A 56918-nucleotide genomic window follows, 5' to 3' on the forward strand; every position below is an offset into this window, starting at 1 on the left:
GCTCACGAGCCGCCTCGGAATCGATCTCGTTGCGCACCGACTGATACGAGCCGATGACCACCAGGGCGTCGTTCCAGTCCCAGAAGCGCAGCACCGGACCGCGACGGCCGGCGGCGACCTCCTCCGACAGGACCTGATCCAGCGCCACGTGCTCGGCCGGCGGCAGGGTCTTCATGCCGATGACCTCGATGTCGAGATCGTCCCAGGACACCGCCGCGCCCACCGCGCGCCGGGCGGCGATCCCCACGGCCTCGGTCGTGAAGCCGATCAGCTCGACGCCGCCGTCGCGCCGGTCCAGCGCCGCCTGGATCGCCGCGGCGATCTCGGCCACCGACGACGACGCGGTCAGCCCGTTCAGCGCATCGGTGAGGTCCTCGAGGGCGTCGTCGGGCTCCAGGAAGAAGTCGCCCGAGACCACGGCGTCGCGGAAGACCGCGTCGTCTCCGTCGCCGTCGACCTCCAGATCGACCACGACCAGCTTCCCGCCGCGGACCTTGTACTCACCGTGCATGACTGAACCTGCCTCTCCGAGCCCGCTCGAGTCTCCGGGCTCTCGACGTGTGCTGCCAGCCTGGCCCAGGGAGGTCTTCCTCGCCAGGGATCTTCGCCACCCGCCGAACTGACGCCTCCCTGCAGGATCCGTGCCGAGTCGACGCTTCCCAGCGCCATTGGGGCCAATCGGCGCAGGGAAGCGTGAGTTCGGCATCGGCGATGCGGGTCGACCGCGACCGCTCACGCCGACGCACGGGAAAGCACCTTCCCAGAGCCTCCTACAGTGGGGACCATGACCGACCCGATCCTGCTGCTGGCCTCCACCTCGCCGTCGCGCGCCAAGCTGCTGCGCGATTCCGGCATCGTCTTCGACCAGCTCGGCTCCGAGGTGGACGAGGACGCCGTCGTGTCCGAGGCCGGACTCACCGAGCCGTCGGAGATCGCGCTGGCTCTGGCGCGAGCCAAGTGCGAGGCCGTCGCCGCTCTCCCCCAGGCGGCCGGGCGGCTGGTCATCGGCTGCGACTCGGTCTTCGAGCTCGACGGCCAGCCCCTGGGCAAGCCGTACACCGCAGCGGTCGCCCGCGAGCGCATCGGGCAGATGCGGGGACGCACAGGGCACCTGCACACCGGTCACTGGCTGATCGACACCCGCAGCCCCGACGACGGCGGCACCGGGCTCAGCGAAGGCGCCCTGGCCGGGGCGGATGTGACCTTCGCGGCGATGACCGACGACGAGATCGCCGCCTACGTGGACACCGAGGAGCCCCTGTGGGTGGCCGGTTCCTTCACCCTGGACGGGTACGGCGCAGCCTTCATCGAGCGCGTCGACGGGGATCTGCACGCGGTGATCGGGCTGTCGATCAACACCCTGCGGCAGCTGGCTGGACGAGCCGGCGTCCCGGTGCGGCGGCTGTGGGGGCGCGAGGCCTGAGCCGCGGCACGGCCGACGATCGCACCAGGCGCACCGCTGCGTCGAGGGCACGGCCGCGAGCGCTCCAGCACCTGCATCGGACCGGCTCCCGGGAGGCGGTCGTCGTGGTCTGCCCACGGCTAGACTCTCCTGATGACCTCCTCCCGCGGCGCTTCGGAACAGCCGCCCGACGCGCACGCCGGTGCCCGGACCGACGGCATCCGCGAGCAGCTGCGCCTCGGCTGGCTGACGGGTCTGCCTGCCGGGGCGGCGGTGATCCCCGTGGGGCTGGCCTTCGGCGTGCTGGTCATCCAGTACGGCCTGCCCTGGTGGGTCGCGCCGCTGCTGTCTGGAATCGTGTTCGCCGGCTCGATCGAGTTCCTGCTCGCCGGGCTGCTGGCCGCAGGAGCCCCGCTGGTCCAGATCGCGCTGACCGCGCTGATCGTCAACTTCCGCCACGCGTTCTACGCGCTGACATTCCCCCTGCACCGCATCCGCAGCATCCCCGGGAAGACCTATGGCACCTTCGCCCTGACCGATGAGGCCTTCGCCCTCACCTCCGGTCGCGAGGCGCAGCGCTGGTCCGGCACGCGCATCCTGACGCTGGAGGGGACCTTCCAGCTGTTCTGGGTCGCGAGCTCGACCGCCGGCGCTCTGCTGGGCTCGCTGATCCCGCCGTGGATCAAGGGGCTGGACTTCGCGATGACGGCGCTGTTCGTCGTCCTGGCGATCGACGCCTACAAGGCCCGCCGGTCCCTCCCCCAGCCTGTGATCGCGGTGGGCATCGGGCTGGTCAGCGCCGCGCTGTTCGGAGCGAACATGCTGGCCCCTGCCATGGGCGCCTACGTCCTCGTGCTGATCATCGGCTACCTCATCAGCCGTGCTCGCGGGCGGGAGCTGCCGCGCACGGGCGAGCTGGACGTGGTCGATCCCGACGACGGCACGACTGCCGGGCAGGAGCCGCGAGATGTCTGAGCCGAGCTACATCCTGGCCGCCGTGGGCGTGGCCGCGGGCATCACCTGGGCCCTGCGGGCGCTGCCGTTCGCCGTGCTGGCCCCGCTGCAGGAGTCCCGGCTGCTGCCCTACATCGGCGACCGGCTGGGCGTGGGCGTGATGATCATCCTGGTGATCTACACCCTCGGGGACCTGGACCTGGTCTCGCCGAGCGTCTCCGTCCCGGCGGCGATCGCGCTGGCGGTGACCATCGGACTGCACCTATGGCGCGGGAACATGATCCTGTCCCTGCTGGTCGGCACGGTCACCCACGTAGTGCTGGCGTCACTGTGGCAGGCCTGAGGCCGGCCCGGCTCACCACAGCTGCCCCACACCGCGCACCAGCAGGATCACGCCGACGATCCCCAGCCCCCAGGCCGCGGCATCCGGTGCGGTGCGCACCGCCAGCTCCCGCACCGACGACAGCCCACGGCTCACCCGCTCCCCCAGGGCCAGTCGTCCCAGCGCGAGCAGTGCCGCCGGCAGCACCATGACCGCGCAGTACAGCCCCAGCACGATCCCCGAGGCCACCGGCCCCAGGTCGTAGCGCCCGATCCCAGCCATCGCCGCGAGATACGGGATCATGGTGGCGGCCTCGACCAGCCCGGCCGCCATGGCCAGCAGGCCCACTCCGCGCCAGCTTCCGGCCACGCGATCGGCCCGGTCGATCCACCGCCTCATGGAGGCCTGGGGGTCGCCCCCGCGCTTGCGCACCTGCTCCGGATCCAGCCACCAGCTCAGCCACGCCAGTCCTGCGCCGAGCACCACCAGGACCACCGCCCCGGGGCGCTGCTCGAGCAGCTGTCCGAGCGGAGCCAGCGCCGCCTGGAGCCCCGCCAGCAGGACGAGTCCCAGCATCCAGTAGAAGACGGCGATGACCGCCAGATAGGCCAGCACCCGCAGCGCGATCCCCCGCGCGCTGACGCCTCGCGATCTGCCGCTCATCAGCAGCAGGACCGCTGGCAGGGCCAGGGTCCCCATGCTGGTGGCATCCAGCAGGGCCAGCCCGGTGAGCACCATCTGGTCGCCGCTGCTGATCGTCGTGAGCTCTCGCATCGCATCCATGGCAACCAGCCTCGCGAGCACGGCCGTGTGCGGGCATCGGCCGTCGGGGGCATCTTCCACGCGGGGCGCCTGGACTTTCGGGGGAGATCTCACCACGACATCCCTGCGGCGCGCGGCGCTCGTATAGCGTGAGCGCCATGACCACCGCCGAGCCCCGCACCGCGGAGCGGCTCGAGCCAGGAGCTGAGCCGCCGCCCGAGCATCAGACAGCCGCAAGGAGCACGTCCCGGCCTGCGGGCCTGGCTGTGCGTCGACGCGACGTCGCGGTCGCCTGCGCGTATGCACTGCTCGCCGTCCTGGCGCAGCTTCTGCTGCCTTTCGAACCCGCCACCCGCGTGCTCGGCATGCCCGTGCCCGGCTGGACGGGGCTCGCACTCCAGCTCACGGCGGCCGCCGCTCTGGTCCTGCGCACGACCAGAGCATGGGTCGTCCTGCTGGTCACCGCCCCGGCTGCAGCCGCGTCGGTCGGCCTCGACGCCGGCCCTGTCTCCGCCCTGCTGCTCTTCGAAGCGATCTTCACCTCTGTCCGCTACGGCTCACGTCGCCTCCATCGACTCACGTGCATCCTGTGCCTGGGCGCGACGGCCGCAGCTCTTCTGGCCGCACTGGCCCTGCCCGAGCACCGTGAGCTGTGGACGCAGCTGGCCGTGATGGCCGGCGTCGTGCTGATCCTGCCGCTGCTGTGGGCCGGAGAGGTCCGCGGTCATCAGGAGGCCCGAGCCCAGGCCGAGCGGGCGGCGGAGGCGGAGCGGGGGACGGCCGCTCGTCAGCTGGAGCTCGAGCAAGCGCGCGCCGCGCTGCGCCTCCAGGAGCAGCGCACGCACCTGGCCCAGGAGCTGCACGACGGGGTGACCGGGCACCTATCGGCCGTCGCCCTGCAGACCGGCGCGCTGCGATCGAGCTCGGCCCTGCGCCAGGACCCCGCGGCGCTGGAGCGCTCCCTCGAGGTCGTGCGCACCAGCGCAGTGGAGGCCATGGCCGACATGCGGCGGCTCATCGACGTCCTGCGCACGGATGAGCCCGCCGATGACGACAGCGCTTCCTGGGATGGGCTCAGCGCTCGGCTGCGCGCCCTGCGACCGGAGGCCACGATCGTCGTCCATCCCGCAGCAGCGGCACGACTCGACGCCGCCGGGCTCAGCGGGCAGGCGCTGCGCATCGGCCAGGAGGCGGTCACGAACGTGCTCAAGCACGCCGGACCGGGCCCTGCGTCGCTCCTGCTGACGGACGACGACGGCCGCGTCGTGCTGGAGATCCGCTCGCCCCTGGCCGACCATGCCGTGGCCGACGACGGCTCCGGGATCGGCCTGCCCTCGATGCTCCGACGCGCTCGGGAGACCGGCGGGAAGCTGGAAGCCGGTCCGATCGACGAGCGGACCTGGCACGTGCGCGCGTGCTGGGACGCGCACACGCTCGCATCGGGATCGTCGGAGATGGCGGCCGGACCGACGGAGCCTCACCGACGTGCAGAGGAGCCCGCCCGGTGACCACCGTCGTCCTGGCCGATGACCACGCCGCCATCCGCGCCGGTGTCCGCCTGATCCTGGAGACCGCGCAGCCGCCGATCCGCGTGGTGGGCGAGGCGAGCACGGCGCAGGATGCGCTCGAGCTCGCTGCGCGCGCCCGCCCGGATGTCGTGCTGCTCGACGTCCGCATGCCCGGGGCGAGCGGGCTCACCGTGATCGAGGCCCTGCGGGGCACGGGCGCTGCGATCGTCATGCTGACGTCGTTCGCCCTGGACGACTACGTGCTGGCCGCCCTGCGTGCAGGGGCCGCCGGCTTCCTGGTCAAGACGGCCGAGCCGTCCGAGATCGTCGCCGCAGTGCAGCGCGTGGCGGCAGGCGATGCGGCGCTGTCGCCGGAGGTGATGCGCACCGTGATCGACAGGGCCATCGCCCAGCCGGACGGATCAGGGCAGGCGGAAGATCCGCAGCCTGCGGGGCCTCCCGGGCACACGCAGGCCACGAGCGCACCGATCTCGGCGCAGGCGTCGTCGGTTCGGACGGCAGCGTCTGAGCAGCGGGCTGCCGCGCCGGCGTCGGGCGCATCGGGCTTCACCGAACCGCTGACCGGACGCGAGCGGGAGGTCCTGCGTCTGCTGGCCCAGGGGCTGAGCAATCAGCAGATCGCCGCGCGGCTCGTCGTGGCGGAGTCGACCGTCAAGACCCACGTCTCGCACGTGCTCGCCAAACTGGGGGCCGCCTCGCGGGTGCAGGCCGCGCTGTGGTGGAGCCGTCACGGCGAAGGATGACGCCCCCGCGACCGTCCCTTGTTGTGCGAACGGCACAGCCCCGCTGACGCAGTCTGATGACCCGCCCGAGCCGTGCAGAGCGCGATCTCGGTGCCGTCGGCCCGTCGTCGGCGTGCCGCACTCCCACCGGACCGCCCACGTCAGAGCCCGCACGCACAGGAGACGTCCTGCCCCGGAAGCCGCCCCTGGCTACACTCGAGGCCATCTCATGTGCGCATGCCGCACGGGCTGAAGGAGCCAGCCTCGGCACCGCCAGCTTTGTCGATCCCCTACATCTCGATCCGCGGGCAGATGTGATCGAATGAGCGTCTGATCCGCCCCCTGCCCAGGGGAACGCCGTACCTGCGCGCGAGCCGCGTCTTTTACAGGAGAGCAACCACAGTGACCGCACAGAAGGCCCCCGAGACCGGCACCTCCGCCGCGCGCAGACCCGTCACCAAGGTGCTGATCGCCAATCGCGGCGAGATCGCCGTGCGCGTGATCCGTGCCGCCCAGGACGAGGGGCTGACCTCGGTCGCCGTGTACGCCGATCCCGATCGCGACGCCCTGCACGTGCGCATGGCCGATGAGGCCTATGGCCTGGGCGGCACCACCGCCGCGGACTCCTACCTGGTGATCGACAAGATCCTCGACGCCGCCGCGCGCTCCGGCGCCGATGCCGTCCACCCCGGCTACGGCTTCCTGTCCGAGAACGCGGACTTCGCCGCGGCCGTGATCAATGCCGGGCTGACCTGGATCGGTCCGCCCCCGCACGCGATCTCGTCCCTGGGCGACAAGGTCGCCGCCCGCCGCATCGCCGAGGCCGTCGACGCCCCGCGCGTGCCCGGCACGACCGACCCGGTCGACAGCGCCGAGGAGGTCGTGGCCTTCGCCGACGAGCACGGGCTGCCCGTGGCGATCAAGGCGGCCTTCGGCGGCGGCGGCCGCGGCATCAAGGTCGCCCGCACCCGCGAGGAGATCCCGGAGCTCTACGAGTCCGCGGTGCGCGAGGCCGTCGCCGCGTTCGGTCGCGGCGAGTGCTTCGTCGAGCGCTTCCTGGACGCCCCGCGCCACGTCGAGACCCAGTGCCTGGCCGATGCCCACGGCAACGTGGTCGTGGTCTCCACCCGCGACTGCTCGCTGCAGCGGCGCAACCAGAAGCTCGTGGAGGAGGCGCCGGCGCCCTTCCTCACGGAGGAGCAGAACGAGCGTCTCTACTCCTCGTCCAAGGCGATCCTGCGCGAGGCCGGCTACCAGGGCGCGGGCACCTGCGAGTTCCTGGTCGGCCAGGACGGCGTCATCTCCTTCCTGGAGGTCAACACCCGCCTGCAGGTCGAACACCCGGTCTCCGAGGAGGTCACCGGGATCGACCTGGTCCGCGAGCAGTTCCGGATCGCCCGCGGCGAGGCCCTGGGCTACGACGACCCCGTCGTGCGCGGCCACTCCATCGAGTTCCGCCTCAACGGCGAGGACCCGGGACGCGGCTTCATGCCGGCTCCGGGCACGCTGTCCACGCTGCGCTTCCCGTCCGGGCCCGGTGTGCGCGTGGACTCCGGCGTGGTCGAGGGCGAGACCGTCTCCGGCAGCTTCGACTCCATGATCGCCAAGCTCATCGTCACCGGCGCCGACCGCGACCAGGCGCTGGCCCGGTCCCGCCGCGCGCTGGCCGAGCTGGAGATCGAGGGCATGGCCACCGTCGTGCCGTTCGACCGCGCGATCGTCTCGGACCCGGCGTTCGCCCCGGCCGACGGGCAGCCGTTCGCCGTGCACACCCGCTGGATCGAGACCGAGTTCGTCAACGACCTCGAGCCGTTCGCCGGTGCCCCGGGCTCGGGCAGCGAGGCCGAGGAGCGCCAGACGGTCGTCGTGGAGGTCTCCGGCAAGCGCCTGGAGGTCGTCCTGCCGGCCACCGTGCTGGGCTCCGGCAAGCCCGCCGCAGCACCGGCGGCCAAGAACCGGCGCGAGCGCGGCCGCGGTGCCGCCAAGGCCTCCGGCGACGACCTGACCTCGCCCATGCAGGGCACCGTGGTCAAGCTCGCGGTGAAGAACGGCGCCAAGGTGTCCGAGGGCGACACGGTCGTGGTCATCGAGGCCATGAAGATGGAGCAGCCGCTCAAGGCGCACAAGGACGGCACGGTCTCCGGGCTCGACGTCTCCCCCGGCGACACCGTCTCCGCCGGCACGACCCTGGCCACCATCCGCTGAGCCGCCAGCCCGCCTGGGCCGCCTCGTGAAGGGGCCGGATCGACGCTCCCCTACGCCGATCCGGCCCCTGGCCCCGATTCGGGACCGAGTCGACGGCATCGAGACTGAGCAGGTGCGGCGCTGAGTCGTCCCTGCGGATGGGCGCCCCGGCCCCGGTTCCGCCCCGAGCTGCGCACCGCCGCCGCCTGTAGCCGCAGCCCCCGCAGCCTCGCCGGCGACCCGAGCTTCGAACGAGTCACCCGCAGCCTCTGGGCCAGGCTGCCACCCGCTGCGCGTTCACGGACGACGACGGCCGCGGACCAGCTCGTCTCCGTGGGCGAAGGTGAACCGCAGCCCATCCTGAGGGTCTGGGAGCGAGCCGCGCTGCTGCAGCTGCACTACGCGGACAGCCTTCTCGTCTCCCACCTGAGTGCTGCGCAGCTGTGGGGGCTGCCACTGAGCTCCTCACCCGCGCCCTGGACGCACGGATTGCTGGGCGAGGAGTCCCGTTTCGGACCGCTGGAATCCCGGCCGCAGCTGTCCTGCGTGGAGCAACGGCAGCACGAGCACAGCGGGGCGATGCTCCTCCACAAGAGCCTCGGGCTGCGTTCGGTGCTGCTGAGGCTGCTCGTCGTGCGCACTGGATTCGCTGAGCCATCCATGAACCTGCCGGTCATCGTGCGGGATGGGCCGCGGTTCGTGCTGGACCTGGCCTGGCGCGAGCAGCGCACGGCGCTCGAGTACAACGCCTGTGACTTCGTCTGCTGAATGGCGGGGTTCTTCGGTCGCTTCGTGGCGGGGTCAGGTGACACCGATGACCAGGTTGCTCTGTGCGGCTTCGATGACGTCGTTGGTGATGGTGTCGAGTTCGTTGATCTTCAGGACCCGCTGGATCTGGGGGAAGAGGCGTTCGAGGAGCCGGAAGTTGCCGCGGGTGATCCGTGCGATGGCTGCGATGGCTTGGGCGTCGGTGAAGTCGTCGGGGTCGAGGGTCTTGCCGAGGGATCGCCAGTGTCGCTCGAGGACGAACAGCAGTTCGTCTTGTCCCAGGGGCCGGTACTGGTGGGCGAAGCCGACTCGGCTGTAGAACTGGGGGTAGTGGCTGAACTGCTTCTCCAGGCCGGGCATGCCGATCAGGATCAGGGCGATGTCGTCGCGGTCGTAGCGATCGCGCAGCAGTTCCAGAGCGGCGGGACGCAGTCGTTCGGCCTCGTCGACGATGATCAGCTCCACGTAGTTCCTGCCGTGTCGCCATCCCCAGGCCTCGGGAGTGGGCGTGCCGGGAGGTACGAGGTGCTGCTCGATGCACATGTTGGTGCGGGTGATGGCTTGGGTCAGCTCGTCCTTCAGGGTCCGCGGGGTGGTCAGCACGCTGGGGGTGTAGAGCACGGTGCGGCTCCGGTTCAAGGCGGCGTAGATCTTGGCGTCGTTGTCGGAGCGCGGCCCCCAGTAGGTCAGCAGGTCATGAGCCTTCTCGTAGTGTGCGTAGCGGCGCGCGGAGAGTGTCTTTCCTACGCCGGCTGATCCGAAGCACAAACCGATGGTGTGCCCGCGGCGCACGGCCTGGTCGTGGTGCTCTTGGTTGACGGCCTTGCAGACGAATTCGTCGTGATCGAAGACGCGGATCTCGGTGATGTCGCGGGGGTCGTAGCGGATCACGACCGAGCGTCCGACGTAGCCGGCCAGAGTTGGCGAGACGTAGCGCAGGCCCTGGAAGCGGATGCCATCGCGGCGCACGACGCGGGTCTTGGCGACGGTCAACAGCAGTCTGTCGAGGTCTTCCAGGCTCTCGGGCATTCGGGGCAGCCAGCCATCGGCGATCCACGCGCTGCGCGGGGAGGTTCCGAGCTCGCTGTGCGTGCGGTCGTTGTAGGTGGCCACGAACGCCTCCAGGGCGCTATCGAGGGCGGCCAGGGACAGTTTCGGTGTCGGCCAGGGGTGCCCTTCGGTGATGTGTCCGGGCAGGGTGGCGAGTAGCTCGGTGTTGATGGTGCCGGAGAACCGCTCGATCTTGCCCCGTCCCTGGGGTCGGGCGACGGTGGAGTGGATCAGTCGGATGTGGAGGTCGACGGCGGTGTGGGCGAGCTGGTCACTGGTGAAGTCGCTGCCGTGGTCGACGTAGAGCACGTCGGGCAGGCCGCACATCGGCCAGGCCGGGTCGGTCTTGTGCCAGATCGCTTGGCGCAGCGCCAGGGCGGTGTTCATCGCCGACGGTGCGCCCAGGAAGACTGTGTAGCCGCAGACCGCCCGGGAGCAGTCGTCGATGATCGTTGTCAGCCATGGCCGTGCGGGCTTGCCGTCGGTGCCCACCACCAGGATGTCGAGCATGGTGTGATCGGATTGCCACATCGCGTTGGGCAGCTCTGCTTGCCGGCGTAGCACCAGCTCGTGCTTGTCGCGGTAGGACGCTGCGCCCTCCAGGGCGAGGGTGACCATGCCGGGATCCAGGGTCCGCACGATGTCCCACACCACCGAGTAGGAGGGGACCGGCCACCTCCGGGCGGCGCAGATGCCCGTGACTTTGCGATGGATCGTGGCGATGGCCGGCCGCGGCTTGCCCAGTGCCAGGCCCTCGATCAGGTCGACGAGGTCGGGCGGAAGGCGGCGGGAGCCGGCGTCCGCCCGTGAGGCCGTCTCCAGTCCGGCGTAGCCGTCGGCGCGGTAGCGGGCGTGCCAGCGCTCCAGGGTCCGCAGCCCTACATCGGTCTCGCGAGCTAAGCGCGCGAGGGGCACCTGGTCCTCGACGTGGAGCCTGAGGATTCGCCACCGCGCTCGAACGTCCACGACGCACCTACTGCAAGGCGTTCTCGCGCCCGCGCTCGGCGCGCTGAAGGGCGCGGTAGACCGTGGAGCGGCCCACGCTGAACAGCTCGGCCAGCTCGCCCACGGTGTGCTCGTCGGCAGCATGTAGCTGGACGAGGTGAGCTTCTTGCCGGGTGGTGAGTTTCGGTGACTTCCCGCGCAGCCGGCCCTTGGCCTTGGCGACCTTCATCCCCTCGCGGGTGCGGGCACGGATGAGGTCAGCTTCGAACTCGGCGACCATCGCCAGCACGTTGAACAACAGTTTCCCCATCGGGTCGGTCGGGTCGTACACCGATCCGGCGATGCTCAGCTTCACTTCCCGCGCCGCGAGGTCGTCGGCGATCTGGTGGGCATCACGGACTGAACGCGCCAGCCGATCGAGCTTGGTGACCACGAACGTATCGCCGTCCCGACAGGCAGCCAGCGCCTGCCGCAGGCCCTCACGGTCGGCGTTGCGGCCCGTGATCGCCGTAGATGCGCTTGGGATCGACGCCGAACTCCGCGAGTCCGTTACGCTGCGCGGTCAAGTCCTGCTCGTCGGTGGAGACTCGGGCATAGCCGACCTTCAAGGGGGACATGCTCCCCAGTGTGTCATATAGCCTCCCTTCACCGGACAGTTCACCGGACGGGTCTTACGGGACAGCCCGCCAGGCGTGCCGTCTTTCCTCTCGATAAGTAGCGGTGGTGTCCGGTGAGGGTTCCCCTTACGGGCATGCGATCTGGCCTGACGCCTGTGACCGAGTGTTCAGTGCGCGCTGTATAGTTCAGTCCATGCTGACTATTGCTTCGCGTCTCGACGTGATGAACCGCCTGGGTCGTGCACTGGCCGACCCCACTCGATCCCGGATCATCTTGACCCTGCTCGACCATCCCGCTTACCCGGCGGAACTGGCCCGAGATCTGGACCTGACACGCCCGAACGTGTCCAACCACCTGGCATGCCTGCGCGATTGCGGGATCGTCGTCTCCGAGCCCGAGGGTCGTCGGACACGATATGAGATCGCCGATTCGCACCTGGCGCAGGCGCTGACGGCACTGGTCGATGCCACCCTGGCAGTGGACGAAGACGCCCCGTGCATCGATCCCGCCTGCTCGCTTCCCGGATGCGACGCAGCTGGGGAGGGCGCATGATCCTCACCTCGGTCTTGCAGGCGATGGGCCTGTTCGCAGCGACCAACATCGACGACATCATCGTGCTCTCCCTCTTCTTCGCGCGAGGGGCAGGCCAGCGCGGCACTACCGCCCGCATTCTGGCCGGCCAGTACCTCGGATTCGCCGGCATCCTCGGTGCCGCGGTCCTGGTGACCATCGGTGCCGGAGCATTCCTGCCCTCGGCAGCCATCCCGTACTTCGGTCTCATCCCTCTGGGCCTCGGCCTCTGGGCCGCATGGCAGGCCTGGCGCGGAGACGATGACGACGATGACGACGAGGCCAAGGTTGCCGGCAAGAAGGTCGGCGTGTGGACAGTCGCAGGCGTCACCCTTGCCAACGGCGGCGACAACATCGGCGTCTACACCCCTGTCTTCCTCAGCGTGGAACCTCTCGCAGTAGTCGCCTACTGCATCGTCTTCCTCGCGCTCGTCGCGGTCCTGGTGGCCCTGGCAAAGTTCGTCGCCACCCGCCCCCCGATCGCCGAAGTGCTCGAACGCTGGGAGCACATCCTCTTCCCCATCGTTCTCATCGGCCTCGGCATCGTGATCCTCGTCAGCGGCGGAGCCTTCGGACTCTGACGTAGCGGCAGCGATCCAAACGGCCCCGACCGGGCGCACCCCTCTCGGTTCAGACCGCGACACCTACCTGCAGCCAGTCCTGCGTGATCGCGGCAACAAGACCGCCACGGAGCGCTGCAAAAACCCCGCCACCAAGCGAACGAAGCCACAACAACGCCCGCGTCCATGACGAGGACCGGAAGACCTACGGCGATGAGCAGCACCGGCTGCACCTCCTAGCCGATGCCGGCTGGTACGTCCGCACGGTGGTCGCCGCCGACCTCAAGGATCCGCAGCGCACGGCCGCCTTGCTGTACTGGCTGCGCACGCACCTCGCCTGATCAGCCCTCCTCGCAAGCCCGCGAGCCTGTGCCCTGCGCCTGCATCGGGGGTCGAGATCCCGTTTCCGTGCATCCGCGCCGCCGAGATCCCGCGCAAATGCGGCAGATCGCCGAATCCGCGCACGGAAGCGGGATCTCGACCAGACCTCTGCACGGAAACGGGATCTCGGCGCGCGCGGTGCGGAGAAGCGCTGGCTCGGCCCGCGTGCAGGCGTGCGGGGGCGTGGCGGTCGGCAGACGACCACATAGTGAGACTGAATATCACGATACGGTCACGGCTCAGTAGCCTGTCGGGCGTTCCCGTCACCTCGTGGAAAGCACCGCCATGTCCTCCTCCGCCGAGCCTGCCGCGCCTTCCGCCGCAGCCGTCGACAGCACGCCCCCGGTCAACCGCAGCAAGGTCGTCCTGGCCTCGCTGATCGGCACGACCATCGAGTTCTACGACTTCTACATCTACGCCACCGCCGCCGTGGCGGTCTTCCCCGTCCTGTTCTTCACGGGCGAGAACGACACCGCCAAGCTGCTGGCCTCCATGGCGACCTTCGGCGCCGCGTTCGTGGCCCGCCCCATCGGATCGGTGCTCTTCGGCCACTTCGGCGACCGCGTGGGGCGCAAGGCCACGCTGATCGGCGCGCTGCTGACCATGGGCATCGCCACGTTCCTGATCGGCCTGCTGCCCACGTTCTACGCGATCGGCATCTGGGCGCCGCTGCTGCTGACGATCCTGCGCTTCTGCCAGGGCCTGGGCCTGGGCGGCGAGTGGTCGGGCGCCGCCCTGCTGGCCACGGAGTACGCCGAGGAGGGCAAGCGCGGCCGCGCGGCCATGTGGCCCCAGCTCGGTGCGCCGTTCGGATTCATCCTGGCCAACGGCTTCATGCTGCTGCTGACCATGGCCATGGGCTTCACCTCCGGCGCGGTCGACGGCCTGGACCACGGCTTCCTGGCCTGGGGCTGGCGCGTCCCGTTCCTGGCCTCGATCGTCATGGTGGCCATCGGCCTGTACGTGCGCTTCGCGATCGCGGAGACCCCGGTCTTCCAGCAGGCGCTGGACGCCAAGCAGGATGTGAAGTCCCCGCTGGGCGAGGTCTTCCGCACCTCCTGGCTGCAGATGATCCAGGGCACCTTCATCATGCTGGCCACCTACGTGCTCTTCTACCTGATGACCGCGTGGATCCTCTCCTACGGCATCGGCTCCCCCGACGCCGGCATGCTCGGCATCCCCTACCGCTCGTTCCTGGTGATCCAGCTGATCGCGGTCCTGCTCTTCGCCGGCATGGTCCCGGTCTCCGGCTGGCTGGCGGACCGCTTCGGGCGCCGCTCCTCGCTGCTGGTGATCACGGCCGCCATCGTGGGCTTCGGGCTGATCTTCGGCTGGTTCATCGCCCCGGAGAACCTCGGCACCGGCACGGAGATCAACATCATCCGCCTGCTGTGCTTCCTGGCGCTGGGCATGGCGCTGATGGGTCTCACCTTCGGCTCCATGTCGGCGGTGCTGCCGGAGCTGTTCCCCACGAACGTGCGCTACACGGGCTCGGGCATCGCCTACAACGTGGCCTCGATCCTGGGCGCTGCGCTGACCCCGTTCGTGGCGGTGTGGCTGACCTCCCGCTTCGGCGTCTCGGCGGTGGGCATGTACCTCTCGCTCGCCGCGGTCATCACGTTCATCGCCCTGTGGTGCTCCCCGGAGACCAAGGACGTGGACATGCGCTCCGTCGGGACCCGCTGAATCCGCCGCCGGCACGACGGGGGCCCTGGAGCTGTCAGCTCCAGGGCCCCCGTCGTGCTCGCCGAAGGGCTCACAGGCGCTGGTGCAGGCGACGGGCGGCCTCCGAGATCGTGCCGGACAGCGACGGGTACACGGTGAAGGTCTCCGCCAGGTCATCGACCGTCAGCCCCTTGGACACGGCCACGGACAGCGCGAAGATCAGCTCCGAGGCGCGCGGACCCACGACCACGCCGCCGAGCACCGTGCCGGGGCCCTTGCGGGCGATGACCTTCACGAAGCCGTCGTCCACGGCCATCATCTTGGCCCGCGGGTTGTTCGGCAGCGGGATCTTGTGGACGTCTGCCGCGTAGCGCCCGGAGCGGACATCGCCCTCGGTGATGCCCACGGAGGCGATCTCCGGGGAGGTGAAGATGTTGGAGGCCACGGTGGACAGCCGCAGCGGGCGCACGGCATCCCCCAGGAAGTGCGAGACCGCGATCCGCCCCTGCATGGCCGCCACGGAGGCCAGCGGCAGCTTGCCGGTGCAGTCGCCGGCGGCGTAGATCGACGGCACGGTGGTCCGCGAGACGCCGTCGACCTCGATGTGCCCGGACTCGGAGACGTGCACGCCGGTGTTCTCCAGCCCGAGCCCCTCCGTGTTGGGGACCCCGCCCACGGCCATGAGGCAGTGCGAGGCGGAGATCTTGCGGCCGTCGTTCAGGGTGACCACCACGCCGTCGTCGACGCGCTCCACAGAGGCGGCGCGCGAGCGGGACATGACGTTGAGCCCGCGGCGCTCGAAGACGTTCTCGAGGACCTCGGCGGCGTCGGCGTCCTCGCCGGGCAGCACCTGATCGCGCGAGGAGACCAGGGTGACCTTGGCGCCCAGCCCGTTGTAGGCGGAGGCGAACTCGGCGCCGGTCACGCCCGAGCCGACCACGACCAGGTGCTCGGGCAGGTCCGTCATCGAGTAGAGCTGCGTCCAGTTGAAGATCCGCTCCCCGTCCGGGCGGGCGGAGCCGAGCTCGCGCGGGTGGGCGCCCACGGCGATCAGCACGGCGTCGGCCTCGAGGTCGTACTCCATGCCGTCGGCGGCGACCACGTGCACGGTGCGGTCATCGAGCATCGAGCCGCGGCCCTCGACGATGTGCACGCCGTCGCGCTCCAGCCCGCGGCGGATGTCGCGGGACTGGGTCACGGCCAGGCGCAGCAGCCGGGTGTTGACGACCTCCAGGTCGACCTCGAGCCCGTTGAGGCTGTCGTCGTCGCTGGTCGCCCCGGCCACGTGGACGCCCAGGTCCTGCGCCTCGGTGAAGCGGTTCATGGTGTCCGCCGAGGCGATGAGGGTCTTGGAGGGGACCACATCGGTGAGCACAGCGGAGCCGCCCATGCCCTTGTCCTCGATGATCGTGACGTCCGCACCCAGGGTCCGCGCATGGAGAGCGGCCTCGTAGCCTCCCGGGCCTCCGCCGATGATCACGAGTCGTCTGGTGGGCTTGCGCTGAGAGTCCTGGGATGAGATCACGAGGTCATTGTGCCAAAGACGACGGCGACGCCGGGTTCGCGCGTGAGCGCCCTCACCGCCAGCGACAGGCCCGAGCGGCGTCACAGGTCCCGCACCTGCGCGCATGCCGATATATTCGCGGTCGTGAAGACGGGTGCGGCGCGCCCGTCGATGACGCGACCTGGAAGGCCTCATGCACCCCCTGTCCCTGGACCTCGCAGGTCAGAACCGACAGCTCGACCCCCGGCGCCCGTGGACCGTGGGCTCCTCCCAGTTCGCCGATGTCCGCATCGATCACCCAGGCGTTCAGGACATCCACCTGATCCTGCGGTGGTCCGGGGCCTCCTGGACGATCGAGGACCGCGGCTCGGAGACCGGCACCACGTTCAACGGCTTCCGCCTCCACGCCCACATGGCCGCTCTGCTCGAGTCCCCCGCCCAGATCACCCTGGCCCCGGACACCGGGCGCGGCTTCGTGATCGCCATGACGCCGCAGCGCCCGAGCGCACCGGCGGCCGGGCCGGGTCCGTCGGGCGCGGGTGCCGCGGGCCCCTCGTCGACGACGGCCCCCGGCGCGCGGTCCGCGAGCGCCGCTCAGGCTCCGGGTCAGCAGACGGGGCAGGGGTCGACGCCCGCGGACGCCCAGCAGGCACAGGGGCAGCGCAGCGCCTCGCACCAGGCGCCCGCACCCCAGCCGCAGGCGGCCGATCCGGCCCAGGCGCGTCCCGTCGATCTGCACTCCGAGGACATCCAGCTGGCCTCGGTCGAGCCGACCGTGTTCGCCCTGCCCGTCGAACAGGCCGCCCAGGACCGACGGAACCGCGAGCGCAGCACTGAGCAGAAGCGCCCGGCCCGGGATCAGTCCGGCCCGTCGCTGGATGACATCCACTCCGCCGAGATCCCCGCGGCCTCGGCCGAGCCCACGGTCTTCGCGGTGTCGATGAACCGGGAGCTGGCCCCGCAGAGGGAGCAGGGCCCTGATGCCGAGGACGCCTCGGGCGCGGATCCGGCCGTGCAGATCGAGCAGCGCTCGTGGGTCAACCGCCCCGAGGCCGCAGAGATCCTGCGCGCCCCGGAGGAGGACGCCCAGCTGCGCTCCGGCATGCGCCTGTCGCCGGCGTTCCGGGCCCGTGAGATCGGCGGGACGCTGACCGTCGGACGCGATCCGTCGGCGGACGTGCTGATCGACGGCCTGCTGGTCTCGCGCCGCCACGCCCAGGTCAAGCGCACCGAGCGCGGCTCGATGCTCACCGACCTCGGCTCCACGAACGGCACGTGGGTCAACGGCCAGCGGATCTCCGGGACCGTCGAGCTGCTGCCGGGCGCGCAGGCCGTGATCGGCGGCGTCCCCTTCCGCCAGACCGAGGTCGGCCTGGCGGAGGTCGTGCGCACCGAGGGCAACACCTCGATCATGGTGCAGGACCTGACCTACACGGTCCCCGACCGCAAGAACCCGCGCCAGCGCAAGACGCTGGTCGACGACATCACCCTGGAGATCCCGGACCGGTCGCTGATCGCCGTGATCGGCCCGTCGGGCGCCGGCAAGTCCACGTTCCTGAACTGCATGCTCGGCGACGTCAACCCGGATCAGGGCCGTATCGAATACCACGGTCTGGACATGGCCCAGTTCGGCTCGGCGCTGTCCTCGCAGATCGGCATGGTCCCGCAGGAGGACGTGCTGCACCGCGAGCTGACCGCCCAGCAGGTTCTCGAGTCCACAGCCGCGCTGCGCCTGCCCGAGGACGTCGATCGCAAGTCCCGCAAGGCGCGCATCGCCTCAGTGCTCGATGCCCTGGGCCTCACCGAGCATGCGCGCACCCCCGTCTCGCAGCTCTCCGGCGGCCAGCGCAAGCGCGTCTCGACCGCCATGGAGCTGCTCACGGGCCCGCGCTACCTGTTCCTGGACGAGCCGACCTCCGGACTGGACCCGGACATGGACTTCGAGGTCATGGACCTGCTGCGGCGCATGGCCCACGGCGAGGTCGGCGGCGCGGACGGCTCGACCGTCGTGGTGATCACCCACTCGACCGCGAACCTGGACCTGGCCGACCGAGTCCTGGTCCTGGCCCCGGGCGGCTCGGTGGCCTACTTCGGCGAGCCCGCCGGGATGATGCCGTACTTCGAGCGCTCCCAGGGCCTCGGCCCGCAGGTGCGCGAGGTCTACAAGGGCCTCAAGGACGACCCCGCAAGCGCTGCGGCCGCGTTCCGGCACGAGAACGACGACGACGCCCCCCGCGAGCGCGTCCGCGCCCAGACGCCCACGGCCGCCCCGCATGCGTCGTCGCGACGCGGCCTGTTCCAGCTCTCGGTGCTGCTGCGGCGCCAGATCCAGCTCATGCGCACGGACGCCATGTCGGTGCTGATCACCACGGTGCTGGCGCCTGCGCTGCTGGCCCTCCTCGTGCTGGTGGTGCCCGGCGATCACGGCCTGACCATGCCGGAGTCCACGGACTCCGAGGTCAACCAGCCGCAGATCCTGCTGATCGTCATCCTGCTGGCGGCGGTCGCCCTGGGCCTGTTCCCCGCCTGTCGCACGTTCCTGGACGAGAAGCGGATCTTCCTGCGCGAGGCCCGCACGGGCCTGGGCGTGTGGCCCTACGTGGGCGCCAAGACGCTCGTCACGATCTCCACGTCACTGGTGCAGTCGCTGATCCTGGTGCTGGCCGTGCTCGCGCTGATCCCGAATGAGCCCATGGGTGCCTGGGGGCCCATGTGGCTCGAGCTGTGGATCGTGACGTTCCTGCTGACCATGACCTCGTGGCTGCTGGGCTTCCTGGTCTCGGCCATGGTCTCCCGCTCGGATGTGGCCATGAACGTGGCCTCGCTGCTGGTGGTCGTGCAGCTGATCTTCTGCGGCGGGCTCTTCGCAATGGACGGTGCCACCGACGGCATCTCGCGCGCCGTGCCCACCCGATGGGCGTACGCGGCCATGGGCCAGACGGGCGATCTGAACGAGATCGTGCGCGTGGCCGCGGTGACCCTGCCGCAGGAGGAGGCCAACGCCGATCTGCAGGAGGAGCACGACGAGGCCGCCCAGAAGGCGCGCGATGCCGGGACCCCCGAGCCGCCCGCTCCGCAGATCCCCGAGGTCGATGACTCCAGCGCCGTGCTCGACCCGCTGTGGAAGCGCAGCACGCTGAACTGGTGGGGCTCCACGGGCATCACCGCCGGCTTCGGGATCGCCTTCCTGCTGCTGTCCGTCTTCCTGATCCGCAGGACCAAGCAGCGCAAGCGCTGACACGACTGGCCGTCGCGCCCGTCCCGCCTCGCGGCGGGGCGGGCGCTGCGCTTCTCGGAAGGACCCCGCGAGGTCATCGCGCTGTCGCTGCGAGCTGTCGTCGCGACGGGCACGGATCTGCTTTGCGGCGTCCGAAGCCGCTGGCAGGATGAGTGACGACGAGGGCGTCGACAGCCCGGTCCGTGCACGCACCGGGACGCGGTGCGCCGCAGGCCGGTCGACGCCAGGACGAGCACCGATCCCGCCTCTGGAGGCCCGCACCGTGACGCAGCAGCCCGCATCCGCCGATCCCTTCGCCCAGACCGACCCGTTCGAGCTCGCCCAGCGCGCCGCCCAGGCCCTGCGCGAGCGCACCGGGGTCGAGACCCACGAGATCGCGCTGACCCTGGGCTCCGGCTGGGGCGGAGCCGCCGATCTGCTCGGCGAGACTGTCGCGGAGATCCCCGCCCCGGAGATCCCCGGCTTCTCCAAGCCCGCGCTGGAGGGCCACGTGGGGACGCTGCGCTCGATCCGCCTTGCCGACGGCCGCCACGCGCTGGTCATCGGGGCCCGCACCCACTACTACGAGGGCCGCGGCGTGCGCGCCGTCGTCCACGGCGTGCGCACCGCAGCCGCTGCCGGAGCCTCCACCATGGTGCTCACCAACGGCTGCGGAGGCCTCAACCCGGACTGGGCTCCCGGCACCCCGGTGCTGATCTCGGATCACCTGAATCTCACCGGGCGCTCTCCGCTGGAGGGCGCCACCTTCCAGGACCTGACCGATCTGTACTCCTCGCGCCTGCGCGATCTGGCCCGCACCGTGGATCCCTCGCTGCCGGAGGGCGTCTACGCGCAGTTCCCCGGCCCGCACTACGAGACCCCCGCCGAAGTGCGGATGGCCGGGGTGCTCGGAGCGGACCTGGTGGGCATGTCCACCGCGCTGGAGGCCATTGCCGCCCGCCACGCCGGCCTGGAGGTCCTGGGGCTGTCCCTGGTCACCAATCTGGCCGCCGGCATCCAGCAGACGCCGCTGTCGCACCAGGAGGTCGTGGAGGCAGGACAGGCCGCCGGACCGCGCATCGCCGAGCTGCTCGCGCGCATCGCGGGTGAGATCCGATGAGCGCCGAGCACAATCCCGTCGGCACCGCCGAGGTCCAGGCCGCCGCCGAGGGCGCCAAGCTCCTGCTGGCCGTGCGCGAGTGGATCGAGCAGGATCCGGATCAGAATGATCGCGACGAGCTGCGCGGGCTGCTTGAGCAGGCCCAGGACCCGTCGGCCCCGGAGGATCAGGCGCGGGAGGCCGTGGCCACGCTCGCCGAGCGCTTCAGCGGGACCCTGCAGTTCGGCACGGCCGGTCTGCGGGCCGCGATCGGCGCCGGACCCATGGGGATGAACCGCGCCGTCGTCCAGCGCGCGGCGGCCGGTGTGGCCGCCCACGTGCTGGCCGTGGCCGGAGCCGAGCCGGCGCCGAAGGCCGTGATCGGCTTCGACGCCCGCCACCGCTCGGCGGTCTTCGCCCGCGACACCGCCGCGGTGCTCACCGCCGCCGGGCTGAGCGTCGAGCTCATGCCGCGCCCGCTGCCCACTCCCCTGCTCGCCTGGGCTGTGCGCGATCGCGGCGCGGAGACCGGGATCATGGTCACCGCCTCCCACAATCCGGCCACGGACAACGGCTACAAGGTCTACCTGGGCGGGCGCTGCGTCGAGCCGACCGCCCGCGGCTGCCAGATCGTCCCGCCGCACGACGCCCAGATCGCCGAGCGGATCGAGGCCGTGGGCGATCTGCGCAAGCTGGAGCTGGCCGAATCCGGCTGGCAGATCCTGTCCGAGGACATCGACCGGCAGTACCTCGAGGCCGTCGCCGATCCGGAGGCTGAGCGCAGCAACTCCCCGCGGATCGTGCTCACCGCCATGCACGGCGTCGGCGGCCCCACCGCCCTCGCCGCGCTGGAGCGTGCCGGCTTCGATGACGTCCATCCCGTGGCGGAGCAGTTCGAGCCAGATCCCGAGTTCCCCACCGCGCCGTTCCCGAACCCCGAGGAGCCCGGGGCGCTGTCGCTGGCGCTGGCTCTGGCCCGCAGGCTCGACGCCGATCTGGTGCTGGCCAACGACCCCGACGCCGATCGCTGCGCTGCAGCCGTCCCCGATCCGGCGGATCCCCGCTCCCAGGACGGTTGGCGCGCGCTGAGCGGGGACGAGGTCGGCGCCCTGCTCGGACTGGCGGCCCTGCGCCGCCTGAGCGAGTTGGCCGGCTCCGCCTCTGCCCCGGGCACTGCGCAGGCGGCAGGTCCGGCCGCCTCGGCATCGCCCTCCGAGACGGCGGAGGCGCAGCCGTCCGCGCCGGTCCTGGCGAACTCGATCGTCTCCTCGCGCCTGCTCGGGCGCATGGCCGAGTCCGCCGGGGTCGCCCACCGCGAGACGCTGACCGGCTTCAAGTGGATCGCCCGCGTGCCGGGGCTGGTCTACGGCTACGAGGAAGCGCTGGGCTACTGCACCGCTCCGGAGATCGTGCGCGACAAGGACGGGATCACCGCCGCCGTCGCGATCGCCGAGCTGGCCCGGGCGGCTGCCGCCCAGGGGCGCACCCTGGTCGACGAGCTCGACGACCTCGCCCTGCGCCACGGCCTGCATGCCACGTCGCAGCTGTCGATCCGAGTGTCCGATCTGGAGCTGATCCCGCGGATGATGACGAGGCTGCGCGAGGACCCGCCCCTCGAGCTCGCGGGCTCCGCTGTGGCTTCCGTCGAGGACCTGGCGCACCCGGAGCCGGACTCGGACCTGCTGCCCACCGAGGGCATGCGCCTGCTGAGCGAGGACGGAACCCGAGTCATCGTGCGGCCCTCGGGCACGGAGCCCAAGCTCAAGTGCTATCTCGAGACGGTCATGCAGCTCGAGCACCGAGACGAGCTTCCCGCCGCCCGACGCCGCGCACAGGATCGTCTGGAAGCGCTCACGGAGCAACTGCAGGCGCTGTTCGCCGCCTGAGCCCTTCGGCCCTGCCCGGCAGAACCCCGCGCCTACGCGTCCCCTTGCGCTGCACATCTGTCTCGTGCGGGGCTGCAGAGGAGAACGAGAAAAGCCCCGGGCGCGTGCAGAGCAGAGGCGACACCGGGGCGTTCGACCTCAGGGTAGCATCATCATGTGACCAATGGCGACGCCCTCCCTGACATCCGGCTGGCCATCTCCGCCCCTCGGTTCGCGCCATACCTGCGGGAGGCCGGAGACGACGTGGAAGCGGCCCTCGAGCTCTACAGGTGGAGCGCCGAGATGTCCTCCGCTGCGTACGAGCTCATCGCCCACATCGAGGTGTTCATGCGCAACGCCATCGACCGCGCCCTGGCGCAGCGATACCGGGACGGCGAGTGCGGCATCCCCTGGTTCCTGCGTGAGCCGCCGCTTGATGCCGAGGCGATGCGACGCGTGACGGAGGTCCGCGATCGCCTGCGCTCCCAGCACCGCGAGTCGCGGCACCAGATTGCCGCCGGTCTGTCGTTCGGCTTCTGGGCCGGCATGCTCGGCGCCAAATACGAAGAGCAATGGCGCCTCTCGCTTCATCACGCCTTCCCTGGTGGCAACGGGACTCGCAAGCAAGCGGCCATCCTCGTCGAGGCCATCCGCAAGTTCCGCAATCGCCTTGCCCATCACGACTCAGTGCTCGGGCTGGACATCCCCTTCGAAGTGCAGCGCGTCCACGCGCTGGCGGCGCTGCTCGGGAATGAGCAGGCGGCGTGGCTGCAGGCAACGGATCGAACCACCGACGTCTACGGCAAGCGCCCGGTGACGTCGATCGATACGGTCGTCGTTGCGGCAAGGCATGCATGGCCCCTGTATGAGCAGGAGCGGGCCTATGTATGCCAGGCCGGGCGCTGGTTCCGGCCCGTGGATCGACTTGCCTTCTACTCTGACCAGGAGATCAAGGCTGATGTGCCCTCGATCCGCTGCCGTCGGGACAACGTGCCGTGGACCGAGGAGCACGCGAAGGAGCTGGAGGCAGGCGACAAGGAAGACCGCAAGATCGCCAGGGTGATCCGTGCATCGCGTTGCGAGAGGTGGACGGCTGGCGTGTACCAGGTCTTTCTCCTGACCCGCCCCGGAGACGCCGATCATCGGGTGCTGCCCAACCCTCTTCCCCATCGCGCGACCGGCCGCGGCTCGGCCTTCACACAGCGACAGCGCTATGTCTCGCTTCACGCATTGGAGACGGCTGCCAGTACGGATGACCTGACGTAGGCCATACTTCGCTCCTGCGGCATGGGAGCTCTGAGCGCCTGAAACCACCGAACTCGGCTGTTCCCCAGAGGCACCGACTGACACAGTCATGTCGTGGACGTGACTCTGTTCGATTTCAAGCCCACAATCACCGGCGACCTTGTCGCTCTGCGCCCCATCCAGGCCGAGGACGTGGACGTCACCGATCACCTCATCCGCGCGCACTGACGTGTTGGGCCGGTGCGGCTAGGCCAAGGTACGGGCGGAGGCCGCCGCCGCGTGCGGCTCCGGGCCCGGGCGCAGCAGCCCGATGCCCAGCATGATCAGCCCGAGTGTAAGGAAGGCCGCGCCCACGTAGATCAGGGAGAACAGCCCGTAGGGCTCGGTGGCACCGGGGGCGGCCGAAGACAGGAAGAAGCCGGCGGGCATCAGGATCGCCGAGACGGGCACCGACCAGCGCGCAAGCAGCAGAGCCGCGCCGCGGTAGCGGGTCTGCTCGGTGAGGCAGATCGTGATCAGGCCCAGGATCGCGAGCACGCCGGCGTGGCCGTGCCCCGCCCGGGCGAAGGTCGTCTGGAACTCGGTGGTCTCGCCGGGATCGAGGATCAGCGACAGGCCGTAGTTGCCGCCGAACTCGATGCCGATGATGGCGAGCAGGAGGATGCCGGCCGCCAGGCGGGCACCAGGACGCAGGGGGATCACAGGGGTCCTCTCGAGGGTGTCGTCGTGCAGGGCTGCCCGGAGGCATCGTCATGCAGGAGGTCGTCGTGCAGGGTGCGCAGACGCGGGTTCGGATCGGGCAAGGTGCGATCAGCCGATGGCCACGTGCGCGCAGATCAGGGCGAAGCTGATCAGGAACAGCCACGAGCGCACGCCCTGGAAGATCTCCCAGAGCCGCCGCATGCCGGACCAGGCGCCTGCCCTCGACTCGTCGTCCTGCCAGAAGTGCGTCCGGAAGTTGATCGGCACGTTGACGATGATCGTGGTGACCAGGGCGAAGCCCCACAGCACGGCCGCCAGCACCGGCAGCAGACCGCCGCCTAGGTCGATCGCCCCGGAGATCAGCAGCACGAGCGAGGCCGTCATGAGCACGGGCATGATCCGCCCGAAGGTCTTCACGAGCCCCTTCTCCGCGATCACGTGGTTCTGCCGGTCCAGCTGGCGCAGCACCGGGTGCACGAACGCGTAGGAGCCGAACTCGGCGCAGGCGGTGAAGCCCGGGACGAACAGCCAGAGGAAGGCCAGCCAGGCCGTCATCGGCGCTTCTTCAGGCGGTCGGACAGCCGCGTGCCGAAGGACATGGCGTAGGCCATCGGCTTGGGCATGGAGCCCGAGGGCATCATGCCGATCGACTGGGCCATGCCCATCTGATCGGCCTCCTGCCAGCCCTCGATGATCTGACCCTCATCGGACCAGCGCACGATGCTGATCGAGTCGAACACGACCGGGCGGCCCGTGGCCGGGTAGCCCATGAAGGTGCCGGTGTGGGTGCCGGAGCCGTGGAAGACGACCGTGACGAGGTCGCGCTCGCAGATCATCTCGGTGATCTCCACGTGGAAGTCCGGGACGGCCTCGAACACGCGGTGCATGGCCTGGAACATGCCCTCGTGCCCGGGCGGCAGCCCCTCGCGGATCTGGTCGTGGAAGACGACATCGGGGTGGACGGCGCGCTTGGCATAGTCCCAGTCCTGGCGGTTCCAGGCGTTCTCGAGGTAATCGACCATCAGCATGCGGTTGCGCTCGATGTCGAGTCCGGGCCGCGACGGCTCGGCGGGGGTCGGGGCGGGCTGGGCGTCGGTCATGGTCTCGCGCTCCTCGGGGTCGGGGTGGTCTCGGTGGGGTGGATGGGCTCGGCTGCCTCATCGAGGTCGGGTCGGGCGGCCCGTCGGGGTCCGTCGTCTCGACGACGGCGCCCGACACCCGGTCCTGCTGCTCGGCGGCGGCCCATCAGTGCTCCTGGTGCGCCGCGCTCCGCGGCTGGACGGGGCCCAGCGCCTTGAGCTGGGCCTTGGCATCGGCGGCGAAGATCCGGGGCGTGACGGCCGGGCCGAAGCGCTTGAGGAACTGCGCGTTCAGTGCCGGGCCGATACCGGGGCGGTGCGCCGAGGCGCCGACTCCGCGCGAGGCCCGGGCGATCATGTTGGCCGTGGGCCGGCGGGCGGACTCGTAGGCGCGCAGCGCCTCGGTGATGCCGCGGTCCTGAGCCAGCAGGGAGCCCAGGACCACGCCGTCGCTGAGCGCGGTGCCCGCTCCCTGGCCGAGGTCGAAGGTCATGGCGTGGGCGGCGTCGCCGGCCAGGGTGATGCGGGCGCTGCTCCAGCGCCGCAGCGGCGGCTGATCCATCGTGTCACGGCGGGTGATGACCTCGGTGCGCGAGACCAGCTCGGCGGCCACGGGATCCCACTCGGCCAGCAGCGAGGCCATGGACAGCTGCGAGCCCAGGCTGTCGCCCTCCGGGGAGGGCCCGGAGGGGCGAACGCACCACCACACGATGGTCTCGTCGTCGAGCCAGAAGTGCGCGAAGCGCACCGCCGAGCCGTGCATGATGCGGAACGTCCCGGGCATCGCACCGGTCACCGGGGCCTGGGCCATGCCCCAGAAGTGGGCGTAGCCGGGATGGCGCGGCGGATCCGCGTGGTGCAGGGTCGCCCGCACCGCGGAGTTGATGCCGTCGGCGCCCACCACGGCGTCGAAGCGGTCCTCGGTGCCGTCGGTCAGCACGACCCGCGGCCCGCCTGCGGCGTCGAGGACCTCGCGCACGTTCGTGCCGCGATGGAAAGTCATCTCGGGCGAGCTGTCGGCGATCACATTGACCAGATCGGCGCGCTTGATCGCGATCGGCACGGAGTCGTCGAACTGCCGGCCCTCGGCCACGGTGTCGATCGTGGTGAACTGCTCGCCGCGGGCTCCGGACATCTCGAAGCTGGTGATCGGCGAGCTCACCTCCCGCGCCCGGTCCATGAGCCCCATGCGCTGCAGGGCCATGACCCCGGCGTACCACAGCACATAGCAGCCGCCGTCCCTGGACTCCAGGGTGGGGCGGGCGTCGAAGACGTGCACGTCCCAGCCCCTGCCCTGCAGGGTGCGCGCGGTGGCCAGACCCGCTGGGCCTGCTCCGATGATGGCCAGTCGACGACGTTCCAGCACTGTCCTCACCTCTTAACGGCTGATGCGACGAGCGCTCCGCCCAGGGTCACGAGCCCGGCCGCCAGGGTGACGGCGCCCGCCTGGACGAGGACGTAGAGCTCATTGGGCTCCTCGCGGTTCTCACCGTTCGAGGAGAGGAAGAATCCGGCCGGCATGAGCACGGCCGAGGCCGGCACGGCCCAGCGCGCCACCTGAAGCGCGGGGCCCTTCAGCTCGGTCTGCTCGGCCAGGATGACGGTGACGGCTCCCAGCGTGGCCAGGGATCCGGCGTGGCCGTGGCCCGAGCGCGCGAAGGTGCGCTGGAACTCGGTGCCCTCGGCCTCGCCCCGTGTCAGGGCCAGGACGTAGTTGCCCCCGGCCTCGATTCCGATCGTGGCCAGCAGCAGCAGCCCTTCAGCGGCGCGGGCTCCTCGGCGCAGCGACTTCATGGTGGTCTCCTTCATGGGGTCGTTGACTGTCGGTCGGCTCGTCGAGCCGGTATCGGCGACGACGTGCGAGGCGGAGGCACAGGCATCCGGTCTCATCACATCAGCCCTGGTCGGCTGGGTCTATGGGGATTCCGTCGACTCCCCGTGCGCTGTCCTGCCCGCCCGCACCCCCGACAGATGTCACGGGTGGGCGGGCGGGTCACAGCACGGGGATGATCTCCTTCTGCGCGGTGCCCCAGGGATGCGTGCGGTAGATGGCGCGCAGGACGATCTCGTTGCGGACGGCGATCATGGGCTTGGCCGTGAAGGTGGAGACGGAGGAGACCTGGCGGGAGGACTTCACGAAGCCGTTGGCCCGGTCCCTGCGCCGCTCCTCGAAGCTGCGCAGCGCCTCGGCCACGGAGGCCTCGCGCTGGAAGGCCAGGGCCACGCTGAGCCCGTCCTCGATGCCCTGACCGGCCCCCTGGGCCATGTCCGGCGTCATGGGGTGTGCGGCGTCACCGATGATCGTGGCGCGGCCACGGCCCCAGTGCTGGAGCGGGTCGCGGTCCAGGATGTGGTTGCGCAGGATGCGCTCCTCCGGGGTCGAGCGGACCATCGACTGGACGTGCGCGGGCCAGCCCCGGAAGCGGCGGATCGCCTCGGCCTGACGTTCCCCCGGCACGTCCGGATACCGCGGCGGCGCCTGCAGCAGCGCCAGCCAGTACAGCTCGCCGTCGCTGACGTGGTAGTGCAGGATCCGCCCGGTGGGGCCCCAGTAGATGGCCATGTCGCCGGGGACCAGCTCGGGGTGCTGGTAGTCGGTCGTGCCGTGCCAGGCGGTCAGCCCGCAGTAGCGCGGCTCGGCGGGGCCGTGCAGCTGGCGGCGGATCACGGAGCCGATGCCGTCGGCGCCGATCACGGCATCCGCGCGCAGGATCTCGCCGTCCGCGGTGCGCACGTCGACCCCCGAGTCCGTGCGGTCGAAGCCGGTCACGGAGACGCCGAAGCGCACGGTGCCCGGCTCCAGGGCCTGCAGCAGAGTCTGGTAGAGGTGCGTGCGCGTCACGCCCACGGCCGGGCAGCCCGCGCCGGCGGCCAGCTTCTCCACGTCCAGGGTCCCGATCTGGCGCTCGCGCCAGGTGAGATAGCGGTGGCGGCGCACCACGGTGCCGCGCTCGATCACCGGCTCGGCCAGCCCCAGCCGGTGCAGGCAGTCGATCACGTTGGGCCACAGGTGGATGCCGGCGCCCAGCTCGGCCGTCGAGGCGGTCTCGCGCGCTTCGAGCACGCGCACGCCGAAGCCCGCCTGCTGCAGCGCGTTGGCCGCCGTCAGTCCGGCGATGCCGCCGCCGACGATCACGATCTCTGCTCTTCTCATGGCTGCTCGATCCTGTCCTCGTCCCGTGCGGCACCCGAGGCCGCAGCCCCGGAGCCCGCGTCCTGAACCCTGCTGCCGGCGACCTCCGGCTCCCTCGCCGGAACGGTGCCGACGGCGTGCGAGCCGCGGCCCTCGTCGAGGATCTCGAGGAAGCCGCGCAGCTGCTCGATCAGTTCCGTGGAGTCCTCGACCTGCACCGCATGGCCGATGCCGTCGAAGGCCACGTGGTGCAGGCGCGGGTGCGCCTGTCGCGCCCTCTGCACGTCCTCGGCGGACATGAGCCCGCCGCGGGCCTCATCGGCCTGCAGCAGCGCCACCGGTCCGTCGAAGCGCACGAGCAGGTCCTCGGCCGGGCACGGGGCGGCGAACTCTCCGTCGTGGTAGGCCTCCAGCACCGCCGGGTCCAGCTGCTCCGGCGAGCGCGACACCGCTCGCAGGGCCAGGGGCGCGTCCGCGAGGTAGGACCGCGTGATCGAGGGATCCGGTCGCCGCGAGTGCAGCGGCGAGTCGATCACCACGAGCCCGTCGATCAGCTCGGGTCTGCGGGAGGCGGCCGCCATCGCGACCCAGCCGCCCAGCGAGTGGCCGCTGAGCACGACCGGCTCGGGGCAGTGCGCCTCGAGGAGGTCGATCAGGTCCCCCGCCATGGCCTCCACCGAGTAATCCCCTGCCGCTCTCCCGGAGAGCCCGTGTCCGCGCAGGTCGGGGGCCAGCTGCGTGTGCTCCTGCAGACCGGCCATGACCGGCTTGAAGATCTGCCAGCGAGCGCCGAGACCGTGGACGTGCACGATCCGCGGCACGCCCCGGCCCAGGCTACCGTAGGCCAGGACCGGGTCGTGCGCGCTCCACAGCTGCGGCAGCGGGCGAGCCTTAGGAGGCACCGTGATCCGCCTCGGCCGCGCCCAGCACCAGGGCCAGGTGAAAGCCGTTCGAGCTGGAGGTCGTCACGACGACGGGGCCTTCGGCCTCGCCGCGCGAGATCGCCCCGGCGGCCAGGACCACGTCCAGCAGACCGCCCACGGCGAAGGAGTCGCCCAGCACCGGGCGGCTGGCGTGGCGCTGCGCCTGCGGCAGAACACGGCCCAGGGCCGACTCGGCGGCGGCATCGGAGCCTGCCGAGCCCTTGAGGTCGACCCACACGTGGTGCACGTCCTGCGCCGAGACGCCGGCGCGCTGCAGGCCGTCGCGCACGGCGCGCTCCAGGCCCTCGCCCTCGGCCGAGACCGAGCCGATGCCCAGTCCGTCGGAGGCCATGCCCGTGCCGAGCAGCTCGGCCAGCGGCTGGGCACCGCGCTCCAGGGCGGAGTCCCGGTCCTCGATCAGCACGCTGGCAGCGCCCTCGGCGGCGTGCCAGTCGCCGCCGTCGAACAGGCCCAGGTCCCGCAGCCCGCGCACGACCGACGGGGTCAGCGCCTCGGCGGAGGTGCCCAGGATCGCGTCGGCGCGACAGCGCCGGATCTCCTGGGCGCCCATGCTCAGCGTGAGCGCCCCGGCGGCGCGTCCTGCGGTCAGCGTGGTGGTGGGGCCCACGCAGCCCAGGTTCATGGCCACCTGGCCGGCGGCGGCGTTGTAGACGGTGTTCGGGAACAGCGCCGGATTGGCCGCGGAGGGGTCCTCGTCGAACAGGGGCTGGGCGAAGCGCTCCATGACGTCCATGGGCCCGATCTCGGTGCCCAGGATGATGCCGGTGCGCTCGCCTGCGGTGTGGTCGGCGTGCTCGAGCGCGGACTGCGCGGCCACGACCGAGCCGATCGCCAGGCGATCCATGCGCCGGCGCACGCGGGGGGCCAGCTGCTGCTTGCCGGTCGCCGTGAACAGCCCGACCTGCTGGCCCTCGACCTCGGTGAAGGCCTGTTCGCCAGCGGCCACCGCCTCCTCGAGCGCCGACACCGTCTCCCCGGCGGAGGTCACCGCGCCCAGACCCGTGAGGACGACCCGACGATCGCTGACCGGCAGGCGCGTGTCCTCGTGATCGCGGGTGAGCACGAGCGAGGCGTTCGCCCCGCCGAAAGCGAAGTTGTTGCAGATCGCCGCGTTCGTCTCCATCGGCTGCGCCTCGATCGGCACATGGCGCAGGTCGCAGACCGGGTCGGGGGTCACGAGCCCGGCGGTGGGCGGCGCGGTCTGGGTCTGCAGCGCCTTGACCGTGACCATGGCCTCGGAGGCCCCGGCCGCACCCAGCAGGTGCCCGATCATGGACTTCGTCGACGACACCCGGATCTGGTCCAGGTCCTCCCCCAGAGCCCGTCGCATGGCGGCAGTCTCGGCGGGGTCGTTCTTGGCGGTGCCCGTGCCGTGGGAGTTCAGGTAGCCGACCTCGGAGGCCGAGACCCCGGCCTGGCGCAGCGCCTCCTGGATGGCCCGGGCCGCGCCGCGGCCCTCGGGCTCGGGGGCGGTCGGGTGGTAGCCGTCGGCGGACAGGCCCAGCCCGGCGAACTGCGCCAGGACCTCCAGGCCCAGCTGCTCGGCCAGGTCCTCGCGCACGAGCACCATCATGGCCGCGCCCTCGCCCAGCGAGAGTCCTTGACGGTCGGCGGAGTACGGCTTGGCCGGCTCCGGCGACAGCGACTCGAGCGAGTTGAACCCGGCGAACAGCACATCGGACAGGGCATCGGTGCCGCCGGTGAGCACGGCATCGGCGCGACCGTCGGCGATCAGCTCGGCGGCATAGCCCACCGCGTTGGCGCCGGCGGCGCAGGCGGTGTTCAGCGACAGGACCGGGCCGCGGATGGCGTGGGCTCCTGCCACGGCCTCGGCCAGGCCCTGCGGGGTCGAGTACGCCAGAGCCTCGCCCTTGCCCTCGCGCCCGGCGCGCTCGTCGAGGTACCACTGCTCGGCCGAGAGAAGCCCGGCGTTGCAGGTGCCCAGGACCAGGCCCCAGCGCTCCGGCTCGATGCCGAGTCCCTCGGCTGCGGCCATGGCCTCCTCGGCGGCGATCAGCGCGAAGTCCAGCGCCGGATCGTCGTAGCCCTCGGGGTAGCCGGCGCGATCGGCGGGCTTGTCCAGCGGGGCGACCTCGCCGGCGATGTCCGTGCGGATGCCCTCGGTGGACAGACGCTGGACGGTGCGGATCGCGACGCTGCCGTCGCGCACGCCCTCCCAGGTGGCCTCGGCGCCGCGGCCCTGCGAGGTCACCGCGCCCACGGCCACCACGACGGGACGGGGCTGCGGATTCGCGGAGTGCTGGTTCATTCGGATCATTCCCCCTGGTCTGCGGTCTGTTCAGTGGCGCGGGCCGCACGGGCGCGGCGCAGCACGGCTGCCCCGGACTGCCCCTGGAAGCCCTGGGCCAGCGCGAGCGCACCGGCCGGGCCGTCGACGGGCAGCTCCCGTGCCTCTCCCAGCACGAGATCGAGCTCGGGCTCGCCTGCCTGCTCGGCGGCGGTCCCGACGATCGCCGGAACCGTCCCGGCCTCCAGCACCAGCGCGGCCACGGCCACGTTGAGCAGCCCGGAGGCCGCCGTCGTGTGCCCGGCAGCGCCCTTCACCGCCGTCACGGCCGGACGGGCAGCGCCCAGCGCCTCGCTCAGCGCCTGGACCTCGCGGGCGTCGCCGTCAGCGGTCGCGGTGCCCTCGGCCACGACGGCTGCGATCTGCTCGCCGTCGATCCCGGCCCCGGCCAGCGCGGCGCGCACGGCGCGGGCCAGTCCGTCGCCGTCGGCCAGGGGCGTGAAGACCCTGGCGCTGTCCTGGCGGGAGGACACGGCCTCCAGCCCCGCGTAGACACGGGCCCCGCGGGCGGCGGCGTGGTCGGAGGATTCGAGCACCAGGAACACCGAGCCCTCGCCGAGCACCGTGCCGGCGCCCTCAGCGGCGAACGGGTGCGGCTGGTCCTGCCCGTGCTGCAGCAGTCCCCAGTCCTGGTACTTGGACTGGTTCCACCACGACGTGGCGTCGTCGAAGCCCCCGACGACCACCACCTCGGCCTCGCCCCGGCGGATCGCGCGCAGGCCCATGCCCAGGGCGGACATCCCGGCCTCGGCGGCGCCCGAGACGTAGGCGTTGATGCCCTTCATCTCGAGCACCTTGGAGATGTAGAACAGCGAGGCGGCCTGCAGGCCCTCGACGTAGAACAGCGGGTAGAAGTCGGCCGCGCCCTCGGCGCCCATGACCTGGTAGTCGACCGAGCCGTCCTCGTCGCGGGCCACCAGCACGGCGTCCATGACCTTGTCCGGCTCGGAGATCTCCTTGGCGCTGGCCAGGTACAGCCCGGCCTGCTCCAGCTGGCCCTCCAGGCCCGCATCGCGGACGGCATGCACGGCGCCCAGTGCGGCCAGGCGGTCGTTGCGGATCATGTTGCGCAGCATGCGCCGGTCCACGAGCGGCTTCAGCGCCGACTGCAGCTCCGCGACCTCCGCGCTGGCGCGGCAGTCCAGCGACGAGGCGTCGAAGGACTGCGTGGGGGCGACCGCGCTGCGTCCCTCCAGCAGCGCCTCCCAGTTCTGCTCGGCGCTGTGTCCCAGGCCCGTGACGGCGCCGATGCCGGTGATGACGACGTCGCTCATGCGCCGACCTCGCTTCCCTGTCCGGTGCTGTCGGCGCCGTCGACGGTCCCGCGCGCATCCGGCGCGCCGATCGGGGCCACGCGCTCCAGGCGCAGCGCGTTGACCTTCATGACGGACTTGCCCTCGACCGAGGCCGAGGCGCGGTAGGTCTTCTCACCGGTGCGCTTGACCTCCAGCTCTAGGACGTCGCCGGGGCGCACGAAGGTGCGGAACTGCACGCGGGTGGCCCCGCCCAGCTGCAGCGCAGGCGCCGCGGCCTCGGCGGTCTCGTCGGTCGTCGACTCCTCGACGATCGCCGCGAGCTCGGCCAGCGAGCCCAGCAGCAGGACGCCCGGCAGCACCGGGAAGTCCGGGAAGTGGTCGTCCAGCAGGTCCATGGTCCCGCCGACCCCGCGCACGCCGCGGGCGCTCACGCCCGGGACGAGCTCGGTCACCCGGTCCACGCCGGTGAGCTGAGGCATGCGGGTGGTGCTGCGCTGCGTCATCGTGCGGCCTCCTCATCGGCGGGTCGGGCGGGCCGCGCCGCGTCGTCGACGTGGCGGGTGATCACCGTGCAGGCGTTCGTGCCGCCGAAGGCGAACGCGTTGACGAGCACGGCGTCGGTGTCCAGGACCCGGCCAGGCTGCGGAGCGTAGTCCAGGTCGCAGTCCGGATCCGGGTTCTCCAGGTTGATCGTGGGCGGGACGCGGCCATCGGCCAGCACCCCCAGGGCTCCGAGCGTTCCGAGAGCGGAGGCCGCAGCCGTGAGGTGACCGCTCATCGACTTCACGGAGGTCATCACGAGCTCGCCGGCGTGGGCGCCGAAGACCTCGCGCACGGCCTGGGACTCGCTGACGTCGTTGCCCGGAGTGGAGGTGCCGTGCGCCGCGATGTAGCCGATGCGCTCGGCGGGGACCCCGGCGTCTTCGACGGCCCGGACCATGCACTGGGTCACCCCTCCCCCGGGAGGCGGCGGATCCGTCATGCGGTAGGCGTTCATGGTGGCGGCGTAGCCGGCGATCTCGCCCAGGATCGGGGCGCCGCGGCGCAGGGCGGACTCGCGCTCCTCGAGCACGAGCATGATCCCGCCCTCGCCGAGCACGAAGCCCGAGCGGTCGTCGCTGAAGGGCCGGGAGGCGCGCTCGGGCTCATCGGCGTGGTCCTTGGTCAGCGCTCCCAGCAGGGAGAAGCCCAGGACGTCGAGCCAGGTCACGAGCGAGTCGTAGCCGCCGGCCAGGGCCGCATCGGCCTCGCCCTCCTGGATCTGGCGGAAGGCCTCGCCGATCGCGTGCCCGGAGGCGGTGCAGGCCGTCGAGACGGACTCCACCGCTCCGCGGAAGCCGGCCCCTCGGGCCAGCACCGCGGCAGGGATGTTCTGGTCTCGGCGCAGCACGTCCTCGATCAGCGGCCTGTGCAGGGGCAGCTCGGACTTGACCCGGTGGAAGAACTCGGCCATCTCCTGCAGGTCGGGACGCCCGGCGGTGGCTCCGACCACCACGGTGCGGCGGTCGGCCTCGTCCTCGTCGCGGGCGGCGGGCAGCCCGGAGCGGCGCAGCGCCTCGAGCCCGGCGGCCACGCCGAAGGCTCCCTGCCGGGAGAGCAGCTCGGCCTCGGCGACGTCGGGCACCAGCGTGCGGGCATCCTCCACGGGCACCGTGCCGGCGATGCGCACGGGGTAGGTCGAGGCGTCGAACTGGGTGATCTCCCGGACGCCGCTGCGACCGGCCACCAGGGACTCGAGGGTCGACTCGGCGTCCAGGCCCAGCGGCGTCACGGCACCGGCGCCAGTGATCACCACGCGGCGGCGGGCGGTCTGGGCGGGGCTCATGCGCGCACCAGCGTCTCGTAGAGCCGCCGCGAGGTCTCGCGGTCCTGCAGCGTCTCGGCGTCCATGAGCGAGCACATGATGTCCTCGGCCTCGAGCACCAGCTCGCCGTCGGCCGCGGCGCGGCCGCTGAGCACGGCGATCTCCTCGGTCCAGGACACGACCGTGCCGGTGAGCTCCAGGCGCTGGCCGGGGTGGACCAGCCCGTGGGTGCGCAGCTCGCCCACCTGCAGCAGCGCCGCGCGGCGGGTCAGCTCGGTCGAGCCCATGATCAGCCAGGTGCCGGCCTGGCAGATGCTCTCGAGCACGAGGCTCGGCGGCATCACGGGCGGCTCGCCCTGCCAGTAGGGCTCAGCCAGTGAGGTCGCCTTGACGGCGCGCACCGACTCGTGCGGCCTCAGCTCCTCGATCCGATCCACGAGGTGGAATCTCATCAGTGCTCCTGACGGTGGTGTGTCAGCTGGTGGTGGTCGCGGCCGGCGCGTCCGGCACCGGGGCGCCCCAGCGGCTCGGGCCGCAGGGCGGTGCCGGCGCCGCCGTCGTGCCGCGTTCGGAGGCGGCCGCGTAGAGGACGACGTGGGCGATCGCGTAGTCACGGGTGTGCGAGAGGCTCACGTCCGCACCGGTGAGGCCCAGCCGGGCGGCGGTGGCCGCCGCGCGCCCGGTGAGCTCGAGCCGGGGCCGGCCGCTGAGCTCGCGCTCTATGCCGATCTCCGTCCAGCCCACGCCCCGGCTCATGCCGGTGCCCAGGGCCTTGAACGCGGCCTCCTTGGCGGCGAAGCGGGCGGCCAACCGCTCGCCCTTCCGACGGCCGCCGCGCAGCGCATAGGCCAGCTCGGCGGCGGTGAACAGATCCAGCAGGCGGTCCGGGAACCGCTCGGCGAGGCGAGCGAGCTTCTCGGTCTCCACGAGGTCCACGCCCACCCGCACCAGCTCAGCCTGCGGTTCCCGGACCGTCATGATCAGGCCCGGGAGGCGACGAGCTCGGTCAGGTTCGCCACGGTGAAGTGGCTCATGACGTCCTCGGGCGAGAGCTTGCCGTCGAGGTCCTTCTCCGCGATCTGCGGCATGACCTTCTTGAGCTGGTCCATGCCCTTGGGGGTGATGACGTCGGCGTCCTCGTCGCCGAACTCCTCGTCGGGGATGCCGCCCTGGACGTAGGAGGCCAGCTCGTCGGACTGGATCTTCACGCCGGTGGCGCGGTCGATGCGGAAGAGGATGTCGAGCAGGTCGATGGACTCGGCGCCCAGCTCGTCGAGCAGGGTGGACTCGGGCGAGATCTCGTCCAGGTCCAGGGCCAGTGCCTCGGCCACGCAGTCGCGGACCTTCTCGTAGAGCTCGGTGTTGGTCTCAGCGATCGAAGCGGTCATTGCGCTCTCCTTCGGTGTGTCAGTCCGAGCGGTGTGCTCGGCGGATCCTTCGGGGTGATCGGGTGGTTCGCGGTGCGCCGGTCGGCGCGGGTCACTTGGGCCGGCCGAGGCCGAGCTGGGCGGCGGCGCCGCCGTCGACGGCCAGGCACTCGCCGGTCATGTAGGCGGAGTCCTCGCCTGCCAGGAAGGACACGACGCCGGCGATCTGCTCCACAGCGCCGAACCGGCGCATGGGCAGCTGCCTCTTGATCCCCGCGCCGGACTTCGCCACGAGCTCCTCGACGAGCTCGGTCGGCACGAAGCCGGGCATCACGGCGTTGACGCGGATGCCGAAGCGGGCCAGCTCGACGGCCGAGCAGCGGGTGAACGCGTTGATCGCGCCCTTGGAGGCGGAGTAGTTGGCCTCGCCCACCCAGCCGCGCTCGCCCATGACGGAGGACATGTTGATGATCGAGCCGGTGCCGCGGGACATGAAGTGCTCCAGCACGGCCTTGGTGCCGTTGAAGACGCCGCCGAAGTTGACGTCCATGACGGAGCGCCAGTCCTCGGTCTGCATCGACGAGATCAGCACGTCCTTGGAGATCCCGGCGTTGTTCACGACCACGTCGAGCTGCCCGAAGGCCTCGATCGCGCTGGCGGCCGCGGCCTTCATCTGCTCGAGGTCGGCCACATCGCCCTGCACGGCGATCGCCTCCACGCCGAGCTCGCGGAGCTGCTCGACGGTCTCCTGCGCGGCCTCGGCGCCGGAGCGGTAGTTGACCGCCACGTCGAAGCCGTCCTGGGCCAGGCGCAGGCTCAGCGCGGCGCCGATGCCGCGGGAGCCGCCCGTGACCAGGGCGGCCCGGCGCCCGGCGCCCTCGGTCTGGTTCTGCTCGCTCATCTGATTCCTCTCGGTTGCAGCTGACATGTGCTTCGGGTCCGGCTCTTTCAGGAACCGGCCCGAGCGGCTTCGCGCAGCGACGACGGCCCGCCGAACGACGGCACGGCCCCGGCGAGCCCGTGGCGCTCGGCGGCCAGCTCGGCGACGGCTCGGCCCGAGGTCAGGGCCCGCAGCGACGACTCGCCCTCCTCCGACCAGTGCCCCGCCAGCAGCAGGCCCTTGAGCGGGGTGACGTGGGGCAGGCGCTTGGAGGCGGTCTGCGACGGGGTGTTCTCCCAGCCGTAGGCCGCTCCCCCGCGGTTGCCCGTCCAGCGCGCGTAGGTGGCCGGCGTGGCGGTCTCCATCAGGTCGAATCCGTCGCGGAATCCCGGGAAGGCCGTCTCGACGGCGGCGATCATGTCCTCTGCCAGCTCGGGCTTGGCCGCCGACCAGTCCCGGGACAGCTCGGCCGGCACCAGGCCGGTGATCGTCACCGAGTGCCTCCCGGCCGGGGCCATGCCGGGATCCACCAGGGTGGGCACCGAGGCCCAGAGCCCGCCGGGGCGCCCGTCCTGCAGCTCGGCCCAGGTCCGGCGGTGGTCCCAGTGGCGGAAGACGATGTTCTCGTCGACCATGCCCAGCTGCTGCGGGTCGCCGTCGAAGCCGCCGAACAGCGTCACGGCGGAAGGGGCCAGCGTGTAGCGCTCCACGCGCCGCTTCCAGGACGCGGGCAGGGCGTCCCAGCCCACGAGCTCTGCCAGCAGCGCGGTGCCGTCGGAGGCGCCGATCACGGTCTCGGCCAGGATCTGCTCGCCGTCGACCAGCTCCACGCCGGTCACGGCGCCGTCGGCGCTGAGCACGCGGGTGACCTCGGCGCCGGTGCGCAGCGTGCCGCCGGCCGATTCCAGCCCGCAGACGATCGCATCCACGAGGGACTGGAAGCCGCCGCGCGGGAACCATCCGCCGGTGTGGAAGGTCTCGAGCATCTGGTTGAACAGCAGGAAGGACAGCCGGTCGGGGCTCGAGCCCAGGTACGGCCAGATCGCTCCCATGACGGCGCGGGCGCGCTCGTCGTCCAGGTACGGCGCGCTGGCCGACTCGACGGTCGAACGACGGTGCTCGAGCACGCGCGGGACGCGGGCCATCACCGCCTCGATGTCCTCGGCGAGATCGAGGCGCTGCGGCATGGACGAGGTCTGCTCGTAGAGCTCGCGGCGCATCTCGAACAGCTCGGCCAGGCCGCGGGCCTGAGCCGGGAACGCGTCCTGATGCGCGGCCAGGAAGTCCTCGCGCCCGGTGGGGGCGACCATCGAGAAGCCCGGCAGATCCACCCGGTAGATCTCGCCGAAGCGCTCGAAGACGACCTGATCGGCCACGCCCAGGTGCTCGAGCAGCAGGCCGATATAGGCCTCCGGCCGCGCCTCCACGGTCACGTGGACGGCCGGATCGAAGGTGAAGCCGTCGCGGGTGAAGGAGCGGGCGCAGCCGCCGGGGCCGTCGGCCTTCTCCAGGACGACGACGTCCAGCCCGACTCGGGCCAGCAGGGCTGCGGCGCTGAGCCCGGACAGGCCCGCGCCGATCACGATCGCATCGTGGCGGGCGCTCATGCGTCGCGCCCGGTGCTCGCAGGAGCCGGCGCGGTCCAGTCCAGAGTGATCCCGGCCCAGATCCACTTGGTGGCCTCGACGCCGATCAGGCTGACGCGCTGGCCGACCTCGATCATGCCCGAGCGCCAGGCGTGATCGAGGAACAGCGGGACGGCGGCCGAGCCGCAGGCGCCGGTGTCGGCGAGGTTGTCGAAGACCTTGCCCTCGAGGGCCTTGAAGTCGGCGTTGAGCGTGCCCTGCTCCTCCATGGAGTCCAGCAGCCAGCCCACATTGCCCTCGGGGATCAGGCACCAGTCCAGATCGGCCGGTGTCGCCCCGGCGGCGGCCAGGGTCCCGGACAGCGCCTCCAGGACCATCACGGGGGTGAACTCGCCTGCTCCGACCACGTCCACGCGCAGATCGACCAGGCGCTTGGTGCGCTGCTGCTCCACGAGCGGCTTGAACGTGCCTCCGCCCACGGCGTGGATGCCGGGCTTGCGGTTCCCGCCGATGGCCTGCTCGGCCCCGGGCTCGAGGCCCTTCGACTCGTCGTCGGAGGCCTCGACCACGATGGCGCCGGCGCCGTCGGAGAACATGTAGATCGGCACGCGGTCGCGCATGCGGATCTTCTCCTTGGGCATGGCCAGGTAGGTCCCGGCCAGCACCGGGGAGATGCACTCCGAGCCGATCACGAGCACGCGGCGCCGCGTGCCGGCCGCGATCTGCAGGCGCGCGATCTCCAGTGCCTGCACCGCGCCGGCACCGGCCGAGCGCAGCTCCATGGTCGAGACCTTCTCCAGCCCCAGCTGCTCCTGCACGTAGCCGACCGTGGGCGGCAGCGTGTACTCGGGGGTTCCGGTCGAGAGGATGATGCCGTCGATGTCCTCCGGGACCAGTCCCGCCGAGTCGAGGGCGCGACGAGCGGCCTTGGTCGCCATGTCGGCGTTGGACTCGCGGTGCTCGCCGGTGCGCGGGTCGATCAGCCAGAAGCGCTGCTGGATGGACAGCCCCTCCAGGACCTCGGCCGGCAGCTCGCCGGCCAGCTCCTCGATCACGTCGTTGCCGATGGGCTCGCCGGGCTGGTAGCCGCCGACGCCGGTGATCCGTGCTCGTGCCACCGCCCCCGTCGCGTGCATGCCGGCGCCCTGTCCCTCGAGCGCTGTTGCCTGTCCAGCCATGCTGCAGCCTCCCTCTGGCCTGTGGTCCTGCTCGAGCGGTGTGCTCCACCGCCGTGCGGCACGGAGAGGGCACCGATGCACTGCACGCATCGACTGCGCCTGCCCGTCGAGCCCGCAGCCTCACCGGCTTCCGCGCCGCGCCCGCCTGGCGCACCCTCCCCAGGGGCGCCGTTGTTCGCGGGCGGTCCCGGCGCGGACGTCGCACCGCGGTCATCGCCCTGGATCAGGTGGGCTCGCGCGGCGCGAGGTTCCGGTCACTGCCGAACTCGAGTATTCATCGTGGCACGTCACGGGCCTGCGTCCAGGGGGCCGATCGGCGCTTGAGAGAGGACTTGTAGGCCGCTTGGCATACAATCCCGGACCCCGGCAGATGGGGACAGGACCCCGCCGCGCGAAGGCTCGCTCAGCTCAGGCTGAAGCCGTCCGGGGATCGATAGACGCCCCCTGCGCATCTCGAGAGGCCCCATCCTTCAGTTCTTAAGTGCATTTTCGCGGCGTGATTGTCCCCCGAGCGGGGAACGTGATCCCCCAGGAATGTGGACACCCCGTCGCGCCCGGACCGGACACGCCCCGTCACATCCCCGCCCGCGCCGCGCGCCCTCCCAGGCCGGTGCCCCACGATGAAGGGGATCTCGGCCTCCGCACGGCCGCCGCACCCCACCAGGAGGACAGGACATGGATCGCACGGACCGCACGCCCGCCCCGCAGCAGGACCCGCAGACGCGGGCCTCCGGAGCTCCGCGCACGATCGCCGTGATCGGCAGCACCGGGCAGCTCGGACGCAGCGCCGTCGAGGTCTTCGCCGCCCGCGGCCACCGCGTCCTGGCAGTGGCCCGCGGCCGGCAGACGGACCTGCCGGCCGGCGTCGAGGCCCGCGTGGCCGATGTGACGCGCCCGCAGACCCTGCCGGGGGCGCTCGAGGGCGCCGAGGCCGTGCACCTTTCCCTGAGCGGAGGCAATGATCCCGAGCAGATCCGCGCCGTCGAGGACGAGGGCGTGCGGCACGTGGCACGGGCGGCCGGGCAGCTGGGCATCACCCGGATCTCGATGATCTCCGGCATGTACGCCCGCCCCGAGTTCGCCGATCACCCCGGCGAGGGAGCCAAGGTCCGCGCCGAGCAGCACCTGCTGGCCGCGCGCACACCGGCGACCGTCTTCCGACCGGCCTTCTTCGCCGAGACCCTCGAGTCCTTCGTGCAGAACGGGCGCGGCATGCTGCTGGGCCCGCAGCCGCACACCCTCCACCCCATCATCAGCGCAGACCTCATGGATGCGATCGCGCGCAGCTACGCCATGCCGCAGGCCCAGGACCGCGTCTTCGAGGTCACCGGCCGTGAGCCCATGACGCTGAAGTCCGCGCTGCGCCGCTACCTGGAGGCCACCCGCCCCGGGGCCAAGGTCACCGTGATGCCGCTGTGGTTCATGAACCCCGTCAATCGCCTGTTCATGAAGGGCGGGCTGACCCGCGCCCTGGACACCATGGGACTCATGCAGGCCCACGGCGAGATCGCCGACCCGACGACCTACTTCCAGGTCTTCGGCGAGCAGACCACCCCCTTCGACACCTGGCTCGAGCAGCAGCCGGTGCGCAGCGCCTGAGCCGCAGCCCCTGCGCACTGTCGCCCCGCGCCACGCTGATAGCCTCGGCGGGGCCGCAGACCGCGGCCCGTTGTCGTGTCGGCATCCCGACGAGGAGGCGGTCGTGCAGCTGCTGGACCCTGAGGCGGTATTCCACGCTGTCGACCTGGCGGGGGTGTTCGTCAACGCCGTGCTCGGCGGAGCGATCGCCCGCTCCCTGAAGCTGGACATCATCGGCTTCCTGGTCCTGGCCGTGCTCTCCGGGCTGGGCGGCGGCATGATCCGCGATGTCCTGCTCCAGAACGGCAGGCCGGTGGCCCTCAGCGATCCGACCTACCTCATCACCGCGCTGATCGGCACGGGCCTGATCTTCAACCTCCCGATCAAAGGCCGCTGGATGCACCGGGCCCTCTCGGCGGCGGATGCGCTGGCCCTGGGCTGCTGGGCCGCCACCGGCGCCTCCAAGGGGCTGGCCGCCGGGCTGGGCTGGATCCCGGCGATCATGCTGGGCATGATCACCGCGGTCGGCGGCGGCGCCGTGCGCGATGTCTGCATCGGCCGCGTCCCCGGCATCTTCGGCGGCAACACCCTCACGGCCACCACTGCGTTCGCCAGCGCGCTGACCATGGCGGCCGCGTGGGAGCTGGGTCGACCCAACTGGGGCATGGGGGCCGCGATCCTCCTGGCGGCCCTGCTGACCGTGCTCACGCGCACCCTGGGGTGGACGCTTCCGGGTCAGGGCGGCTGGGATGTCGGCTCCGCAGGGCGGCAGCTGGCCCGCACCGCCAGCGCCAAGAGGCCGCGGATCGTGGTGCACAAGGGTCGGCTGGGCCGGCAGCGCAGCCAGCGCAATGAGCAGACCCGCACGGGGATGATGCCCATCGTCCAGGTCGAGCGGGAGGACTCCGCCGCCTCGGACAAGGACGACGACTGAGCGCACTCACCTGCCGCCGCCCGGGCTCAGCGCCCGCCTGAGGCCAGCAGTCGCAGGCCCTCCTGCCGGCGCTGCAGCACGATCTCCAGGATCTCCTCGGCCACTGCGTCCTCGACGAGCAGCGGCGCCGAGATCCGCTCGGCTCCGGCGTCCGCGGCCCGGTCGTGGAACTGCCCCGGCGCCAGCAGGAACGACGCCGCCGTGACCGGCCGCCCCGTCCGCTTCCGCACCGCCTCCACGGCCTCCGGCGCCGATGGCTGCGCGGCCGAGACGAAGCCCGTCTCCACGGGGCGCCCCAGACGCCCCGCGAGATCCTGCGCCTGGGCGCGGACATCGGCCACCGCGCGCTCGTCGGAGGAGCCGGCGGCGATCAGCACGATCGGATCCTCGCTGCGCTCGCCTGCCCCGGCCGCGGCGTGGCCGTCTTCGGCCGCAACGGGCTCCTGCTCAGCCTCCGCCAGCCGGCGCGCGAGCAGCGTGGAGAGCCGCGGATCCGGTCCCAGAGCACCGACGACGACATGGTGCGGCCGCCCGTGCACGGCCAGCTCCAGATCGTGGCGCACGTGGTAGCCGGCGGACAGCAGCAGGGGCACGATCACGACCGGGCGATCAGCCAGCTCGGCGCATCGCTGAGCGACATCCGGGGTCTGCACGTCGACCCAGGTCTCGACCACCTCGGTTCCCGGCAGCAGGCGCCCGACCTGCTCGGTGATCCGCGCCGTGGCGCGCTGAGCCGTCGGCGAGCGCGAGCCGTGCGCGCACAGCAGCAGGACGGGATCGACCTCGGACCGGGGTCCGGGGGCTCCGGCGCCCCGCGCGCTCACGGGCGCAGCGCCACGACGACCCGGCCCTGCGGGGAGACGGTCGCGTCGTGGACGGGCAGCTCGTAGGCATCGGTCGTGAGGCACTGGCCCGTGCGCAGGTCGTAGACCTCCTTGTAGAGCGGGGAGGCGATCGTGGGGGTCCCGTCGAGCGTGGCGCCCACGATCCCGCGGGCCATCACGAGCGCGCCCGAGCGGGGATCGGCGTGATCCACCGCGGCCACGGTGTCGTCCGGCAGCCGGAAGACGGCCACCTGGCGGCCCTCGACCAGGGCGACCTCGCCCCAGCCGGTCTCCAGGTCCTCGAGGCGGCATATCTCGACGGCGGTCGTGGCGCTCATGATGCGGCTCCTTGCCTGGGTCCTCGGGCGCGGCGAGCGCCGTGCCCGGTGTGCGAGCCCTCCGCAGGAGGCCTCGAAGGGCGCCGCGAGCTCGGCGCGGCCCTGTCGTGAACCGTACCCGCAGGCCGCTGCCGCGCGCAGGTCCCGCAGCATCTGAAGGCAACTGAGGTCCTCCTTGCCCGGGGGCGCGTGGTCTGATCGGAACGAGCCCACCCGCGATGCGAAGGAAGCCACTCATGTCAGAGACCACCGCCCAGGACACCTCGACCGGACGCCGGATCCTCGTCATCGGAGGCGGCCCCGCCGCTCACCGCTTCGTGCAGTCCATGCTCAAGCGCGGGCTCGGCCAGGACACGATCACGGTGCTCTCCGAGGAGCAATGGACCCCGTACGACCGCGTGGCCCTGGAGAAGCTGTTCGTGGACGCCGAGCGCGACCTCACGCTGGGCGATCCGCAGATGTGGCAGACACCGGGCATCGAGCTGCGCTCGGGCCAGCGCGCCGCCGAGCTGGACGTCAAGGCTCGCACGGTGCTCACCCGCAGCGGCGAGACCTTCGCCTACGACGAGCTCGTGCTGGCCACCGGCTCGAACGCCGCTACCCTGAACATCCCGGGCGCCCACCGGGTCCACGTCTTCCGCACGATCGACGACGTACGCGGCATCGTGGCTGAGGTCGAGCAGCTGAAGCAGAAGCTGGGGCGCGCCCCGCGCGGGGTGGTCGTGGGCGGCGGTCTGCTCGGTCTGGAGGCCGCCGCCGGGCTTCTGGATCTGGGTGCGGAGGCCACCATCCTGGACGTCGCAGAATTCCTGCTGTGCACCCAGATGGACCGCGAGGGCGGACTGGCCGTCAACTCGCTGATGCGCGAGCAGGGCCTGGATGTGCAGTGCTCGAGCTATATCCAGGGCGTGGAGCTGGACGAGCAGGAGAACGTGATCGGCGTGAACGTCGCCGACGGCCCCGGCCCCGAGGCGGTGGTGCGCCGGCTCGAGGCGGACATGGTCATCCTGGGCGTGGGCATCCGCCCCCGCTCCGGCCTGGCGCGGCGCTCAGGCTTCCATCTGGACCCGCGCGGCGGCGTGGTCGTCGACGAGGCCTGCCGCACCTCCGTGGCCCACGTGTGGGCCATCGGCGAGGTCGCGCACATCCTGGGCCAGACCTGGGGCCTGGTGGGCCCTGCCAACAAGATGGCCGAGGTCGTGGCCGATCGCCTCCACGGCGGGGACGGCGAGGTCTCCGGCTTCGACACCTCGACCCGGCTGAAGTTCGCCGGCGTGGACGTGGCCTCCTTCGGCGACGTCTACGCGACCACGCCCGGGGCGATCGAGGTCGACTACTCCGATCCGGTGGCCGGGATCTATCAGAAGCTCGTGGTGGCCGAGGACCGCGAGACCCTGATCGGCGGCGTGTTCGTGGGCAATGCCGAGCCCTACGACGCCCTGCGCCCCCTGCAGGGCCGACCGCTGCCGGCCGAGCCGGCTCGCTACCTCTCCGCGGCCGGCGGCGACGCCCCCGAGACCGAGCTGCCCGATGACGCCATCCTGTGCTCGTGCAACGGTGTGCCCTTCGGGGAGATCCGCCAGGCCGTGCGCGACGGCCACCAGTCCGTGCCGGAGCTGAAGAAGTGCACGGATGCCGGCACCCAGTGCGGTTCGTGCGTGCCGATGATGCACAAGACGCTCGAGAAGACCATGGCCGAGATGGGCCTGACGGTCTCCAAGGCGCTGTGCGAGCACTTCGAGCTCTCGCGCGCCGAGCTCTACGCGGCGGTGCGCGCCACCGGCATCCGCACGTTCCCGGAGGCCCTCGAGCGCTTCGGCAGGGGTCAGGACGGCTGCGCGATCTGCAAGCCCACCATGGCCTCGATCCTGGCCTCCCAGCCGCACGCCTACGTGCTCGACGAGGGCCGCGGCACCCTGCAGGACACCAACGACCGCAACCTGGGCAACATGCAGAAGGACGGCACCTATTCGGTGGTCCCGCGTATCCCGGGCGGGGAGATCACCCCGGAGAAGCTCGCGGTGATCGCCGAGGTCGGGCACGAATACGGGCTCTACACCAAGATCACGGGTGCTCAGCGCATCGGGCTCTACGGGGCCCGACTCGAGGAGCTGCCCGCGATCTGGAAGCGGTTCGTGGACGCGGGCTTCGAGTCCGGGCAGGCCTACGGCAAGTCCCTGCGCAACGTGAAGTCCTGCCTGGGCTCCACCTGGTGCCGCTACGGCGTGCAGGACTCCGTGGGCATGGGCATCCGCCTGGAGAACCGCTACCGCGGGCTGCGCTCGCCGCACAAGTTCAAGATCGGCTCCTCGGGCTGCGCCCGCGACTGCGCGGAGTCCCAGTCCAAGGACATCGGCGTGATGGCCACCCCCGAGGGCTGGACGCTGTATCTGGGCGGCAACGGCGGGGCGAATCCCGCTCACGGCAGGGTCTTCGCCGAGTCCGTCTCGGAGGCCGAGCTCGTGCAGTACGTGGACCGCTACCTCATGTACTACATCCGCACCGCGGACAAGCTGCAGCGCACCGCCCGGTGGCTCGAGGACCTCGACGAGGAGTACGGCGACGGCATCGTCCACCTCAAGGCGGTGCTGATCGACGATTCCCTGGGCATCTGCGCCGACCTGGAGGCGGACATGCAGCGCCAGGTCGAGGGCTACGAGGACGAGTGGGCCGCGACCCTGCGCGACCCGCAGCGCCTGCGCCGGTTCCGCCCGTTCGTCAACGACCCGGATGCCTCGGACGACTCCGCCCGCCAGTACGTGCTCGAGCGCGAGCAGATCCGCCCGGCCACCCCTGAGGAGATCGCCGCGGCCGAGGACGGCACGGGCCCGGTGCTGATCTCCGGGACCCGCATCCCGGTGGGCGCCCAGGGCTGAGCCGCACTCCACCGGGGGCGTGGACCAGACGACCGGCCTGCCGTTCTAGGCTGATCACATGCTTCTCGACACCTCTGTGGACGGCGTTCGCCTCCTGCTGCTCGGCGCCGACGACGACTCCCGCCCGGCCAGGCGCTTGCGCGCCGCCGGCGCCGAGGTCCGCGCGGTCGCCGGTCCGGCTGGTGCCGCCGGTGCTGGTTCCGGCGCCGCGGCCGAGGCGGGCGAGACACCCGGCGACGAGGCCGCTGCCGAGCAGGCCCTGAGAGGCGGGGCACCGGGACTCGTCGTCGTGGTCGGCGATCGCGCCCCTTGGGAGGGGCTGCTGATGCGGCTCCGTGAGGCCCACGGACCCGTGCCGGTCTCGGTCGTGCCCGCCCCCGGCAAGGGCGTGTCCCTGGTGGGCGGCGGCCCCGGTGCGCCGGAGCTGATGACAGTGCGCGGGCTGGAGGCCGTGGCCGATGCCGACGTCGTGCTGCTGGACCGGCTGGCCCCGCAGGGCGTCGTCGAGACCCAGGCCCCGCACGCCGAGATCGTGCGCGTGGGCAAGTGGCCCGGGCACCACCCGGTGCCCCAGGAGCAGATCCAGCGCCAGCTGCTCACCGCGGCCTCCCACGGCCGCCGCGTGGTGCGCCTCAAGGGCGGGGATCCCTACGTCTTCGGCCGCGGCGGGGAGGAGGCCGCCGACTGCGAGTCCTGGGGCATCCCCGTGGAGACCATTCCCGGCATCACCTCCGCCGTGGCCGTGCCCGGCGCGGCTGGCATCCCACTGACCTTCCGCGAGGTCTCCCGGGCCTTCACCGTGGCCTCCGGGCACGTGCCCTTCGACGACGACGAGCTGGCCGGCTTCGCGCGGCTGCTGGGCACCGGAGCCACCCTCGTGGTGCTGATGGGGGTCTCCACCCTGCCGCAGCTCGTGAGCGGGCTGATGCGCGCCGGGGCCTCCCCCGAGCTGCCGATCGCCGTGGTGGAGAAGGGCTTCTCCCCCGATCAGCGCACGCTCACGGGCCAGCTGGGCAGCGCCGTCGTAGACCTGGCCTCGGCGGTCTCGCCCGCGGTGACCGTGATCGGGCCGGTCGCCGCGCTGGCCGCCGAGGACCGCGAGCGCGTGCTCGGCGAGCTCACCCCGCACCGGGCCGTGGCACCGCCCGACACCGCGCAGAACGACCTGCCGCTGGCCGGGCGGCGCATCGCGGTGACCGCCCACCGCCGGGCCGAGGACCAGATGGGCGCGCTGCGCCGTCGCGGGGCCGAGGTCCTGGCCGCTCCGTCGCTGAAGCTCGTGCCCGTGGAGCAGGAAGAGCAGGTCATCGCCGACACGCGCCGCCTGCTGGCCGCACGCCCGGGGCTGTTCGTGATCACCACGGGCTACGGCTTCAAGCGGTGGTGGGAGGTCGTCGAGGCGGCCGGGCTGTCCCAGGAAGCGCTCGAGGTGCTCTCTGAGGCCGATCTGTGGGTGCGCGGGCCCAAGGGACGGGCGGCCGTGCGCAATCTGGGGCTGCAGGACGCGGGCATCTCCCCCGACGAGACCCTGCCCCGTCTCGTCGACCTGATGCAGGAGGCCTACGGCCGCGGCCTCAGCGGCGCCGTGGTGGGCTGGCAGGAGAACGGGTTCGCGGATCGGGACCAGCGTCAGCGCCTGGCCGAGGCCGGGGCGCAGATCCTGACGGTCACCCCGCACCGATGGGCCGACGCCGATGAGACCGGCGCCGTGCCCGAACTCGTGCGCGAGGTCTGCGCCCGACGGATCGATGCAGTCACCTTCACCTCGGCCGCCGGCGCCCAGGCCCTCGTCTCCGCAGCCGCCGCCCTGGGACTGGCCGAGGACTTCGCCGCGGCCTTCCACCCGGGGCAGGACGCATCGGCCCGCGCGGTGGTCGCGGCGACTGTGGGGCCGGTGACCGCTCAGCCCCTCGAGGAGGCCGGGATCCCCGCCCTGGTGCCCGAGCGATTCCGCATGGGCGCCATGATCAACCAGCTCTGCGACGTCCTGGGACCCGGGCAGCAGCCCTGAGGCGCACTGACGAGTTCAGCGAGCCGGCGTCGGGGCTGCCCGATACCCTCGACAGCAGAGACCGGCGAGCCGCCCACAGGCCGCCGCGCGGCATCAGAGCCACTGCTCGTCCGCACAGGGCGGGATCCCCCACACATGAGGAAGGCCCAGCACATGACCTCCGCCTACGACCCCACCGAGCGCCAGCCCATCTCCTCGCTGTCGGACATCACCGCCGCGGACATCGCCTCGCGCGTGGATCACACCCTGCTCAAGCCGGAGGCCTCCGCGGAGGCCATCGACCAGCTGTGCGCCGAGGCCCGTGAGCACGGCTTCGCCTCGGTGTGCGTCAACGGAGTGTGGGTGGCCCGTGCCGCCGAGGCCGTGGCGGGCTCGGATGTGCTGGTGTGCGCCGTCGTCGGATTCCCCCTGGGCGCCTCCACGCCCGAGGCCAAGGCCTGGGAGGCCCGCGAGGCCATCCGCAACGGCGCCCAGGAGATCGACATGGTCCTGGACATCGCGGCCGCCCGCGCCGGCGACCGCCCCACCATGGAGCACGACGTCCGCACAGTGGCCGAGGCCGTCCACGAGGGCGGGGCGCAGCTGAAGACCATCATCGAGACCTGCCTGCTCGAAGACTCCCAGAAGACCGTCGCCTGCGAGGCAGCCGTGGCCGGCGGCACCGACTACGTGAAGACCTCCACCGGCTTCTCCACCGGCGGCGCCACGGTCCAGGACGTCGAGCTGATGCGCGCGGCCGTGGGCCGAGGCATCGGCGTGAAGGCCTCCGGCGGCATCCGCACGCACGAGGCGGCCGTCGAGATGCTGCGCGCCGGGGCCTCGCGCATCGGCGCCTCGGCCGGAGCCGCCCTGCTCGGCTGAGCCGCCGCGCGCCCTCGGGCCACGGCTGGGCGGCTCGCGGGCAGGGGCTCGGAGCGGCCGCTGCACGAAGGACGTACACTGGCCGTCAGGAACCCGCACGATCGCGGCCGCACGCGCCGCACCATGGAAACGAGGACTCAATGGCTGTCGATGCCCAGGGACGCAAGGTCCGCCGTCATTCCGGCGAAGGCACCGGCGCGGTCAGCCTGATCCTGCTGATCGGCGCCATGGCCACCATCCTGGTGAGCTTCTACCTGTTCGCCTTCCACGAGAACTGGCTCTTCCTGCTGGGCATCGGCGTCTACGGAGCGGCCCTGCTGGTGCCCACCGGGATCATGGCCTCCAAGACCCGCTCGCGCCCCGTCGGCGGGCACGAGACGGCGCTGGACCTGCCGGCCTCGGCTGCGACCAACATCAGCAAGCCCGCCGGCCACTGAGCCTCGTCCGGAGCATCTTCCGGCCCCTTCACGGCGCGCCGCCCCTCCCCTCGCGGGATCGGGCGGCGCGCCGTCGTCGTACCCAGGAATGTGGCCTCGGCAGCGTTGCGGGCCCGCTGCCGCCCCCGAGCCGCCAGGAGGAGTCGCCTGTGCAGGCCTTCGCGGCGCGAAGGCCTGCACAGGCGATCTCTCACGGGCGGACACGCAGGGTATGGGCAGGAATGAGTACGCGGTCGAGGATCGTCGCCGAGGGGACCCATCCGCCTCAATTCGGGCCCGGAAGGCCGTCCGCTGCGTCCCCTCGGCGTGCTCCTGTCTCCCGCAGTCTCGAACGGGATGGCTGGGGGTGCCGGCTGGGGAGGGCGGACGGGACGACAGAAGCCCCGCACCGACCAGGGTGCGGGGCTTCTCCTGCATCACGGGCCGAAGGGCCTGCGCGACGCGCGCGGATCGTCAGCCGCGCCGAGCTGCCCGAGGATCAGGTGCTCCATCTGCGGGTCTGCCGCTTCAGCGGGAGGTGCTGGTGCCCCCAAGGTCACAAGCACCTTCTGCACAGTACAGCGGCAGGGTGGTGAACCCGTATCCGCTCAACCTTCAGAAGAATAGGTGAGATGTCCTCGATCAGGTAGCGATCCGTGCAGAAAAGCGGACATGTCCCCTAAAATAGCCGAAGTAGATGAGCTTCCGCACAGCGGAGGACATCGGCGCCCTGACGTGGGACGACGTCGGGATCACTGCGAACCGCTCTGCGCCTGCGCTGCGCTCGACGATGCCTGCGGCTCCTGCGCCTCGAAGATCGACACGAGCACCTGGCGAGCCCAGTCGATCACGGCGGCATCGGTGAGGTCCTTGCCTCCGACGCGCGCCGTCTTGGGCTTGGGGATCAGGACCTGACGGGCACCGGAGGCGTCGGCGCCCCATCAGGGGGCGCGCCGCGGCATCTTCCAGCTGGGGGTGCTGCTGCGCCGGCAGCTGCAGCTCATGCGCACGGACCTGACCTCCGCTCTCGTGACCACGTTCATCGCCCCGGCCCTGCTGTCCCTGCTGGTGCTGGTCGTACCGGGCGAGCACGGCCTGACCTACCCGGAGTCCACCGACTCGGAGATCAACCAGCCGCAGATCGTGCTCATCGTGATCCTGCTGGCCGCCGTGGCGATCGGGCTCTTCCCCGCCTGCCGGACGTTCCTGGACGAGAAACGCATCTTCCTGCGCGAGACCAGGACGGGGCTCGGCGTCTGGCCGTACGTCGGGGCCAAGACCCTGGTGACCATCGTGACCTCGCTGATCCAGTCGGCCATCCTGGTGTTCATGGTCCTGTTTCTGGTCCCCCACGACCAGTTCGCCTCCTGGGGGCCCATGTGGCTGGAGCTATGGATCGTGACCTTCCTGCTGATCATGACCTCCTGGCTCCTGGGGTTCCTGGTCTCGGCCCTGGTCGGCCGCTCGGACGTCGCCATGAACACCGCTTCGCTGCTGGTCGTGGTGCAGCTGATCTTCTGCGGGGGGCTGTTCGCCATGGAGGGCGCCCCCGACGGCGTCTCCAAGGCGGTGCCCACCCGTTGGGCCTACGCCGCCATGGCCCAGTCCGCCGACCTGAACGAGATCGTGCGCACCGCCGCGGTGGCGCTGCCCCAGGAGGAGTCCAACGAAGCAGCCCAGGAGAGCCACGACGAGGCGGTGGCCTCGGCCGAGGAGGCCGGTGCCCCCGCGCCAGCACCCCTCGAGCTCCCGGAGATCGACACCTCCGGCGCCGTCCTGGACTCCATGTGGAAGCAGGGCACGCTCAACTGGTGGGGTTCGACCGGCATCACCATGGGCTTCGGCGTGGTGTTCCTGCTGCTCTCGGTGTTCTCGATCCGGCGGGTCAAGAAGCGCAAGCGCTAGCCGCAGGACCGCCCGCCGCCTTAGGCGGAGCCTGGGCGAGGTGGCAGGAGGGACGACGATGGCGGTGACCTGTCGTCGTCGTCGCCGGTCCTTCCGCGACCGGCGACGATCCGTGTACTCCCGCCGCGCGGATCCCGTGCCGGCGTGGTCCGAACCAGGAGGCCTCAGCCGTGGTGGCAGCTATCGATTCCGCAGATCCCTTCGTCGTGGCGCAGGAGGCCGCGCAGGCGCTGCGAGAGCGGACGGGGCTCCAGGTCCACGACATCGCCCTGACGCTCGGCTCCGGGTGGGGCGGTGCCGCCGACCTCCTGGGCGAGACGGTGGCCGAGATCCCGGCCAGCGAGATCCCCGGCTTCTCCAAGCCGGCGCTCGAGGGGCACGTGGGGACCCTGCGCTCGATCAAACTGGCCGACTCCGACGAGGACGGCGCCCCTCGCCATGCTCTGGTCATCGGTGCCAGGACGCACTTCTACGAGGGCCGCGGAGTCCGCGCGGTGGTCCACGGCGTCCGCACGGCTGCCGCCGCGGGGGCCAGGACCATGGTGCTGACCAACGGGTGCGGCGGGCTGAACCCCGGCTGGGCGGCAGGCACCCCGGTGCTGATCTCCGACCACATCAACCTCACGGCCACCTCGCCCCTTGAGGGCGCCACGTTCGTGGACCTGACCGACCTGTACTCCCACCGGCTGCGGGAGCTGGCCCGCTCCGTCGACCCGTCCCTGGACGAAGGCGTCTACGCGCAGTTCACGGGCCCTCACTACGAGACGCCCGCGGAGGTCCGTATGGCGGGTGTGCTCGGCGCCGACCTGGTCGGCATGTCCACCGCGCTGGAGGCCATCGCGGCCCGTCAGGCCGGCATGGAGGTCCTCGGCATCTCCCTGGTGACCAATCTCGCCGCGGGCATCCAGGAGACCCCGCTCTCGCACGAGGAGGTGCTGGAGGCCGGCCAGGCCGCCGGCCCGCGCATCGCCAGACTCCTCGCGGAGATCATCCGGAGGATGCGGTAAGGACCGCGGGCCCTAGAGGCCGAAGCCGGCCGTCGGGCCGGGGTCGGGTTCCCCGGAAGGCGCCGGCTGCCGCACCATGACGAACACCCGCCCGTCACGGACATCGACGACGTGGGTGACCAGGCGGTACTGCGGGCTGGACAGACAGCGGCCGGTCACCAGGGAGTAGACCTCTTTGTACAAGGGCGCGGCGATCGTGGGCTCCCCGCCCTTGGAGCCCACGATCCCTCGGGCGATGGTGCACGACCCGGTCCGCGGATCCCGGTGGTCGACGGCGTAGACGACGTCGCCGGGGAGCCGGACCAGTGCGATCTGGACGCCGTCCACCCGCGCGGCCGCCGCCGTCACGGGTTCCAGGTCCTCGAGGGAGCACACCTCCACGGAGCGGCCGGTCACCGGCAGGTCACCCGTCCGGCCGGAGGACGGTTCAGGGCTCCCGTCCCGTTCCTCCCCGACGTCGGCGCCTGAATCGAGCTCCGCCTCGGCTGCGGTCATGGCATCCTCCCGGGATCAGTCTGCGTGGTCACTGCTCGCAACACTGTGGGCGCTGCGTATTGCCGATGCTCGACTCCCGGATTTCGGGACGGGGACGATCACCTCACATCGGCCGGCGCACCGGGTAGCACCTTGCAACAGATACGCAACAGAGGGGAAAGCCGCGAGCAATCGCTGATTCCTAGTCTGGGAACGCCCGGCCGACCCCGTGGTGCCAGGAGGTAGTTCCCGTGTCCCGTTCGCCTTTTTCGCCCAGCCATCCCCAGCGCATAGCCGTCGTCGGCGGTGGTCCGGCGGCCCATCGCTTCGTCGAGGCCGTCCTCTCCGGCGACGACCACCATGCGGTGGTCGAGGTCTTCGCCGACGAGCCCCATGTCCCCTACGACAGGGTGCAGCTGTCCAAGGCCCTCTCCGCGGAGGTGGACCTGACCCTGGGCGCATCGGTCTGGGACGATCCGCGCGTCACGCTGCGCACCGGGTGCAAGGTGCGTGAGATCGACCCGGACGGGCGGACGCTGCTCACGGAGGCCGGGGAGACGTTCTCATGGGACGAGCTCGTCCTGGCCACCGGGTCGGATGCCGCCCGGCTGAGCATCCCCGGGGCGCAGAGGGCCTTCGTCTACAGGACGCTGGAGGACGTCGCCGCGATTCGTGCCGAGGTCACCCGTCTGCGCGAGAAACTGGGCCGCACTCCCCTGGCGGCGGTGGTCGGCGGCGGCCTGCTGGGTCTGGAAGCCGCTGGAGGACTGCAAGAGCTGGGTGCGGAGTCCACGGTGGTGCACTCGCGCCAGTGGCTCATGAACGCCCAGCTCGATCAGGGTGCCGGGCGCGCCCTGAACGCCTTGATCTCGCAACGCGGTATCCGCCTGCACATGGGGCAGCGTCCTTCCGGGATCAAGCTGGACAAGAAGAGCAACGAGGTCTGCGCCGTCGAATTCGGCGACTCCCCGGATCTCCCCGCCGACATGGTGGTGGTGTCCACCGGCATCCGCGCACGGGACCGGCTGGCCGTCAACTGCGGGATCACCACCGCTGCCCGCGGAGGCATCGTCATCGACGACGCCTGCCGCACCTCCGCCGAGCACGTCTGGGCCATCGGCGAGGTCGCCAACTTCGACAGCCAGTGCGTCGGTCTGGTCGCCCCGGCCAATGCGATGGCGGAGATCGTGGCGGACCGCCTGGCGGGCGGAGCATCGAGCTTCGACGGCTTCGACACCGCCACCAAGCTCAAGCTCTCCGGGGTGGACGTGGCTTCGTTCGGGGACGCGTACGGTGAGGCCGAGGGCTGCCTGGAGATCGTCTACGCCGATCCCGCCCGCGGCCTGTACCAGAAGATCGTGACCACCGCGGACGCCAAGACCCTGCTCGGTGGTGTCTTCGTGGGAGACGCCACCCCCTATCAGTCCTTGCGGCCGCTGCTGGACCGCGAGCTCCCGGGGGAACCCGGCCTCTACCTCTCCGCAGCCGGCGGGGAGGCTCCGGACTCCGAGCTCCCCGACGACGCCGAACTGTGCTCTTGCAACGGCGTCAGCTTCGGGGACGTCAGGGAGGCCGTCTCCTGCAACGTGCATGAGATCTCCGAGCTCAAGACCTGCACCCGTGCGGGGACCCAGTGCGGATCCTGCATCCCGATGCTCAAGAAGACCCTGGACCGGGAACTGGCCAAAGCCGGCGTCGAGGTCTCGAACGCACTGTGCGAGCACTTCGAGCTATCGCGCGCGGAGCTCTTCGAAGCCGTCCGGGCACTGGAGCTCACCTCCTGGGACACGATCCTGGAACGTTTCGGCACGGGGCTGGGCTGTGACATCTGCAAACCAGCCGTCGCCTCCATCCTGGCCTCCCAGCGCGACGAATACGTCCTGGACCCCGGCCGCGGCGGCCTCCAGGACACCAACGATCGTGCCCTGGCGAACATGCAGCGCAACGGCACCTATTCGGTGGTCCCTCGCATGCCGGGTGGTGAGATCACCCCGGAGAAGCTGATCGTGATCGGTGAGGTGGCCAAGAAGCACGGGCTCTACACCAAGCTCACGGGGGCGCTACGCATCACGATGCTCGGCGCCCGCCTGGAGCAGCTGCCGGAGATCTGGAAGGAGCTGGTCGAGGCCGGGTTCGAGTCCGGCCAGGCCTACGGCAAGGCGCTGCGCAACGTGAAGTCCTGCCTGGGCTCGACATGGTGCCGGTACGGCGTGCTGGACTCGGTGGGCATGGGCATCCAGCTGGAACTGCGCTACCGCGGCCTGCGTTCCCCGCACAAGTTCAAGATGGGCGTCTCGGGGTGCGCCCGCGAGTGCGCTGAGGCCCGCGCCAAAGACGTCGGCGTGATCGCCACCTCCGACGGCTGGAACCTGTACGTCGGAGGCAACGGCGGAGCCACGCCGGCGCACGGCGAGCTGCTGGCCCAGGGCCTCGACGACGAGACGTTGATCTCCTACATCGACCGCTACCTCATGTACTACATCCGCACGGCCGACCGGCTCCAGCGCACCGCGCGCTGGCAGGAGGAGCTGGACGGGAAGATCGAGCATGTCAAGAACGTCGTCGTGAAGGACTCCCTGGGCATCGCGGCCGACCTCGAGGAGGCCATGGCCCGGCACATCGGCAGCTACGAGGACGAATGGGCCGCGACCCTCAAGGACCCCGAGCGCCTGGCCCGGTTCCGGACCTTCGTCAACGACGTCGAGACCGACGACTCCATCCGGTGGGTGGCCGAACGCGACCAGCACCGCCCCGCCACCCCCGAGGAGATCGAGGCGGGGCTCGGCGTCCCGGATCCGGTCATGGTGGCCGGCACATCGCTTCCGGTCGGGCCTCCGGCGAAGGTCTGAGGGATGGCGAGGAGTCAGGACGACGATCCGGGCAGCGACCAGGCATCTGCGCTCGCCGATGGCCATCTCCACGAACTGCGGGGACAGCGCATCGGCGTGACCGCCTCCCGGCGTGGCGGCGACCTGTGCTCGGCCCTGGAGCGGCACGGGGCTCAGGTCCTGCATGTACCCGCGCTGTCCGTGGTGCCAGCCGAGCACGACATCCCGGTCATCAACGCGACCAAGGCCCTGCTCGAGCGCAGGCCGGATGCCCTGCTCGTGTCCACCGGCTACGGCCTGCGGCGCTGGCTGGAGACGGCCGATGCGACGGGACTCGGCGGCCACCTGCGCGAAGTGATCGCGGGACTGGAGATGGTGGTGCGCGGGTCGAAGGCGGCCGGGCAGGTGGCGGCGCTGGACCTCGAACCGGAATCGATGACGGTGGTGACCCACGTCAACGAGGGCGTGGACCTGATCATCGACGGCACGGCTCGCCGGGTCGCCGTCCAGCTCCCCGGCGTCCATGACGATGCGGCGGTCCAGCGCCTCTTCTTGGCCGGCCGCGATGTCCAGACACTGGTGCCCTACCGCCTGCAGCACGCGGGACGGCCTGCCGTCCAGTCACTGGTCCAGGAGGCGTGCGCCCGCAGGCTGAACGCCATCGTCTTCATCGCCGCCCCGGCAGTGGACTCCGTCTTCGCGGTGGCTCGCAATGCGGGGCTCTACGACGAGCTCCTGCGGGCGTTCAAGGACGGCTCGGTGGTGCCGGCGGTCGTCGGCGAAGTATGCGCCAGGCCGCTGCAGGACGCCGGGGTCGAGCCCGTGATGCCCGACCGCCCCAGGATGGCCGAGATCGTACGGCTGCTGTGCGAACGGGCAGAGGACGAGCGTCTGCACGTCGAGACCCGGCACGGTCACCTGGAGCTGCGGGGATCACGTTTGACGGTCGAGGATGACGAGGTCTGGCTCACCCCTCAGCAGGTCGCCGTGATGCGCGCCCTGGCCACGGCGAACGGCGCCGTGATCTCCCGTCCTGAGCTGATCAAGGCCGTGCCCGGACTCGAAGGGGCGCACGCACTGGAGATGACGGTCTCCAGGCTGAGGCGCAAGCTGCCGGCGCCCCTGGTCCGCACCGTGGTCAAGCGGGGCTACTGCCTGGACATCACCTCCTCCCATCGGTCGCGTGCGATGGACGTGCCGAACGATGGGGGGACGGATGCCGGCATCGGCGCCGGGAAGGGTCAGGTCGTCATGGAGGCGTCGCGCT

General features: G+C 71.4%; 50 protein-coding genes and 2 pseudogenes (3 of these 52 only partly in view). 25 read left to right on the forward strand and 27 right to left on the reverse strand.

Features of this window, described 5'->3' with window-relative positions:
• Positions 1–511, reverse strand: partial view of a biotin/lipoate A/B protein ligase family protein gene (locus RF645_RS10220; RefSeq protein WP_368819038.1) — the start only. It extends 560 nt beyond the left edge of the window; only the first 511 of its 1071 coding nucleotides appear in the window; the start codon lies at positions 509–511; its stop codon lies off the left edge, out of view.
• Between the two features lie 273 nt (positions 512–784).
• Between RF645_RS10220 and RF645_RS10225 the strand changes: the two genes are divergently transcribed.
• The 3 genes from RF645_RS10225 (at position 785) to RF645_RS10235 (ending at position 2699) form a co-directional block, all read left to right on the forward strand.
• Entirely contained in the window at positions 785–1423 is a 639-nt protein-coding gene (locus tag RF645_RS10225; RefSeq protein WP_053447714.1) for a nucleoside triphosphate pyrophosphatase, read from the forward strand.
• A 132-nt stretch (positions 1424–1555) separates the two neighbouring features.
• Positions 1556–2377: an AzlC family ABC transporter permease gene (locus RF645_RS10230; RefSeq protein WP_053447715.1), complete on the forward strand. Its 822-nt coding sequence runs from the start codon at positions 1556–1558 to the stop codon at positions 2375–2377.
• Positions 2370–2699, forward strand: coding sequence for a branched-chain amino acid transporter permease (locus tag RF645_RS10235; RefSeq protein WP_368819039.1), 330 nt, complete (start codon positions 2370–2372; stop codon positions 2697–2699). The genes RF645_RS10230 and RF645_RS10235 overlap by 8 nt, the downstream gene beginning before the upstream one ends.
• 12 nt (positions 2700–2711) lie before the next feature.
• Here RF645_RS10235 and RF645_RS10240 read toward each other — a convergent pair whose 3' ends face one another.
• Positions 2712–3461 carry a GAP family protein gene (locus RF645_RS10240; RefSeq protein WP_368819040.1) on the reverse strand — a complete coding sequence of 250 codons (750 nt, stop codon included), beginning with the start codon at positions 3459–3461 and terminating at the stop codon, positions 2712–2714.
• A gap of 137 nt (positions 3462–3598) precedes the next feature.
• Here RF645_RS10240 and RF645_RS10245 point away from each other — a divergent pair, with 137 nt between their 5' ends.
• The 4 genes from RF645_RS10245 (at position 3599) to RF645_RS10260 (ending at position 8643) form a co-directional block, all read left to right on the forward strand.
• Positions 3599–4948 carry a sensor histidine kinase gene (locus tag RF645_RS10245; protein ID WP_368819041.1) on the forward strand — a complete coding sequence of 450 codons (1350 nt, stop codon included), beginning with the start codon at positions 3599–3601 and terminating at the stop codon, positions 4946–4948.
• Complete coding sequence (locus tag RF645_RS10250) at positions 4945–5712, forward strand: response regulator transcription factor (protein ID WP_137802229.1); 768 nt, start codon at positions 4945–4947, stop codon at positions 5710–5712. The genes RF645_RS10245 and RF645_RS10250 overlap by 4 nt, the downstream gene beginning before the upstream one ends.
• A gap of 381 nt (positions 5713–6093) precedes the next feature.
• Positions 6094–7896, forward strand: coding sequence for a biotin carboxylase N-terminal domain-containing protein (locus RF645_RS10255; RefSeq protein WP_024290069.1), 1803 nt, complete (start codon positions 6094–6096; stop codon positions 7894–7896).
• Positions 7897–8208: 312 nt separating this feature from the next.
• Positions 8209–8643, forward strand: coding sequence for a hypothetical protein (locus RF645_RS10260; protein WP_006215037.1), 435 nt, complete (start codon positions 8209–8211; stop codon positions 8641–8643).
• 33 nt (positions 8644–8676) lie between these two features.
• Here the strand turns inward: RF645_RS10260 and RF645_RS10265 are convergent, their stop codons facing one another.
• The 3 genes and pseudogenes from RF645_RS10265 to RF645_RS10275 form a co-directional block, all read right to left on the reverse strand.
• A complete protein-coding gene (locus tag RF645_RS10265; protein WP_368819076.1) occupies positions 8677–9435 on the reverse strand; it encodes an AAA family ATPase in 759 nt (252 codons plus the stop codon).
• 42 nt (positions 9436–9477) lie between these two features.
• Positions 9478–10782 (reverse strand): annotated as a pseudogene (locus tag RF645_RS10270) (Mu transposase C-terminal domain-containing protein); the annotation flags it as partial.
• A pseudogene (locus RF645_RS10275) lies at positions 10667–11255 on the reverse strand (recombinase family protein). The pseudogenes RF645_RS10275 and RF645_RS10270, both read right to left, overlap by 116 nt.
• Before the next feature lie 193 nt (positions 11256–11448).
• Here RF645_RS10275 and RF645_RS10280 point away from each other — a divergent pair.
• The 4 genes from RF645_RS10280 to RF645_RS10295 all read left to right on the forward strand — a co-directional run bounded on the left by RF645_RS10280 (position 11449) and on the right by RF645_RS10295 (position 14453).
• On the forward strand, positions 11449–11808 hold the full coding sequence (locus tag RF645_RS10280; protein ID WP_006590980.1) for a helix-turn-helix transcriptional regulator: 360 nt from the start codon (positions 11449–11451) through the stop codon (positions 11806–11808).
• On the forward strand, positions 11805–12407 hold the full coding sequence (locus tag RF645_RS10285) for a cadmium resistance transporter (RefSeq protein ID WP_016997609.1): 603 nt from the start codon (positions 11805–11807) through the stop codon (positions 12405–12407). Before RF645_RS10280 ends, RF645_RS10285 begins: the two co-directional genes overlap by 4 nt.
• A gap of 83 nt (positions 12408–12490) precedes the next feature.
• Positions 12491–12727 carry a hypothetical protein gene (locus RF645_RS10290; protein WP_137802233.1) on the forward strand — a complete coding sequence of 79 codons (237 nt, stop codon included), beginning with the start codon at positions 12491–12493 and terminating at the stop codon, positions 12725–12727.
• Between the two features lie 325 nt (positions 12728–13052).
• Positions 13053–14453, forward strand: coding sequence for an MFS transporter (locus RF645_RS10295; protein WP_058871721.1), 1401 nt, complete (start codon positions 13053–13055; stop codon positions 14451–14453).
• A 70-nt stretch (positions 14454–14523) separates the two neighbouring features.
• On the opposite strand, the gene RF645_RS10300 is transcribed toward RF645_RS10295, so the two are convergent.
• Positions 14524–15957 carry an NAD(P)H-quinone dehydrogenase gene (locus RF645_RS10300; RefSeq protein WP_235044729.1) on the reverse strand — a complete coding sequence of 478 codons (1434 nt, stop codon included), beginning with the start codon at positions 15955–15957 and terminating at the stop codon, positions 14524–14526.
• 172 nt (positions 15958–16129) lie between these two features.
• Here RF645_RS10300 and RF645_RS10305 point away from each other — a divergent pair, with 172 nt between their 5' ends.
• The 4 genes from RF645_RS10305 (at position 16130) to RF645_RS10320 (ending at position 23383) form a co-directional block, all read left to right on the forward strand.
• A complete protein-coding gene (locus RF645_RS10305; protein WP_006214263.1) occupies positions 16130–19174 on the forward strand; it encodes an ATP-binding cassette domain-containing protein in 3045 nt (1014 codons plus the stop codon).
• Between the two features lie 262 nt (positions 19175–19436).
• Positions 19437–20273, forward strand: coding sequence for a purine-nucleoside phosphorylase (locus tag RF645_RS10310; protein ID WP_006214261.1), 837 nt, complete (start codon positions 19437–19439; stop codon positions 20271–20273).
• On the forward strand, positions 20270–22138 hold the full coding sequence (locus RF645_RS10315) for a phospho-sugar mutase (protein WP_368819042.1): 1869 nt from the start codon (positions 20270–20272) through the stop codon (positions 22136–22138). Before RF645_RS10310 ends, RF645_RS10315 begins: the two co-directional genes overlap by 4 nt.
• Before the next feature lie 156 nt (positions 22139–22294).
• Positions 22295–23383 (forward strand): hypothetical protein, encoded by a 1089-nt coding sequence (locus tag RF645_RS10320; protein WP_200860730.1) that lies wholly within the window; start codon positions 22295–22297, stop codon positions 23381–23383.
• 225 nt (positions 23384–23608) lie between these two features.
• Here RF645_RS10320 and RF645_RS10325 read toward each other — a convergent pair whose 3' ends face one another.
• The 17 genes from RF645_RS10325 to RF645_RS10405 form a co-directional block, all read right to left on the reverse strand.
• The gene (locus RF645_RS10325; protein WP_006214256.1) at positions 23609–24064 is read right to left on the reverse strand and encodes a hypothetical protein; all 456 of its coding nucleotides are present in this window, start codon (positions 24062–24064) and stop codon (positions 23609–23611) included.
• A 108-nt stretch (positions 24065–24172) separates the two neighbouring features.
• Entirely contained in the window at positions 24173–24619 is a 447-nt protein-coding gene (locus tag RF645_RS10330; protein WP_006214255.1) for an anthrone oxygenase family protein, read from the reverse strand.
• Positions 24616–25164, reverse strand: a complete 549-nt coding sequence (locus tag RF645_RS10335; protein ID WP_024290059.1) for an ester cyclase — start codon at positions 25162–25164, stop codon at positions 24616–24618. Before RF645_RS10335 ends, RF645_RS10330 begins: the two co-directional genes overlap by 4 nt.
• Before the next feature lie 145 nt (positions 25165–25309).
• Positions 25310–26509, reverse strand: a complete 1200-nt coding sequence (locus RF645_RS10340; RefSeq protein ID WP_368819043.1) for an FAD-dependent oxidoreductase — start codon at positions 26507–26509, stop codon at positions 25310–25312.
• Positions 26510–26514: 5 nt separating this feature from the next.
• Positions 26515–26952 carry a hypothetical protein gene (locus RF645_RS10345; RefSeq protein WP_368819044.1) on the reverse strand — a complete coding sequence of 146 codons (438 nt, stop codon included), beginning with the start codon at positions 26950–26952 and terminating at the stop codon, positions 26515–26517.
• Between the two features lie 184 nt (positions 26953–27136).
• Complete coding sequence (locus RF645_RS10350) at positions 27137–28297, reverse strand: FAD-dependent monooxygenase (protein WP_368819045.1); 1161 nt, start codon at positions 28295–28297, stop codon at positions 27137–27139.
• A complete protein-coding gene (locus tag RF645_RS10355; protein ID WP_368819046.1) occupies positions 28294–29178 on the reverse strand; it encodes an alpha/beta fold hydrolase in 885 nt (294 codons plus the stop codon). The genes RF645_RS10350 and RF645_RS10355 overlap by 4 nt, the downstream gene beginning before the upstream one ends.
• On the reverse strand, positions 29168–31489 hold the full coding sequence (locus RF645_RS10360; protein WP_368819047.1) for a beta-ketoacyl synthase N-terminal-like domain-containing protein: 2322 nt from the start codon (positions 31487–31489) through the stop codon (positions 29168–29170). Before RF645_RS10360 ends, RF645_RS10355 begins: the two co-directional genes overlap by 11 nt.
• A gap of 5 nt (positions 31490–31494) precedes the next feature.
• On the reverse strand, positions 31495–32802 hold the full coding sequence (locus tag RF645_RS10365) for a beta-ketoacyl synthase N-terminal-like domain-containing protein (protein ID WP_368819048.1): 1308 nt from the start codon (positions 32800–32802) through the stop codon (positions 31495–31497).
• Positions 32799–33287, reverse strand: a complete 489-nt coding sequence (locus RF645_RS10370) for a hypothetical protein (protein WP_053447732.1) — start codon at positions 33285–33287, stop codon at positions 32799–32801. The genes RF645_RS10365 and RF645_RS10370 overlap by 4 nt, the downstream gene beginning before the upstream one ends.
• Positions 33284–34609: a beta-ketoacyl synthase gene (locus RF645_RS10375; protein ID WP_368819049.1), complete on the reverse strand. Its 1326-nt coding sequence runs from the start codon at positions 34607–34609 to the stop codon at positions 33284–33286. The genes RF645_RS10370 and RF645_RS10375 overlap by 4 nt, the downstream gene beginning before the upstream one ends.
• Entirely contained in the window at positions 34606–35040 is a 435-nt protein-coding gene (locus RF645_RS10380; protein WP_368819050.1) for a 3-hydroxyacyl-ACP dehydratase FabZ family protein, read from the reverse strand. Before RF645_RS10380 ends, RF645_RS10375 begins: the two co-directional genes overlap by 4 nt.
• 22 nt (positions 35041–35062) lie before the next feature.
• Entirely contained in the window at positions 35063–35566 is a 504-nt protein-coding gene (gene acpS, locus RF645_RS10385; RefSeq protein WP_006214244.1) for a holo-ACP synthase, read from the reverse strand.
• A gap of 2 nt (positions 35567–35568) precedes the next feature.
• Positions 35569–35976 carry a phosphopantetheine-binding protein gene (locus RF645_RS10390; RefSeq protein ID WP_006214242.1) on the reverse strand — a complete coding sequence of 136 codons (408 nt, stop codon included), beginning with the start codon at positions 35974–35976 and terminating at the stop codon, positions 35569–35571.
• Between the two features lie 91 nt (positions 35977–36067).
• The gene (gene fabG / locus RF645_RS10395; protein WP_058871732.1) at positions 36068–36856 is read right to left on the reverse strand and encodes a 3-oxoacyl-ACP reductase FabG; all 789 of its coding nucleotides are present in this window, start codon (positions 36854–36856) and stop codon (positions 36068–36070) included.
• Positions 36857–36903: 47 nt separating this feature from the next.
• Complete coding sequence (locus RF645_RS10400; protein WP_153005714.1) at positions 36904–38442, reverse strand: NAD(P)/FAD-dependent oxidoreductase; 1539 nt, start codon at positions 38440–38442, stop codon at positions 36904–36906.
• Positions 38439–39599, reverse strand: coding sequence for a 3-oxoacyl-ACP synthase III family protein (locus RF645_RS10405; protein ID WP_058871734.1), 1161 nt, complete (start codon positions 39597–39599; stop codon positions 38439–38441). The genes RF645_RS10400 and RF645_RS10405 overlap by 4 nt, the downstream gene beginning before the upstream one ends.
• A 675-nt stretch (positions 39600–40274) precedes the next feature.
• On the opposite strand from RF645_RS10405, the gene RF645_RS10410 reads away from it, so the two are divergent.
• Together RF645_RS10410 and RF645_RS10415 are read left to right on the forward strand one after the other, a co-directional pair.
• Positions 40275–41198, forward strand: coding sequence for an SDR family oxidoreductase (locus tag RF645_RS10410; protein WP_058871735.1), 924 nt, complete (start codon positions 40275–40277; stop codon positions 41196–41198).
• A 103-nt stretch (positions 41199–41301) separates the two neighbouring features.
• Positions 41302–42111: a trimeric intracellular cation channel family protein gene (locus RF645_RS10415; protein WP_058871736.1), complete on the forward strand. Its 810-nt coding sequence runs from the start codon at positions 41302–41304 to the stop codon at positions 42109–42111.
• Positions 42112–42137: 26 nt separating this feature from the next.
• Here the strand turns inward: RF645_RS10415 and RF645_RS10420 are convergent, their stop codons facing one another.
• Both RF645_RS10420 and nirD (RF645_RS10425) read right to left on the reverse strand, forming a co-directional pair.
• Positions 42138–42935, reverse strand: a complete 798-nt coding sequence (locus tag RF645_RS10420) for a sirohydrochlorin chelatase (protein WP_082676985.1) — start codon at positions 42933–42935, stop codon at positions 42138–42140.
• Complete coding sequence (nirD, locus tag RF645_RS10425) at positions 42932–43273, reverse strand: nitrite reductase small subunit NirD (protein WP_368819051.1); 342 nt, start codon at positions 43271–43273, stop codon at positions 42932–42934. The genes RF645_RS10420 and nirD (RF645_RS10425) overlap by 4 nt, the downstream gene beginning before the upstream one ends.
• A 236-nt stretch (positions 43274–43509) precedes the next feature.
• Between nirD (RF645_RS10425) and nirB (RF645_RS10430) the strand changes: the two genes are divergently transcribed.
• The 6 genes from nirB (RF645_RS10430) to RF645_RS10455 all read left to right on the forward strand — a co-directional run bounded on the left by nirB (RF645_RS10430) (position 43510) and on the right by RF645_RS10455 (position 52349).
• Positions 43510–46149 carry a nitrite reductase large subunit NirB gene (nirB, locus tag RF645_RS10430; RefSeq protein ID WP_024290042.1) on the forward strand — a complete coding sequence of 880 codons (2640 nt, stop codon included), beginning with the start codon at positions 43510–43512 and terminating at the stop codon, positions 46147–46149.
• 58 nt (positions 46150–46207) lie between these two features.
• Entirely contained in the window at positions 46208–48160 is a 1953-nt protein-coding gene (gene cobA / locus RF645_RS10435) for a uroporphyrinogen-III C-methyltransferase (protein ID WP_368819052.1), read from the forward strand.
• Between the two features lie 153 nt (positions 48161–48313).
• Positions 48314–49021, forward strand: coding sequence for a deoxyribose-phosphate aldolase (deoC, locus tag RF645_RS10440; RefSeq protein ID WP_368819053.1), 708 nt, complete (start codon positions 48314–48316; stop codon positions 49019–49021).
• A 140-nt stretch (positions 49022–49161) separates the two neighbouring features.
• Entirely contained in the window at positions 49162–49458 is a 297-nt protein-coding gene (locus RF645_RS10445; RefSeq protein WP_271403277.1) for a hypothetical protein, read from the forward strand.
• Between the two features lie 954 nt (positions 49459–50412).
• Entirely contained in the window at positions 50413–51342 is a 930-nt protein-coding gene (locus tag RF645_RS10450) for an ABC transporter permease (protein ID WP_368819054.1), read from the forward strand.
• Positions 51343–51512: 170 nt separating this feature from the next.
• Positions 51513–52349, forward strand: a complete 837-nt coding sequence (locus RF645_RS10455) for a purine-nucleoside phosphorylase (protein WP_368819055.1) — start codon at positions 51513–51515, stop codon at positions 52347–52349.
• A gap of 12 nt (positions 52350–52361) precedes the next feature.
• On the opposite strand, the gene nirD (RF645_RS10460) is transcribed toward RF645_RS10455, so the two are convergent.
• Positions 52362–52844, reverse strand: coding sequence for a nitrite reductase small subunit NirD (nirD, locus tag RF645_RS10460; RefSeq protein WP_368819056.1), 483 nt, complete (start codon positions 52842–52844; stop codon positions 52362–52364).
• A 230-nt stretch (positions 52845–53074) separates the two neighbouring features.
• Between nirD (RF645_RS10460) and nirB (RF645_RS10465) the strand changes: the two genes are divergently transcribed.
• Both nirB (RF645_RS10465) and RF645_RS10470 read left to right on the forward strand, forming a co-directional pair.
• Positions 53075–55672 carry a nitrite reductase large subunit NirB gene (gene nirB, locus RF645_RS10465; protein WP_368819057.1) on the forward strand — a complete coding sequence of 866 codons (2598 nt, stop codon included), beginning with the start codon at positions 53075–53077 and terminating at the stop codon, positions 55670–55672.
• Between the two features lie 3 nt (positions 55673–55675).
• On the forward strand, positions 55676–56918 hold the 5' portion of the coding sequence (locus RF645_RS10470; protein WP_368819058.1) for a uroporphyrinogen-III synthase. The gene runs 2 nt beyond the window's last position; the window shows 1243 of its 1245 coding nt (coding positions 1–1243); it begins with the start codon at positions 55676–55678; only part of the stop codon is in view: it crosses the right edge, with 1 base visible at position 56918.
• Positions 56893–56918 carry the end of an FAD-dependent oxidoreductase gene (locus RF645_RS10475; RefSeq protein WP_158034178.1) on the reverse strand. It continues 1795 nt past the right edge of the window, so 26 of the gene's 1821 nt are visible here — the last part of the coding sequence; its start codon lies beyond the right edge, outside the window; its stop codon occupies positions 56893–56895. The genes RF645_RS10470 and RF645_RS10475 overlap by 28 nt on opposite strands.

Source organism: Kocuria sp. CPCC 205260, from assembly GCF_040981045.1.
GTDB lineage: Bacteria > Actinomycetota > Actinomycetes > Actinomycetales > Micrococcaceae > Kocuria > Kocuria palustris.

Excerpts from the sequence above, each read along its gene's own strand:
- nirD (WP_368819051.1), bottom strand. The coding sequence starts at position 43,273 with ATGAGCGCCACGACCGCCGTCGAGATATGCCGCCTCGAGGACCTGGAG.
- RF645_RS10245 (WP_368819041.1), top strand. The coding sequence starts at position 3,599 with ATGACCACCGCCGAGCCCCGCACCGCGGAGCGGCTCGAGCCAGGAGCT.
- RF645_RS10235 (WP_368819039.1), top strand. The coding sequence starts at position 2,370 with ATGTCTGAGCCGAGCTACATCCTGGCCGCCGTGGGCGTGGCCGCGGGC.
- acpS (WP_006214244.1), bottom strand. The coding sequence starts at position 35,566 with ATGACGGTCCGGGAACCGCAGGCTGAGCTGGTGCGGGTGGGCGTGGAC.
- RF645_RS10315 (WP_368819042.1), top strand. The coding sequence starts at position 20,270 with ATGAGCGCCGAGCACAATCCCGTCGGCACCGCCGAGGTCCAGGCCGCC.
- RF645_RS10380 (WP_368819050.1), bottom strand. The coding sequence starts at position 35,040 with ATGAGATTCCACCTCGTGGATCGGATCGAGGAGCTGAGGCCGCACGAG.
- RF645_RS10330 (WP_006214255.1), bottom strand. The coding sequence starts at position 24,619 with ATGACGGCCTGGCTGGCCTTCCTCTGGCTGTTCGTCCCGGGCTTCACC.
- RF645_RS10305 (WP_006214263.1), top strand. The coding sequence starts at position 16,130 with ATGCACCCCCTGTCCCTGGACCTCGCAGGTCAGAACCGACAGCTCGAC.
- RF645_RS10345 (WP_368819044.1), bottom strand. The coding sequence starts at position 26,952 with ATGAAGGAGACCACCATGAAGTCGCTGCGCCGAGGAGCCCGCGCCGCT.
- RF645_RS10230 (WP_053447715.1), top strand. The coding sequence starts at position 1,556 with ATGACCTCCTCCCGCGGCGCTTCGGAACAGCCGCCCGACGCGCACGCC.
- RF645_RS10335 (WP_024290059.1), bottom strand. The coding sequence starts at position 25,164 with ATGACCGACGCCCAGCCCGCCCCGACCCCCGCCGAGCCGTCGCGGCCC.
- nirD (WP_368819056.1), bottom strand. The coding sequence starts at position 52,844 with ATGACCGCAGCCGAGGCGGAGCTCGATTCAGGCGCCGACGTCGGGGAG.
- RF645_RS10405 (WP_058871734.1), bottom strand. The coding sequence starts at position 39,599 with ATGGCTGGACAGGCAACAGCGCTCGAGGGACAGGGCGCCGGCATGCAC.
- RF645_RS10370 (WP_053447732.1), bottom strand. The coding sequence starts at position 33,287 with ATGACGCAGCGCAGCACCACCCGCATGCCTCAGCTCACCGGCGTGGAC.
- RF645_RS10400 (WP_153005714.1), bottom strand. The coding sequence starts at position 38,442 with ATGAGCGCCCGCCACGATGCGATCGTGATCGGCGCGGGCCTGTCCGGG.
- nirB (WP_024290042.1), top strand. The coding sequence starts at position 43,510 with ATGTCAGAGACCACCGCCCAGGACACCTCGACCGGACGCCGGATCCTC.
- RF645_RS10285 (WP_016997609.1), top strand. The coding sequence starts at position 11,805 with ATGATCCTCACCTCGGTCTTGCAGGCGATGGGCCTGTTCGCAGCGACC.
- RF645_RS10240 (WP_368819040.1), bottom strand. The coding sequence starts at position 3,461 with ATGGATGCGATGCGAGAGCTCACGACGATCAGCAGCGGCGACCAGATG.
- RF645_RS10295 (WP_058871721.1), top strand. The coding sequence starts at position 13,053 with ATGTCCTCCTCCGCCGAGCCTGCCGCGCCTTCCGCCGCAGCCGTCGAC.
- RF645_RS10390 (WP_006214242.1), bottom strand. The coding sequence starts at position 35,976 with ATGACCGCTTCGATCGCTGAGACCAACACCGAGCTCTACGAGAAGGTC.
- fabG (WP_058871732.1), bottom strand. The coding sequence starts at position 36,856 with ATGAGCGAGCAGAACCAGACCGAGGGCGCCGGGCGCCGGGCCGCCCTG.
- RF645_RS10350 (WP_368819045.1), bottom strand. The coding sequence starts at position 28,297 with ATGAGAAGAGCAGAGATCGTGATCGTCGGCGGCGGCATCGCCGGACTG.
- RF645_RS10280 (WP_006590980.1), top strand. The coding sequence starts at position 11,449 with ATGCTGACTATTGCTTCGCGTCTCGACGTGATGAACCGCCTGGGTCGT.
- RF645_RS10225 (WP_053447714.1), top strand. The coding sequence starts at position 785 with ATGACCGACCCGATCCTGCTGCTGGCCTCCACCTCGCCGTCGCGCGCC.
- RF645_RS10375 (WP_368819049.1), bottom strand. The coding sequence starts at position 34,609 with ATGAGCCCCGCCCAGACCGCCCGCCGCCGCGTGGTGATCACTGGCGCC.
- RF645_RS10365 (WP_368819048.1), bottom strand. The coding sequence starts at position 32,802 with ATGAGCGACGTCGTCATCACCGGCATCGGCGCCGTCACGGGCCTGGGA.
- deoC (WP_368819053.1), top strand. The coding sequence starts at position 48,314 with ATGACCTCCGCCTACGACCCCACCGAGCGCCAGCCCATCTCCTCGCTG.
- RF645_RS10410 (WP_058871735.1), top strand. The coding sequence starts at position 40,275 with ATGGATCGCACGGACCGCACGCCCGCCCCGCAGCAGGACCCGCAGACG.
- RF645_RS10360 (WP_368819047.1), bottom strand. The coding sequence starts at position 31,489 with ATGAACCAGCACTCCGCGAATCCGCAGCCCCGTCCCGTCGTGGTGGCC.
- RF645_RS10445 (WP_271403277.1), top strand. The coding sequence starts at position 49,162 with ATGGCTGTCGATGCCCAGGGACGCAAGGTCCGCCGTCATTCCGGCGAA.
- cobA (WP_368819052.1), top strand. The coding sequence starts at position 46,208 with ATGCTTCTCGACACCTCTGTGGACGGCGTTCGCCTCCTGCTGCTCGGC.